The organism is Liquorilactobacillus capillatus DSM 19910 (assembly GCF_001434915.1).
Lineage (GTDB): Bacteria > Bacillota > Bacilli > Lactobacillales > Lactobacillaceae > Liquorilactobacillus > Liquorilactobacillus capillatus.
The window spans coordinates 1-57,671 of the sequence record NZ_AZEF01000007.1 but is presented as its reverse complement, the minus strand read 5'-3'; the positions used below and the strand labels follow the sequence as shown (position 1 = coordinate 57,671).

Genomic DNA, 57,671 nt, shown 5'->3' with positions numbered 1-57,671 from the left:
TCTGTCTTAGTATACCCTAAGGCTGTCAATGCCGCGATACTTTCTTCAAAATACTGATTGGCCCCACCACTATGCGTAGCTAAGTCTAAGCCCTGCTGCCCAATCAAATCTGTCTGTGTAGCATCCACATCCATTTTTCCCTTTAAGTCTAATACAATTTGTTTAGCTGTCTTTTTACCCACACCTGGGAATTTGGTTAAGTAACCGATATCCTCATTATCAATTGCAGTGACTAGTCCTTGATGATCATCATTAGCTAAAATAGCAAGTGCACTCTTAGGTCCGATCCCCGAAACATTAAGTAGTTTAACAAAAATGCTTTTTTCATTTAGATCCCAAAAACCGTAAAGTGTAATATCATTTTCCCTTACAGCTTGATAAATATACACCTTTACCTCACTTTGCTCATCTACTTGATACCTGAAAGGATTAGAAACATAAACTTGATAGCCAATCATCCCAACCTCTACCACAATATAGTAAGGTGTGACTTCTGTTATCTTACCTCTGAAATATTCGTACATCTATTCTTCCTTCCTCAAAAAATTACTTATTATGATTGTTCACGCAAACTCTGATGCGGGTCTTGAATTCGTTTAAACATATGCTCCATGTCAGAGTTTGTGAAATGAACTAGCACTGGTCGTCCATGTGGACAGTTAAAAGGATTCTCACACTTTTTTAACTGCTCTAACAAAGCTTTAGCCTGTTTATCATCCAAATGATGATTAGCTTTGATCGAACGTTTACAGCTCATCATGATAGCTGTTTTTTCGCGATAAGTCGCAACATCTATTTTACCGTCTTTTAAGACATAATCAATCAATTCACGAATCGTCTCTTCTTCTTGTCCTTCCTGAAACCAGGTTGGATGATGTCGAATGATATAGCTATTAGGACCAAATTCTTCTAATTCTATTCCTAGTTGCTTAAATTTCGACAAGTTTTCATTTATGACAAGTGCATCACTTGTCATGTAATCAAGAACAATCGGCACCAGCAGATCTTGTTGGCTGGAATTTACTTCACCGATTTTCTTGCGATAGTATTCATATTTGCAGCGCTCCTGTGCCGCATGCTGGTCAATAATATATAAACCATCTTGCGACTCCGCAAACAAATACGTCCCATGCATTTGTCCAACATAAGTCAGTTCTGGGAAACGTTTCTCAGCTTGCCGCTGTCCCTTTGCCTGTTCTGTTTGGTCTACTAGATGAAGTGGATTCATCTGTTCTTCAACAGGTTGTGTTGCTGCTTTTAGATATTTCTCATCCCAAGCAGCTAAGCTTTGGTTTTTTAAATCATTTTTATCTTTAACTACCGTCACAGTCGGCGTACTTTCATCTACGTTTTCTATGATCGCTTGTTTAGCTGCATGATTATTTATCTCACCTTCATTATATTTAGTATCTAAGTTCTCTTCTGACGAGGTGACTCGCTCTGCTGGTGGAGAAATGACCCTCTTTTTATCGTGATAGTACGATCGTGAAGACTCATTCAAGTCTATTTGAAGTTGGTCAATATTAACATCCTTGCGCGTTTTCTGATTTAGATTTTTTAAAGCATCAGGAATCAAGTTTTCTTGTGCTATCCGATCATAAACTGACTTTGTCAGTAACTGCGCTAACTGTTCTTCTTTACTGATACGGACCTGCTGCTTTGTCGGATGAACATTTACATCTACCAGTAGTGGGTCAAGTGTCATATCAACGACCGCGACTGGATAACGCCCAACCATTAATTTAGAACCATAGCCCCTAATAATTGCATTACTTAGTTGAAAGTTTTTAATATATCTTCCATTCAAAAGCAAACTAATATAACTTTTTGTTGCTCGAGTCAATTTAGGCAGTGAAACATAACCCCTAATTTTAAAGTCAAGATCTTTACCATTAAAGGCAATCATCTGACGTGCATTTTTCACACCATAAATAGCACTGATTGTTTGTTGTACATCCCCATTACCGACAGTTTGCAGTAACACACGCCCATTATTAGTCAATGAGATCGCAATATTATTATGACTTAAAGCTAAACGGTTCACAATATCACTAATCGCCGCCAGTTCAGTTTGTAAGCTCTTTAGATACTTCAAGCGCGCGGGTGTATTATAAAATAAATCGTTAACTATAATCTCAGTTCCCTGCGGACGAACACTGCTTTTCTTTTCCAGCTGTTCACCACCTTTAACGTGTAAAAGAACACCCGAAACAGCATCTGCTGTTTTAGTCTCCAATGAGACATCAGCAACTGATGCGATACTAGGTAGCGCTTCACCCCTAAAACCAAGTGTTTTGATCCTAAATAAATCATCTCTACTGGTTATCTTGCTCGTTGAGTGCCTTCTGAAAGCCAACTCTACTTCATTTGCTGGAATTCCTTCACCATTATCGATTACCTTGATTTGTTTTAAACCGGCCTCTGCAACAACGATATCAATTTGGGTACTTTTAGCATCGATTGCATTTTCAACTAATTCTTTCACCACCGAAGCTGGCCTTTCGACAACTTCTCCGGCAGCAATCTGATCAGCAAGTACTTCTTCAAGTTCTTTTATTTTTGGCATTAAAATTACCTCCAACTACCGTTTCTTTCTCAGGTCCTTTTGCCATTTGTACAAAACATTCATTGCATCAAGCGGTGTTAATGACATTAAATCAGCCTCTTTTAACTCAGTCAAAACTTTACGATCACTTTTCTTAAAGGGAGTTTGAGTCGGTTCAAACAATGACAGCTGTTCTTCTTTTATCTGCAACTGTTCTTCGGAATTCTCTGCTGGTAGCTCATCAGTTGGGTCTACTTCTACCAATGGTTTAGTCACAGCTGGCTTTTTATTTTTACTTTCTAGCTCTCCTAGAATATGATCCGCCCGCTTTAAGAGCTTTTCTGGCATCCCCGCGAGTTTAGCAACGTGAATCCCGTATGATTTATCAGCTGCTCCTGGCTGCATTTTATGCAAGAAAATTAAATCCCCATTTTTCTCAACAGCTCCAACATGAATATTCTGCAGAGCAGGTAATTTTTCAGATAAGGCTGTCAGTTCATGGTAATGGGTCGAAAAAAGCGTTTTGGCAAACACATGATCATGAATATATTCAATAATTGCCTGTGCTAAAGCCATCCCATCGTAGGTTGCAGTTCCACGACCGATTTCATCAAACAGGATCAAACTATTACGCGTTGCATAGCTGAGTGCATGGTTAGCTTCTTTCATTTCTACCATAAAAGTTGATTGTCCCGCAATTAGATCATCAGCTGCACCTATACGGGTAAAAATTTGATCAAAAACAGGTAAAAGCGCACTTTTTGCTGGAACAAAACAGCCAATCTGTGCCATAACAACAGTTAGTGCCAGCTGGCGCATATAAGTACTCTTACCAGACATATTAGGCCCAGTTATCAAAAGTATATTAAGCTTCGCTGACATTACAACATCATTTGGAATGTAACTTTGCTTCCCCATCACCTGCTGGACAACCGGATGCCATCCACCAATAACCTCAATATCATGTTTGTTGACTGTTAACTTCGGCTTGATAAAGTGTGCTCGTTCGCTAACGACCGCAAAACACTGTAATACATCCAAAATAGCGATCGCATGTGCAAGTCGCTGTAGGCGTTTAATTTGTTCCTTGATCCGCTCGCGAATATCGGCAAAAAGCTGATACTCCAATTCAGTTGCTTTACTCTCTGCTCCCAAGATCATTGCTTCTTTTTCTTTAAGTTCAGGTGTAATAAAACGTTCAGCGTTAGTTAGCGTTTGTTTTCGCTCATAACGTTCTGCGGGTAGTTTAGCCAAATGTGCTTTTGATACTTCTATATAGTAGCCAAAGACCCGGTTAAAACCAATCTTTAAGTTATTAATACCAGTTATTTGACGTTCTTGGGCTTCCATTTCAGCTAACCAGCGTTTACCGTTTTTCATTGCATCCGTATACTCATCAAGCTCTGTGTTATATCCTTCCTTGATCATCCCACCATCTTTAACTGAAATAGGCGGTTCGTCTACAATTGCATTTTCAATTAAATCAACAACATCTTCCACCGGATCAAGCTGTTTTAAAAGATCGGTAAAGTTCCCATCATCTAATTCGTTTAAAACATAACTTATTTTGGGGACCTGCTGTAATGATTGTTTTAACTGGATTAGATCACGACCATTGACATTTCCAAATGCCACGCGTCCTGCTAGACGCTCTAGATCATAAACACTTGTCAGCTCTTCTTGTAAAGTACTGCGTTCAAAATAATGCTGCAGCAACGATTCTGTTTTATTTTGACGACTAACAATTTTTTTTGCATCTAGTAATGGGCGCTCTAACCATTGTTTCAGCAAGCGTCCTCCCATAGCCGTTTTAGTTGCATCCAACAACCAGAGCAAAGTACCCTGCTTTTTACCTGTGCGGCTATTCTGAAGAATTTCCAGATTACGTTTAGAGTAAGAGTCCATTTTTAAAAAATCAGTTGGTTCATAATGAACTGCCCTCTGCAAATGGCCGAGACTGCGTTTTTGTGTAACATTAAGATAAGTCACTAAATGCTGAACTACCTTAATTTCAAGACTGTTTTTCAAATCCTGAATAGTGTAACTTGTTTCAGAACTTTCTTTTACGTCATCTTGTTTTGAAACCAATACTTTAAGTACTGCTATTTTTGCTAAACTTTCTTTGGTCACAGAAGCATCAATTACAATTTCTTTGGTTCGCAAACTCATTAGTTCATTTAGAACAAGACTGATACTATCCAATGTTGCTGTCTTCAGTTCACCTGTGGACAGATCAACATATGCTAACCCGTATTTCCCCTCGTCCTCATGCAAAGCCGTAAGATAATTATTTTCCTTAGCTTCACTAGCAGAAGGATCAATCATTGTCCCAGGCGTCACTAACTGGATTACTTCACGTTTAACCATTCCCTTAGCCAGCTTAGGATCTTCCATTTGTTCACAAATAGCCACTTTATAGCCCTGATCAACTAGAATATCAATATAGTTTTGGGCCGCATGATGTGGGACACCACACATCGGTATCTTATCAGCCGCATTTTTATTACGTGTTGTCAGTGTTAATTCTAAAAGTTGAGACCCTTTGATTGCATCGTCATAGAACATCTCATAAAAATCACCTAGACGATAAAACAAAAAGGCATCTGGATATTGCTCTTTAACAGCTAGGTACTGTTCCATCATTGGTGTGTTTTTTGTCTTTTGAGGCATCAATTTTTCTCCTTTATTGCATAAACGGGTGGTCAGGATTAATAAGAATCGTTTTAATTTTTTTAGCTCTACCCATTTCATTATCAATCTCAAGTAAACATGCTGAAAGATTGCGTCGACCACTCTCATCTACTTCAAATCTGGTCGGCATCTGATTTAAGAAACGTGCAATAACATTTTGCCGTTTCATTCCAATAATTCCATCATAAGGTCCAGTCATTCCAACATCTGTCAAAAAAGCTGTCCCTTGTGGGAGAATACGTGCATCATTTGTCTGGATATGCGTGTGTGTCCCAACTACCGCCGAAACCTGTCCATCAAAGTACCACGCAAAGGCAGCTTTCTCGCTAGTCGTTTCAGCATGAAAATCAACGAAAATCAAACTTGTTTTTTTCCTTAAGTCTGTAATAATATCTTTTGCGACCGCAAAAGGATCATCCGAAGGGGTCATGAAGATGCGGCCCTGCAAGTTAAGTACGGCTAACTCTTGCTGATTAATCTTGATTGTTGTGTAACCTATTCCTGGAACCTGTCCTGCAGAAAAATTAGCTGGTCTTATCAACTTTTTAGCTGAACCGATAAAATCAGTTATCTCTGGATTATCCCAAGTATGATTTCCCATGGTAACAACGTCAGCCCCACAACTTAAGATCCGTTTATAGACTTTTTCATTAATCCCCCGACCTCGAGTTGCATTTTCACCATTTACAATTGTTACTTGGGGATGATATAGATGTTTTAACTTAGGCAGGTATTCCTCTAATACTTCCTGCCCAGTGTTCCCCATAACATCGCCAACAAACAAAATACGCATAATTTTCCCCTTTTCTACCATTCATTACCTATCAGTTCAATTTTAGCATTTTTAGCACAATGTTGCGAAAGCAGTTTTATTTTGATTTTGCTGCAAAAGAAATATTAGCAGCGTCGTTACCACTTAGACATAAGATAGTTGCTGCAAAAATTATCGCTCTTCAACTGTCTATACGTTATTTTTAATAGTTTGAAAGTTATCTCATAGTTGAACTTTTATGTTCACCATCGTATTGCTCATAGCAACTACAATACTATTTTTATAATTCCAGTCAGCACGTAAACTTTACCAATTTTAAATTAAAAAGAAAAAGAAAACTAGGATAATTAACATCCCAGTTTTCCTACTAGTAAATAAAGCATCTAAAATAATGACTATTTAGCGTATTCTACTGCTCTTATTTCACGAATAACGGTTACTTTAATATGTCCAGGATACTCCATTTCACTTTCGATCCTGTTTTTAATATCTCGTGCGAGAACCGTCGACTCCAAATCATTAACTTCATTTGGTTTGACAATCACACGTACTTCACGACCGGCTTGAATTGCGTAGCTCTTCTTGACCCCATCAAATTCATTGGTGATCTTCTCAAGCTTCTCCAATCTGTGAATATAATTTTCTAACGACTCGCTTCTAGCTCCTGGACGTGCTGCTGAAATAGCATCAGCGGCTGCGACCAACACTGAAATAGTATACTTAGCTTCTACGTCTCCATGATGTGAAGCAATCGAGTTGACCACTACATCGCTTTCTTTGTACTTCTCTGCTAACTCAACACCTATTTGAACATGTGAGCCGTCAACCTCGTGATCAATTGCTTTACCAATATCATGTAGTAATCCTGCGCGTTTGGCTAAAGTTACATCTTCACCTAGTTCGGCAGCTAAGACACCAGCTATTTTAGCAACTTCAATTGAATGATCTAAAACATTTTGACCATAGCTTGTCCGATACTTCAAGCGTCCAACTGTCTTGATCAAATCTGGATGCATTGCATGCAAACCTAATTCAAAAATTGCTTCTTCACCTGTATCTCTTATTTTAGCATCAATCTCTTTAGTTGCTTTTTCGACCATCTCTTCAATTCTTGCCGGATGAATACGCCCGTCTTGAATCAATTTCTCCAGTGCCATTTTAGCTATTTCACGCCGAACTGGATCAAAACCGCTTAGAACAACTGCTTCTGGAGTATCATCAATAATTAGATCGATACCGGTAAGAGTCTCAAGGGCACGAATATTTCGTCCTTCACGCCCAATAATTCTTCCCTTCATCTCATCATTCGGTAGTGAAACAACAGATACCGTAGTCTCAGAAACTGTATCAGCCGCACTTCGCTGAATTGCTTGAGCAATTAAATTCTTAGCAGTTCGATCAGCATTAGCTTCAGCTTCTATCTCCTTATCTTTAATCATAATAGCAAGTTCATGATTTAAAGATTCCTTTGTCTCGCTTATAATCAAAGTTTTAGCTTCTTCTTTGGTAAGTGAAGCAACTCGTTCAAGCTCTGATTTTTGCTGTTCAATTAGGGAATTAACTTCAAGATGTTTCTTTTCCAGCTCTTTTCGATCGGTTTCTATTCGATTTTCTTTCTTGACAAGTCCTTGTTCGCGCTTTTCAAGTGCTGAATCTTTGCGATCCAGATTTTCTTCGCGTTGCAGTAACCGGTTTTCTTGTTTCTGAGCTTCAGAACGTCTTTCCTTTAATTCATTTTCAATTTCGCCTCGGTAACGATGACTTTCATCCTTAGCTTCTAAAATAGCCTCTTTTTTTAATGCTGTAGCTTCTTTTTTAGCATTCCTCACAATTCCTTGTGCAGTTTGTGTAGCAGCGTCAAGAGTCCTTTTATAACTATTTTTCTGAAGAACTTTACCTAAAGCTAAACCAATACCCAAAGTTATAACAGCGATGGCGAGGATAATAATTGTTAGTTCCAAATTTTCACCTCCACATCGTCAAAAAAATGATTAAATTTCAAAGATAACCATTACTTTTAAGATGTTATTTTGATCAACATACTCTTATATTCTACGGTGTTAGACCACATGATGTCAATATAAAACAAATTGTTTCACAAATTTAGAATCAATACTGCTCCCTATTTAAAAAAGCGACTATTACTGGTAATACAACGATCTTCTGCTAGTAAATTAATTTCTCTATAAAAAGAGTTCCCAAAGTAAGCTGGTGATCTCTAGATATTAATCTTACGGGATAATGTAATAGCTTTTTTGCTACAAATAAACTTAAGCCAGACTGGTATTTAGCTTTATAATCTAGCTTTAAACTAAAAAAATAAGAAGCTCGAATTAAAATTTATTTTTTAATTCGAGCTTCTTATTATTAAGGTCATATTTTAGCAAACTAATCCTTTGTTTTTGAATTCTCTTTTTTATCATCTAGCGGTAATTCAGGAGCATTAGGTTCATCAGTATCTGCTATCCCATATGCATGCCGAACTTTATGCACAACTTCCTCCATCATTTCAGGATGATCAGTCAAGTATTGCTTAGCATTTTCTCTTCCCTGACCTATCCGATCCTCACCATATGAGTACCAAGAACCACTCTTTTTAATAATTTCCTTCTCAACGGCCATATCAACCAATTCACCGGTTTTAGAGATTCCTTCGCCATACATAATATCAACTTCTGCACGTTTAAAGGGTGGCGCAACCTTATTTTTAACAACTTTAATACGAACACGGTTTCCGATGATATCAGCACCATCTTTGATTTGTTCAGCACGTCTTACTTCTAATCTGATCGTCGAATAAAATTTAAGCGCGCGTCCACCAGGGGTAATCTCTGGATTACCAAACATTACACCAACTTTTTCACGAATCTGATTAATAAAAATAGCGATCGTCTTAGTTTTATTGATCGACCCGGATAATTTACGTAGAGCTTGAGACATCAGACGTGCTTGGAGTCCAACGTGCGCGTCACCCATCTCACCTTCAATTTCAGCCCGCGGAACAAGCGCAGCTACCGAATCAACAACAACGATATCGATTGCTCCTGAAGACACAAGTGCATCTGTAATCTCAAGTCCTTGTTCACCCGTATCTGGTTGTGAAAGAAGTAAATCATCAATATTTACACCTAGTTTAGTTGCATAAGCAGGATCAAGGGCGTTCTCAGCATCAATATACGCTGCAACTCCGCCATTTTTCTGTACTTCTGCAACAGCGTGGAGCGCAACGGTTGTTTTACCTGAACTTTCAGGTCCATAGACTTCAACGATTCTACCGCGCGGGTATCCACCTACTCCTAAAGCTTCGTCAAGTGCAAGTGATCCACTAGGAATAGTTGAAATTTGAGTGTCAGCCTTTTCACCCATCCGCATAATAGAGCCCTTACCAAAATTTTTTTCAATTTTTTTTAAGGCAGCGTCTAACGCTGCTTTTCTTTCATCAGCCAATGTAATTCCTCCTCAGTCCAACCATACATCCCAAACTATCTCTATGGTTTACCACTCAATAATACCGATTAAAAAAATAAAATGCAAGAAAAATCGAACAAAGGTTCGAAAAAACTATTTTAGCAGTTCACGTCTTATCCAATCTAAGCCAGTTAAAACACTCCGTTCACGAACAAGAGACCGTTGGCGGGCAAAATGATATAATTCAGCTTGAACTGGCTGCTCCTTAAATGCAAGACCGATCCAAACTGTTCCTGCCTCATTACCTTCAAGTGCTTCTGGTCCCGCAACTCCAGTAAATGAGATTCCAATATCCGTTTTCATTTTTTCTTTAGCTTTCTGCGCCATCCACTTGGCCGTTGTCTCGCTCACAACCCCATTCCTTTGAATAAGGTCAGCTGGGATATCTAACAAGCTACTCTTAGCATTATTAGCATATGTTACAAAACCGCCAGGAAAGATATGTGAAACACCAGGGACATTGCCTAGAGCCGCTTGAAAGGCTCCCGCTGTTAGGCTTTCCGCAGCAGTAATACTTAAATTTTCTTGCATTAGTTTAGCCACTACTGTTGCTACAAGTGTATTGTCATCCCCGTACCCATACATGTACTCACCCACACGGCTACAAACTTTCTTTTCCATTTTGTCTAAAAGTTCTTTGGCGGTCTGTTCATTCACCGCGCTTGCCGTTAATCTTAACGTAACTTCACTTGTTTTAGCATATGGCGCAAGCGTTGGATTAGACTGCTCGTCAATCAAATCACTTATTTTAGTTACTAATAGAGATTCCCCTATCCCGAAGAACCGTAGTACTCGCGAGAATAATAAGTTTTCATGGTTATACTGCTTATGCAATAACGGTTGTGCAAAATTAGTAAACATTGGCTGCAACTCGCTAGGAGGTCCTGGCAGTAATAAAAAGTCACAACCATTTTCATTTTGGTAATACTCCCCAACCGCAAAACCAGTTTCATTCTTCAAGGGGGTCGACCCTTCTATGTATTGGGCTTGAAGTCGGTTATTAGCAGTCATTTCTTTTTCACTTGCCGCATAATAATTTATTATTTTTTTCATTGCTGCCGCATCTTCGACTAAATTCTTACCTAAGAAACGAGCTACCGTTTGTTTAGTCAAATCGTCTGGCGTTGATCCTAAGCCGCCCATTAAAATTACTAGGTCATTTCGTTTTGCAGCAATTTCAATAACCTCAGTCAGGCGTTGCTGATTATCGCCGACAACGGTTTGATGATAAACATCGATTCCCATTCCAGCTAATCTACGAGCAATAAAGGCTGCGTTCGTATTAACGATCTGTCCTAACAGTATTTCTGTGCCAACTGCAATTATCTCAGTATGCATTTTCTTTCCTCCCATATCTAACTACGCAAATTACTGCTTTTTTCCATAAAAATAAAGGAACTGAAAGATCAGTCCCTTAAGTGTTATTTATCAAATGAATCAGTAAATATTTGCTTACTATTTACAAAATAATCAATTCCTGAATATACAGTGAAGAACAAACAGATATACAACAAGATCTCCCCTAATGGGATCCCGATCGCTGCGAAAAAGATATTGTTTAATAACAAGAAGATAATTGAGAACATTTGGGTCATCGTTTTAATTTTCCCTGGCATTGCTGCCGCGATGACTTTACCGTCATTTTCAACAACAATCAGTCTCAGACCTGTTACGGCTAATTCACGACAAATTATAATTGCTGCTACCCAAGCCGGAACCTTTCCCATCGAAACCAACAGTACAAAAGCTGTCATAACAAGCATCTTATCTGCTAAGGGATCCGCAAATTTACCAAAATTAGTTACTAGATTCCGTTTACGAGCTATCTGACCATCAACAAAATCAGTAAAAGATGCACCAGCAAAAATGATAGCTCCTACCAGTTGGGTTAGTGGCAGTACCGTACCCCCTACATGTAATTCACCCCAACTTAATGGAAGAATTAAGACTAAAACAAATACTGGAATTAAGAATATCCGAAGCACTGTCAGCTTATTCGGTAAATTCATACCTCCACACTCCTCTCTTCTATCACAATAACTATTATACTCAAGTCTTACTTAAGATTAATTGTCAAAGTCCTCACAGTTAAGGAACTATTATCTTTTATAAAGTTAAATCCACGTCCATTAATGGTTAACTTGGTCGCTTTCGAGTTACCTAAGTTAATAGTAATCGACTCAGTTCCCGTTGGAATCTTAAGTTCGTGATCTTCACCAGAGCTTAGCGTCCCCTGCCATTGTTGTGAGCCGTCTACAGAAACGGCTGTCCATGCGCTGGCATCCTTAACACTCACTTTGACTGTATTCTCTTTTGGACTATTTTTTAAATTATAAACAAAAGATGAGCCTGAATTAGAAGCCAAGCTAAGCCGTGCTTTTTTATCAGTTTTTTTACTTTCTTTTTTGGTGCTAGAAGCGCTGGATGTTGAACTGGTCTTTTTCTTTTCCGTGTCTTTTTTCTTTGTTTGTTTTTGGCTTGAACCCGTCTTTTCAGACGAAACTGAAACCTTAGTACTACTACTCTGGATTTGCTGGGAATCAGCTGTTTTTTGATGCTTATTCCAAGCAACGAAATAGATCGATCCTAAAATTCCGACTACAACGAGTACAATAATAATAGTTGGCAAATATGATAAAAAGCGGTTAAAATTATTCGTTTTTGCCATGCTTTGACGTGTTGCTTCCATCCGAGTACGCGCATCTTCTCGTGTTGCTACCGGTTTATCCGCCGTCTCAGACTTTTCTGACTCAGCATTATCACTAATACTAAGTAAAAGTTCTTCTGGATCTAACCCTACCGTCTCTGCATACTGGCGGATAAAAGCTTTAACGTAAAATCTCCCCGGTAAAGCATCGAATTTTTCATCCTCAATCGCAATTAAATAACGCTTTTGGATCTTCGTTATCTGCTGCAAATCATCTAGCGTGTACCCCTTCTCGATTCTTGCATTTTTTAATTTTTTTCCAATTTCAGTCATATCTATTAACTCTCCATTATTATCCAATTACGCTTTCTCAAACTATACAAATTCTCTATCTAGTATAGCATAGCTCAGAACAAATATTAATTAAGAATTGATTATTTTAGCCATCCACCAGTAACATAAATCGTTTCTCCAGTTAAGTAAGACGCACGCTCGCCAAGAATAGTTTGGACCCAATAACTAATTTCATTTGCAGCCGCAAAACGGCCTACCGGAATCAGCTCATTAACTTGTCGTTTATCTTCTTCAGAAAATAATGTATTCATCTGCGTCTCAACAGCTCCAGGTGCAACCACATTGATTGTAATCCCTAATGAACTGATTTCTTTGCTGTATGCTGCTACAAAAGAACTTAAGGCACCCTTAACTGTACTATACCCAACTTCCATTGCACTACCAGCTCCACCATAAACTGACCCGATAAATACAATTCGTCCAAAATGGTTTTGGGCCAGCTTATCTTCAAGTTTTTGCAGTAAATATAAAGGCGCGGTTAGTTGCATCGTAAGCATCGTATTTAATTCAGTCGGTTTTAAATCATGAAAAAGTCCATAACAGGTTGTACCTTGTGCAAAAACAACTGCATCTAAACTAAAAAGCTGCCCAATCATCCCATCTAACGTCTCTGGCTGAGTCAAGTCACCCTGAAGTTGTAAAAAATCCTGCTTAGGATAGAGCCTTTGGAGCTTCTTGCACAACCTATCACTTTTTTTCTTATTTTTAAAATAATGCAAATAAATCGACCATCCCTGAGACGCAAGATCACGTACGATCGCACTGCCTATGTCTCCAGATGAACCGACTATTAAAGCCCATTTCATCTTACTAACTACCTTCTTTGGGTAAAATTTGATAAACACTTACTGCTTCTGAACGAAGGAAGCTCCTGCAAACTAACAGAACCTCTTCAAATTTCATTTTTTGTACAATAGCGACCTTATCAAAAATAGTTGCCCCCGTAAATAGATGGCCTGAATATTGATTTGCAATGCCCTCCAGTGAGTTCATCGCATGGATCTGTCTACCAATCATTTCTTTTTTTGCCAAATTGAACTGCTGATATTGTCCCTTTAACAGCTGTTCAGCATTTTCGAGAATATCAATGATATCATGACAGAAACGTTCTGGATTATCTGTATCACTTGTAATTGAAGCATAATGAAAACTACGCTCCAATTGAAAAGTAAAATCAAAACTGTCATCAATAATTCCTTCATTATATAACCGGGTATAGTTAACTGAAGTATCACTAAATAACAACCAGAGAAGCATCTCAACCTGCATTTTGTAGATTAAGCCGTTCCTTCCTTCCGGAACTTCGTCTAGTCCTTTGATTCCCACCGCAGCCTTAGGGCGTTGTGTATCTAACTCAAGCATTCGATAAGGAATAATATCTTTTCCTGTTTCATCATTGGGCAACTCAGCACGCTTGATCTCAGCATCTGATGCAAACTGCTTTTTAGCTTGATTAGCTCTTATCAGCTTTAAGGTCTCCTCAGGATCGATCGCACCTGTTACAAACAAATTCATGTTACTTGGATGATAAAAAGTTTGGTAACAATCATATAGATTTTGAACTGTAATCTGCTCAATGGAGTCCACGGTTCCTGCAATATCAACACTTAAAGGATGATTAGGATACAAGTTTTTGAGTATTCCAAAATAAAAACGCCATTCAACATCATCCTCATACATTTTTATTTCCTGACCAATAATTCCCTTTTCCTTTTCAACTGATTTTGCATTAAAATATGGATCCTGCACAAAGTCTAAAAGGATCTCCAAATTTTTTTGCGGATAATTAACTGTTGAAAAAAGATAACTGGTATTGGTAAAACTAGTAAATGCATTCGCATCTGCACCATAATGTCCAAATAAGTCGAACGCATCATGATCTTTTTTTTCAAATAACTTATGCTCTAAGAAATGAGCTACTCCATCCGGGACTTGTTCCATCTTTGTTTTATGTAACGGAACAAACTTATTATCCAATGACCCATAATCCGTGGTCAAAATCCCATATGTCTTATGGTATCCTTCCTTAGGAAGAATATTAACTTCTAAACCGTTGATAAGTTTTTCTTTATACATTTTTTCGCCAAATTGCTCATACTGCACTATTTCCATTAGTTAACTTCTCCATCTAAAAAATAAATCGTCTGCAACTCCGTTTTACGAGCTACTTCAATAACATCTTCAAATCTGACAGCATTCAACTTCGCTTGCCATTCATAAGCTGAAACGTGCTTTCTTGTTAAAATATCCACCAGTGTCTGGTCAAGGTTGTTGCTTGGACTATCTAATCTACTCAAAAAAGAGTTCTGTAACGCTTTTTTAGTATCTTGGAATTCTCTTTGTGAAATTTCGCCATTTTTAATATCTGCAAGTTGTTTAGTTATAATCGTCTGGACTGCCTCTTTATTTTGGAACTGTATCCCAGTTTGAACCGAAATAAAGCCCCTAAAACTATCATATGAACTCGTTGCATAGTAAGCCAAGCTTGCCCTTTCACGAACATTCATAAAAAGTTTGGAGAGTGGCAGCCCTCCAAAAATCCCATTAAAAATCAAAGCAGCGTAGTAACCTTCTTTACGATAATAAACCGGAAACTTATACGCCAAGTCCAATTTACCTTGTACAACAGCTTGATGCTCATTACCTTCATAAACAGCCTGTTGCCGTTCTTGATTGTAAAAAAGCGGTCCTTGATATAACCTACGTGGTTTTACAGGTAACGTACTTGCTAACGCAAGGCATTCTTGTTCATCAACATTTCCTGCAACAACGACTTCAATCTGATCATTTGCAAGACACTTTAAATAATACTCGTATAACTCTGTTGGAGTTATCTCGCGTAGCTGTTCATAAGTTCCAAAGGAAGGCGTACTTTGCGCTTCATCCGTAAAATAGTTTTTTTGTAAGGAAAGTGCAGCATACAGCTGTTTGTCATCTCGAACCGAGCGGATATAAGAACCTAGATTCTTCTTTTGGCGTTCAAACGATTCGCGATCAAAGGCTCCATCAGAAATCAATGGTTCAAAAAGACTTTGTTTTAAAAAAGTAAAAGCTGCACTAACTAAATTTCCTGCATCTGGGAGATAACGCTCATTGACACTATCAAAAACGCAGTTCATGATATGTGCATCTCCGCGTCTTTCAACTGTTACACCAAAACCAGCTCCATACATTTCTGAAAGCTTCTCAGCAACCGCTTTTTGGGTGGGAAAATGTGCGCTAGCAGCTTCCAATACATTGGCCAGTAGGATCCGCTTAGTTAGCGCTCTGCTATCTAGAGGCGCAATTAGTGCAATGGCGATTCTTGTTGTTTTGAATTGTTTAGTTGGTGTGACCGTCAAGTTCACACCCGGCGTTATTTCGGTACGCACTTTTGTCTCCTCCTCAAAAATTGCTTATCTACAGTATCATAATTGATTAAAGTAAAAATTACAAATAAGGTTAGATTCTATTGCAGATAAGCCCTTTTTATCCAACCCATCAATTAACATTTGAATACAAAATAAGGTGTCTCTCACATTAAAGTTGTAACCTTTACCTTAACGTTTAAGATACACCCTATAACTTTGTGTTTTATTACTTCTGTTCAGCCTCGCTATTAAGATACACCTTACGTGCTTTACTGCCCTCCGAGGGACCAACCATTCCTTTGGCCTCCATCTCATCAACTAGCCTTGCCGCACGATTATACCCAATTCGAAAACGCCGCTGTAGCATTGAGATGCTGCAAGCCTGTTCTTTTGTAATCAACTGAACAGCTTCACTGAAGAGTTCATCATCAGAGTCTTCGCTTTCATCTTGCATTGTTTCTTCATCAGAAACAATTAATGATTCATCGTATTCAGCAGGCTGCTGCTGTTTAACAAAACCAACTACACTTGCAACATCATTATCGGAAATAAACGCTCCTTGAACTCGGATCGGCTTATTAAGACCCATTGGTAAGAAAAGCATATCACCGCGGCCAAGTAGTTTTTCCGCGCCGTTAGTATCGATAATCGTCCTTGAATCAGTTCCACTAGAAACAGCAAAAGCCATTCGCGAAGGAACATTAGCTTTAATTAGCCCTGTAATAACATCGACTGAAGGGCGCTGTGTTGCAAGAATCATATGAATTCCCGCAGCCCGTGCCATTTGAGCTAAACGAATAATTGCATCTTCAACTTCATTAGCCGCGACCATCATTAAATCCGATAACTCATCAACGACGATAACAATGTACGGCAGCAGCATTTCTTCAGAACCTGTTTCCGTATTTTGACGTTGGATCATCTCGTTGTAACCGGCAATATTTCTTTGACCAGTATTAGCAAATAACTCATACCGTCTCTCCATCTCCGCTACCAGCTTATGCAAGGCTTTTGATGCTTTTTTAGGATTAGTCACAACTGGTGTTAGTAAATGTGGAATACCATTGTAAACACCTAGTTCAACTTTCTTTGGATCAACAAGCATCAATTTTACCAAGTGTGGCGGACAATTCATTAACAAACTCGTAATGATTCCATTAATTGCAACCGATTTTCCGCTCCCGGTCGATCCTGCAATCAGTAAATGCGGCATCTTTGCCAAGTTAGCCGTTACTAACTTACCTGAAATATCTCTACCAAGTGGAACCTCCAAAGGCTTACTTTTTTGTTTTTTTTGCGCTTCAATAATGTCTCTGAAAGAAACCGTTGAAACCTTCTGATTAGGTACTTCGATTCCAATTAATGACTTTCCCGGTATCGGTGCTTCAATTCTAATATCCTTTGCGGCAAGTGCCAAGGCAAGATCATCAGCCAAATTAACAATTTTACTGACTTTAACTCCAATCGCAGGGTGAAGTTCATATTTTGTAACTGCCGGTCCTAAAATAGCACTTTTTATCTCAACATCAACACCAAAACTGTTGAAAGTTTTTTTGAGAACTTGGGTGTTTTTCTCAATTTTTTGATACTCACCACTCTGATCAGTCGGATCAACTGTCTGTAAAAGAGTAGTCGGTGGTAACTCATAATTGTCATTTATTGGATTATCATTAAAAGCTTGCTCTTTTTTTACAGCCTGTGTGGTCTTTGCTTCCTTTGACATCGTTTCAGTATGTTCTGCACCGGTATTCCATGTATCAGTCTTAATAACAGCTGTTTCATTTTCTGGTGCATCTTCCTTTTTCGCCTTAGCCTCATCTGTCTCTTCAATAATTTCTTGCTTAGGCTCCGTATGAAGTACTGGATCTTTTTTGACAATTCTTTGGCGAACCTTTTGCGAGCGCCGTAAAGAAATAAACTTTTGGCGCAGTTTAAACAGGAGGCTAGCAACACCCTTAAACAAGAGTTTTATAGTTTCCTTTATTAAAATAAACAACTGATAAAGAAGCTGACCAAAATACTCTAGCATACGGGTAAGTGGAAGGCCACTAAGAATGCAAATACCGAGAATCATAGTTGCGCCTGTAATGATATATGTTCCAATTTGGGCAAATAAAAAATAGGAAGGGGTGTATAACAAGGCTCCTATTAATCCACCACCGATTTTGCTGCCGATACTACCTGTAATAATATCAGTACGGAGGTATTGCCACGTAATACTTATAAAATCAGTATGTAGATCTAATTGCCGAAAAAATAAACTATGCAATAGTAACAAGCCACTGGTTGCTATGAGACCGGCCCCTCGATAATAGCGCTTTTTCAGTTGTGGTTCCTTACCCGTCAAGAGTAAATATGCCCCTAAAATAATAATTGCCATCTGACCAATAGGGAAAGCATCTCCTATAAAAAGTCGAAAAAGATTGACACATAAAATACCAATATAGCCCAACTTTAGAAAGCCTAATAAGCCCACGAGAATAAGAATAACCCCACTTGTGCGCTTAGAAATAAACTCTGCTTTCCTGCTTGTTCTCCTTGTTGTTTTCCTTTTTCTACGCTTACGTTGTGCCAAAAGATAATACCCCTCTCACCCATTAACTATATGATTTGATTATAACATAACTATAATATAAGGCATTGACTCCGACTGAGGTACAGCACTAACATTCTTTGCTACTTAAACTAAAGGATAACGTATATCATTATTATTTTAATTTATCATTCTCGTAAATATGACTTTTTTCAAGTTCTGGGAAGTCTTGCTGACGTAACGCTTCATAAATAATAATTGCAGCTGTATTAGAAAGATTCAACGCACGAATATGCGTATCGTTTTGCGGTATTCGAATACATTTCTCTGCGTTTTGCCGCATAAAAGGTTCCGGTAAACCGGTCGTCTCTTTACCAAAAATAAAATAGTTATTCTTATCTTCATGGCTATAATCTACTTGTGTATATGCATGCTTAGCAAACTTTGACACAAGGTATAGTTCATCTGCAGATCCTAAAGTCTTCATAAAAGCTGGTAAGTTTTTATGATAAGTTATCTTCACCTTGTCCCAATAATCCAAACCTGCTCTTTTTAGATACTTATCATCCGTTGAAAAGCCTAATGGCTCGATTAAATGCAGTTCTGTGTTAGTTCCCGCGCATGTTCTTGCAATGTTACCCGTGTTGGCGGGCATTAACGGTTCAAACAATACGATATGATTCACTGCGATCTCCCCTTCTCTATTTATATTTTTTTCAACAAAAAAAGCGCAGCCATTCGGTGTGGGCACGGCGAACAGCTACGTTAGTGAAGTACAATCATTCAACAACTAACGACTGTTCCGTTAATTGTTAACAACCGATTTCTCTACGCTATAATACCATTATGCTTTTTGCTTTACAAGTTATTTTCAAAAAATATTTAGTTTTCAATTGTTTTCAATTATCAGCAACGAGACATCGACAGTTACCTCATCTAATCCCTGTGAGAGTGCTGCACTAATTCTGCTTTCAGTCGCACCCCAGTGTAGCGGCGTCATATACAATAAACTCTCAAAATTTGTTTTTGCAAGTAAAAATTTATAAGTCAACCTTTTCGTTTTAGCTTGCGGGTAATGCTGCTTAAACAAAGTTAAGACTTTATCATTACTATAAGAGTAATGAAGATCATCTTTTTCATACAACATATGTCGTAGTTCAACTAAATAGTTTTTATTTGGAATAACTTTGATTAATAAACCCTTTGTTTTCAAAACTCGTTCAAACTCTTCATAAGATGAAGGTGAAAACATATCAATAATTACATCAAAGGAACTCGTCATGAAGGGTAATTGGGCAAGATCAGCTATACAAAAGAAACTGTTCCCACTGATTTGCGTTGCCAAATCAACTGCCTTTTTTGAAATATCAAAACCAACATAGATATCGTTCAGGCCTGCACGCTGCTGATCTAAGTAGTTTAAGGTTGACCCTTCACCACAACCTGCATCAACGATTTTTAACGCTTTATTATGAGGCAAAAAAGAGGCTATTTTATCAATAATTGGTTGGAATAAGCCCGCAGTGAGTACTGAGCGCCGTGCTTGCCACATTTTCTCATCATCATAGTCACTCTTAACACCATGCTTTAGGAAATAAAGAGTACCTTTTTTCGAGAAATCAAGTTGGTGCCCTTGCTTACAGACAATGCTTTTATGCACTATTTTACTAAAGCCTTCATCACAAACAGGACATTTAAAGAGTCCCATATCTTTATCCACAAAAGTTATCCCACGATCAATTTTTTTCACACTTTTCCTCCACTATCGGCTAACTACCCAATTTCAAGATACTTACCCTGAACTAATTTTAATAAATCGGCTTGTTTTAAGCGAACAGATCTGCCGACTTTTCCTGCTGAAACTGAGATTTCTTCAAAGGACTTAATTCGTACGTCGAAATAAATAGGGAAGCCTTTCCGAACGTTAATCCCAATTGGCGTATTGGCCCCATGAACATACCCAGTTATGCTAAGTAATTTTTTATTGTCTGCTAAATGAATTTGCTTTTTCCCAAGTTCATTAGCAATTCTTTTTAAATTGATTTCATATTCTAAAGGTAAGCATACTACGAGATAATCCTGCGAACTGTCACTTCCTTTTAAAACGATCGTTTTCAAAATACTTTTAGATGGAATTCCCTCTGCCTCAGCTTCCGTCAGGGCCTGTTCACCATTTGTTACCCAATCAAATCGTGTTTCACGGTAGGTAATTTGATGCTGATCTAATATCCTTTCATCATTTGTTTTCTTTACTTTGGCCTTCTTCGCCATTTCTTTCACTCCTTAACCAATCTTCTTCTACATTATAACCTGCATGCTAAAATTAGTCATATCCTAAAGAATCCGAATAATAAGTAATTCAGACTGCTATTTTATTTGACTTTAAAAGCTATTTAAGGTAGATTTAACAGTGTTTGTGAAGTATAAGTCACAAATCAGCGAATAATACCGATAAATCTAGAATGTGAGGTTTTCATATTGCCTGTTTTTGATTATGAAGATATTCAATTAGTACCTAATAAATGTATTGTTAAAAGTCGTTCTGAGATCGACACTAAAATCAAGTTTGGCCCTATGACTTTCAAGATTCCAGTTGTCCCTGCTAATATGCAAACAATTATTGATGACCCGCTTGCAGCTTGGCTAGCGCGCAATGGCTACTTTTACATTATGCATCGTTTTAATGAGAATAAACGCCTTCCCTTTATCCAAAAAATGCACAAAGACGGACTCTTTGCTTCCATTTCAGTTGGTGTTAAGCCACAAGAATACGAATTCATCAATGAATTAGCAGCCACAAGAGCAGTTCCCGAGTATATCACAATCGATATCGCTCATGGTCATGCTGACACCGTTATTGACATGATCCAACACATTAAGAAAAAGCTCCCAGGTACATTTGTCATTGCTGGAAATGTTGGTACGCCTGAGGGTGTTCGTGAATTAGAAAATGCTGGTGCAGATGCGACTAAAGTTGGCATTGGTCCTGGCAAAGCCTGCATTACAAAACTCAAAACTGGTTTTGGAACAGGCGGTTGGCAGTTAGCTGCCCTCCGTTTATGCAGTAAAGCCGCTAGCAAGCCCCTTATTGCAGATGGTGGTATTCGCTTTAACGGTGATATTGCTAAATCTGTTCGTTTCGGAGCATCAATGTGTATGATTGGCTCGCTTTTTGCTGGCCACAAGGAGAGCCCTGGAGAAGTGATCGAAAAAGACGGTCAAAAATACAAAACCTATTTTGGCTCTGCTTCGCAGTACCAAAAGGGGCAATACAAAAATGTTGAAGGTAAGAAGCTCTTAGTTCCTTATCGTGGCGATATTGCGGACACTTTGACGGAGATGCACGAGGACTTACAGTCTTCGATCTCATATGCAGGCGGACGTGATTTAGCTGCTTTACGTAAAGTTGACTATGTTATCGTTAAAAATTCAATTTTTAATGGTGACAATATTTAGTTTTAACAGCTTAGCATCAATAACTAAATACATTCACTAGTCTGAAAGAGTAGCTGTGCCATAAGTCTCTAAACACTGAAAGAGCTACATTAGAAAAAGGCATCATTTTTCTAGTGTAGCTCTTTTAGTATCATTAAAAATAAAAAAGCACTGGTTGCAGCTAATACCTTCAAGAATAATCCCCTTACATACGTACTTACTAGCAAAACTGACTGGGAACCAAAAGAAGAGATCAGTGAAAATCAAAGAATGGTTTTCACTAATCTCTTTTACTTTGAAGGACTTACGGCACAGCCCTAATTTATTAGCCGATCCTCGCTAACTACAGTACGATCTAAGGTAAGTATTAAATTGTCCTCTATTAGTGTCACCTAATTACCTATAAAATTCTTAGCTCACTCAAACCTCATATCGTAAAATTAATTTAACTGTAAGTAATTATGCTACCCACATGAATTTTAGGAAAAGTTTGTGGCGTGAGATAAATCCCATTGTGTTGTGGTTGTTCTGGTACCTCTTGAAAACAAAAAGTTGCATGTCCAATCATTTCCATATTACTTTTTACTAATTGCCCAACATAAGTAACTTTGAATTCTTGATCATCGATACTAATTGTGTCACCTATCGTGAGGTCAAAAGTTTGACCATCTACTTCAACGAAACGTTGAACAATGGAAACTCGTCTTAGCTGGGCTGAAGCGGTCTCGTCAAAAAGTATTAACAATGGATCATTTTTAGAGATAGCTTCAGGCCCAATTTCAACAACTTTAGCTTTTAACATAATCGTCTGGCTCCTTCAAATTATCTATAGAATAGTTATATTGTATCATATGTCCTCTTAGAATACTTGAGCAGTGTTCCTTTTTGCAAGCCTTTTCGTTATTTTCCACTATATCTAGGCATTGCATTATTCTAAACTATTATATGCTATACTATCCATAGTTATAAGCAATAAGAGGAGGTTTTATAATGCAGGAAACAATTTTATTTGGCACGTACACTAAAAGAAGATCTCAAGGTATTTACCGTGCCATTCTCGATACTGAAACAAAGAAAATTACTACTCCAGAACTCTTGGTGCAAGTACAGAACCCTACTTATCTGCGTGTCTCAGCAGATAATATTTTGTATACGATTTCAAAGAAAGAAGAACGTGGGGGGATTGCCAGCTATAATTTAAATAACACAACGCCTACTTTTTGTGACGAAGAATTAACTAAAGGTGCTCCACCATGCTACATCGGCTTAGACAACAAAAAACAATTAGCTTTTACTGCTAATTTTCATGAAAGTACAGTTACAGTCTTTAAAACTGACTCCCATGGTCACCTAACTAAGACTGATGAAATTATCCACGAAGGTCAAGGCCCGCTTCCTGAGCAAGAAGCATCACATATTCATTTTACTGATCTAACACCTGATAACCGTTTAGCTGTCTGTGACTTAGGATCCGACAAAATCTATACGTATGCTATAACTACTGATGGAAAACTAGCTCCTGTTGCCGAGTTTGCGACTACCCCAGGCTTTGCGCCCCGTCACCTTGTTTTCCACCCCAATGGTCACTATGCTTTTTTGGTTGGAGAACAAAGTAGTCAGATCTCATTACTTGCTTACGACCAAACTACGGGGAAATTCCATCATCTGCAAACACTCGCAACGATTCCCGTAACATGGCATAAACACAATGGTGCTGCCGCTATTCGTATTTCACAAGATGGCAAATTTGTTTACGTCTCTAACCGCGGGCATAATTCAATTGCGGTCTTTAAGTTCAACCCCACGGCCCGTAAGCTCGAATTTATTGAAAGTGTTTCTACTCAAGGTGATTTTCCACGTGATTTTATACTTGATTCCACCGAAAGATTTTTAATCGCAGCTAACCAGAATACTGATAATGCTACTTTATTTAGCCGTAACATCGAAACCGGTAAACTGGACTGTCTGCAAAAAGACATCTTAGTTCCAGAAGGAGTTTGTGTTAGTCTCGGTAGGTAATTGTTTCTGCTGCGAATAATTCAGGATACTATTTTTTAGCAACTAGTAAAGGGCGTTAGGGAGGAACCTAACGCCCTTTACTATAAGAAAAAAATATATCATATTTCATTAAAAAGCAGCGTTAATTTGCTTAGTTCTTTAGCTGCCAATAATAAAGGCTAAGAACAATTTCGCAATATTAAAGTAGATCAAAACGGAAGTCAAATCACTAAGAGTTGAGATAAAGGGTCCTGAAGCAACAGCTGGGTCAACCCCAATTTTATCCATTAAGATTGGAATAAGACTTCCAGCTAAGTTGGCTACAATAATTGCACACATCATTGCTAAACCTATTACAAATCCTAAAATAAAATTATGTTTCCAAATACCAACGATAACCATAATCGTCACACCTGTAATGATTCCGATAACAAGTCCGGTAAAAATTTCAGCGATAATCGTCCCAAATAAAGTTTTATCTTCGTCATTTTTATAAGCTAATCGTCTGACAGCAACCGCTAAGCTTTGCGTCCCCGCATTACCTGCCGTTCCGGTTATTGAGGAAATAAAGACGGCGAGAATACTTGCTTCACTGACCAGGTGCTCATAATGCGACACTAAGCTTGCAGTTGACATCCCTAAAAAAAGCAGGGTTATCAACCAGGGTAATCTTTTAACCGCAGCCCCGATCGGATTATCCGGGCTTTCTTCAATATCGACACCGGCTAATCCAGAGTAATCCTCTGCAGATTCTTCATCAATAACATCAATAATATCATCAACTGTAATGATTCCAATCATTTTATCATCATAATCAGTAACAGGGATCGCCAAGAAGTTATAATCACGAATCGTTTTAGCAACATCTTCTTGATCCTCATCAACTTTCACTGACATTACTTGATCATTCATTATTTCTTGGATCAGCATATCATCTCCACTAATCAGAAGGTCACGTAAAGTTACGACTCCAATCAACCGCTCATCATCATCAATGACATAGGTGTAGTAAATTGTTTCAGCTTCTTTGGCTTCGCGTCTAAGGACATGCATTGCAGAACGAGTAGTCTGGTTCCCAACGATTTTGACATACTCTGTCGCCATAATTGCCCCAGCTGTTTTATCTTCATAGTGCAGTAGCTCTTTAATCTCATCTGCTTTTTCACGCGACATCAGTCGTAAGTACTTTGGCAAATCCTTTTTATCTGCAAAAGCTAAAACATCGACCGCATTATCTGTATACATTTGTGTAATTACTTTTGCGGCATAATCTGGAGTCATTTCTTTAAAATAGGCAACAATATCTTCAGGATCTTCCTCTATCGCGTCAAAAGTATCTCCTAATTCAATTGGCGTCAAGTAACGATAAACTCTAACCCGCTGCTTTTCATTTAAACTCGTAAAAATCTGTGCTTGTTCATAAATATGGAGGCTTAAAAAAAGGTCTCTAAATTTAGTCGCTTTTTGTTCATCTAAAAGAGAGAATATCGTTTGCTTTTTTTTATGGTTCGTATTTTTATTTTCAGGCATCATCAACTTACCTCTCTAATTGTTTTTTTGAATAAATATTTGCATATCCCGAGGTAAATCACATTTAATCTTTATTATGGTATTTAAAATAGGATGTTTAAATATAAGTTGTTCACAATGAAGCGCCTGTCGCTGCAATGGCATTTGTATTTTACCACCATACAAGGTGTCACCTATAAGCGGGTGTTTAAGATAGGCACAATGTACACGAATTTGATGTGTTTTCCCTGTATGCAGTTGAATTTGATAAAGTGTACTATCCCTTAAGCGCTGTACTTGTTTTAATTCTGAGATTGCATTAGTTCCCTCAGCGACCACGCGTCGCTTAATAATTGAGGACAAATCCCGCCCTATAGGCAGATTGATACCAATATGCCGGTTATCGACCTGACCCGTTAGAATTGCTAGATAATATTTTTCTAGTTGATGTTCCTTTAACTGCGTATCCATCAATGAATGAGCATAACGGTGTTTACCGAACAACACTATCCCCGAGGTATCACGATCTAAACGCGTTATAATATGTGGAATAATTCCTTGATACTGTCTAAGTTGATAGTAGCCCCAAACACGGTTAACAAGAGAATCATTCGGATGAAGTGGCGAGGGGATCGAGGCAACACCAGCTGGTTTATTAATAATTAAAAAATCCCGATCTTCATAAAGGATATCTAGCGGTACAAAAGACGGCAACAAATTTTTTCGTGGCTTTTCTGTCGGAAAAACAAGTGTCAACAGATCATTGGGCAACATTTTATCAGTTCTACGTCCTTCTTGCCCGTTAAGTAAGAGACGCCCTCCTAATTCTTGAGTCCGCACTTTGGTCAGCAAGCGACGTGAGACACCTTTTAATTTTAAAAAAGTGCGCACCTTAATAGGGCTGTCACCCGTATACTTCCACTTAATTTGCATACTCTGCACCAATAAATGCATCTTGGACTCGTTGCCAAAATTGCATGTGACGGTACTTAGCAAAATGAATACTCTTTTTAGAGGTTTTAAAGGTTATTTGTTTAATTTGCCGTCCATGATAACTATTCTGATCAACTGTCAAAATATAATCACTTTCTCGGTTAGGATACAACGTAACCCAGTCGTTAGGTGCTATAATCATCGGTGAACTTAATGTTCGAAACACACGGTTATTGATTGAACCGATTTCAGTCATTTGTAAAACCCTTAAATTTGGATGAATAACTGCACCGCCTAAAGACTTATTATAGGCCGTAGATCCTGTTGGCGTTGAGAGACACAAACCATCACCCCGAAACTTTTCAAAAAGCTCCCCACCAATATACACATCAGTTACCAAGGTTGCGCTATTTCTCTTCAATGTTGCTTCATTAAGTGCCAAAAAGGATTCAGGTCGCAACTGGTCAATGTAACTAACTTTAACATCTAGCAGCGGATAACTGACAGATTGACCATTATCTGATTGTAAGCTAATAACAAGATCATCAATTTCATCATCGCGCCAATCTGTATAAAAACCCAGGTGGCCAGTATGTACACTAACAAAACGTACCTTATCCAAAATATTTTGGTACTGATGAAAAGCAGCTAAGAGTGTCCCATCACCACCGACAGTTACAATAATATCCGGTTTCTCATTATCTAAAATAAAGTGTGTATCTTTAAACTTCTGATGCAGCTTTCGACTAACCAGCATCGACTTGCGACCTTCATTAGCAAAAATAGCTATTCTCATAACTAACCTCTTCTATTTACATTTTATCTGCATATAACTATGTTTTAGTTAACCCTTTAGTACAATAACACTTTACAGTTTTATTAAAAGTAAGTTAACTATTGACCATTTACTTCTATATTGATCTCAGTTTTCTAACTCAACTATAGCATATCAAACTTACACTATTCTTTCTTATATCCGCGCTTATAAGAAAATAAATTCTGTGCTTCTTGAATTTCCTCTCTAATAGCTGTCATTTCTTTATCCAATTGAAAGGCGGCTTCTGCAGCTCTTTGCAAACGATTATCTAAATCTTCTGGAAACTCACCATGATACTTATAACTAAGTGAATGTTCAATTGTTGCCCAGAAATTCATTGCCAATGTCCTGATTTGAATCTCAGCTAGAATCTCTTTTTCACCATCCAACATCTGAACCGGGTATTCAACTACGATATGGTAAGAACGATAGCCGCTCGGCTTTTTATTTAAAATATAGTCTCTTTCGTCAACAATATGCATATCTTTCCTATTTCGGATAAGTTTAACTACTTGATAAATATCATCAACAAATTGACAAGTAATCCGCACACCTGCAATATCTTCCATATCATTTGCTAATCGCTCACTTTTAATTTTCCGCCGCTGCATTTTCTCAATAATACTATCAACAGGTTTGACACGTCCGATTACGAATTCAATCGGGACATGTTTTTGCGACAACTCAAATTGATGTCTCAGTGCCACAAACTTTGCTCTAAGTTCTGAGACCGTTTGTTCGTACGGCAATAAAAAATTATCCCATTTTTTTATCACAATAATCCCCTCTGCTATACATCATATACCCAATATTTTAACATACTACGCAATAACAGGTTAATTTCTAAAACATACTAAAAAAAATGGGGCAGAAACATTGAAAAAAGAGAAAAATTTGTTAAAGTATAGTTAGCAATTAACTAAATTAGTGTAAAAAGGCAGAAATTCATATTAAGTGGAGGAAAGATTAGTGTTAGAAATGTATTTGTTTATCAACCCAATAGGCAGCGAATGCTACCGTTCGGAGCAGAACATACTAAGACTAGTAGATCAGTTAGACGTTGAAGTTCGAATTAGTTTTATTCCATTTTTAAACTTACAGACAGTAAGTTCAATTATGAAAAAGAAAAACATTCCTCTAAATGATTTGCGAGCACGCAATCAAATTTTTAATAATATTTATCAAGCATCTCTTGATTATAAAGCAGCATCATTCCAAGGAAAACGTTGTGGGCGTAGTTACTTGTTGAAGCTCCAGAAACAAATTGTTGATTTAGGAACTGATTATAGTGAAGATGTTGCGCAGGCAACAGCGCAAGTTAGTAATCTAGATTGCGCTATGTTTAACGATGATCGGCATTCATCCTTTACAATTAACTCATTTAAACAAGATCAACAAATGGCTGCAGAAATGAATGTACATGAACATCCAACTGTCGTCGTTTATAATCTAGAAGGCGTTGACTGCGGAATATCATTTACCGGCTGTGATTCATATGACTTATTAAAGCAGTTATGTACCGGACAACTTAATGATGAGATTGTCTCAGAGCCTAATGCGTCTGTCAAAAAGCACCCTTCTACCTCTTTGCATATTCTTTAGTTTAATAGGATCTCCAGTGGAACTGTAACAGACAGCTTCCGCTTTTTTATTATCTTTATAATTTTTTAGTCCAATGCCCCCTAATCCAGCTATCTTTGGATTTAAGGTGTTACCAAAAAAAGCCTAAATCAAGAAAACTTGACTTAGGCTTTTTGGATCGACGTAAATAAGTTTATATTTTCAACTTAAATCAGCAATTATTTGTTCTAATTCGTCTAATCGCTTCGCAAAAAGAGCAAAAGCATCATCAAGATAAGCGGCTTTTGTCATATCTACCCCCGCCTTCTTAACAATTTCTATTGGGAAAGCTGAACTACCTGCGCGTAGGAAGTTAAGGTAATCTTCAGGACCTTTAGTTAAGATTTTTTGGGCTAACGCTGATGCTGCTGCAAAACCAGTCGCATATTGATAAACATAAAAATCATAATAAAAATGTGGAATACGTTCCCATTCATAGGCTATTTCGGGATCATTAAAAATATCTGCACCATAGTAGCGCTCATTTAGAGATAGATAAAAATCGTTCATCTCTTTAGCAGTCAAAGGCTGCTGTTGTGCATCTTGCACATGCAGCCACTGTTCAAACTCGGCGAACTGAGTCTGCCGAAAAACCGTTCCCTTAAATCCATCCAAATAATGATTCAAAATATAGGCCTTAAAGTAAGGATCAGTCGTTTGGTCTAATAAATATTGAGTCAGTAAATTCTCATTCGTAGTTGACGCGATTTCAGCAACGAAAATCGAGTAATCACTATTTTGATATTCTTGGTTTGTATTGCTGGCATATGTGTGCATACTATGTCCCATTTCATGGACTAGCGTATATAAGCTTTCAAGATTATCTTGCCAATTCAAGAGAATAAAAGGTGCTGTATCGTACATTCCCGAAGAATACGCGCCGCTACGTTTCCCCTTATTTTCGACAACATCAATCCACCTATTTTCAAAAGCCTCCTTAACTTTAGCAATATAATCCGCACCTAAACCACGCAGTGCTTTAAGTATAATTGCCTGTGATTCCTGATAACCATACGTTCTAGCAGGTAATTTTGTGATTGGTGTGTAAAGATCATACATATGGACCTCACTAATCTTTAAGAGTTTCTTTCGTAATGCCACGTAACGGTGCAGCAAAGTTAAATGGTGATTTACTCGCTGGACCAATGTTTCATATACAGAAACAGGAATATTATTTCTAGCTAAGGCCGCGCTGCGTGCATCTGGGTAGCTACGTTTTTGCGCAAGATAATTATGCGTATGCACATGTGAGGAAAGTGCTAAAGCAAACGTATTCTGAAACTGCTGATACGTCCGGTACATCCCTTTAAAAGCCATTTCTCTAACATCTCGCTGTGAAGATTCTAGCAGTTTGCCGTAGTTTCCATGTGATAACTTAATTAAATTATGCTGTGCATCCCGAACTTCTGGAAATTCTAGATCAGAATTATTCAAAATACCAAAAATATTTTCAGGTGTAGCAAATAGATCGGCTGCCCCAGCTAGTAGTTCCTCCTCTTTTATAGATAAAAAATGTTCTCTTTGCGAAGTTATTTTAGAGATTAAGTGCTGGTATGCCTCAAGTTCAGTATCTTGCATAAAATACTGTGCTAATTTTTTCGCAGGTAATGCTAATAATTCTGGCTCAAACCACGAAACACTTGCGCCTACTTTAGCTCCTAACTGCCGTGTACGACTAAGCAAACCTTGGTAATACTTATTACTTGTATCTTGATCATTTTTTAAATTAGCATAGACAAATACTTTTTCCGCTCTACGTTCTAGCTTTAGGACTGCCTTTAATGCTGCTAGAAAAGTCTTTGCTCCCTTAGCTAAACTCCCACTATATTTTTTTACTTCATCAAGTTGTGCTGTGACTAATTTAAATTCCTTCTCAAACTCTTCATTACTCTTAAAAATTGACTTCAGATCCCAGGTTAACTCCTGTGGGACTTCATCTCGTGTAGGTAGTTTAATACTTTTCTTTTCCATCTTTCTTACCCTCCCGTTTAAATACACCCCTAAGCATCATTTGATCTAGCTTAATAATATTATTTTACTAATTGTAAATCCGCTTGGAAATCCTGGATAATTTGTTCAACAAATTGTTTCTTTCGAATAAAAGGATTCTGAAATAAATATTCATTAATTCCCCTTAAGACCATGATATTAGCCTTCTGATTAATAATTACTCCCTTATTATACTTTAATACTATCTTAGCTCGCCAATAAAACTCATTTTTTTGGAATAAAGGAACCTGATATTTTCTTTTTAAAAGAATAGCCGTTAGATCTTGCAGTCTAATTCCGGACATATATGCCAATTCCTGTATTTTTCGAAATTCCCCAGCGGAGTAATAACAATTTCTCAAAAAATTTTTTTGCTGTTTAAAACGTTCTTCCATCGTTAATTCATAATAATCAATCTGATGGTCCTGTTGCATAAACATTTTTAGCTCGCTAACATTCTTTGTAAAAAAGTGAAAATAACGTAATGGTAAAAAATCAGCCTGTTGGATACCATAGACTAATTCAAATCTTTCTCTTGTAGTATCAAAATAGAGAAGGTAAAAGCCCAATCGTTGTGACCATTGCATAAACTGACTAGTTTGTTGGGTCAATGTTTTCTTTAGATGATAACGTTGTCCAAGTATCCAGCAAAACTTTAAACCGGCTTGAAAATATCCTTGTGAGCGTTCAGATAATTTGGTCAAATTTAATGGTGCACACTGAAATTCTAGTGCGATTGCTTTTTCATTCCGCAAACGGACTAAAACATCTGGTCTCTGTTGCAGACTTTTAATATACTCCTCTAGCTTCCCAAAATACCCCGCTTTCTGGTACGCCGCTAATATACTCTTTTTCCCAAGTAAATGTTCTGGAGTCTCTCCCTCTGAGAAAATTTGACACATACTATTTTTATGAGCAAAATGACTGATTTTAAACTCACCTTTTTTTAGGATCAATTCACCCTGACACCCTGGACACTTGTACTGTACCCCTTTTTTTGCATCAACTGCTGCAATTGAACGACCATTAATTTGAGCTATCAGCATTTCGTTTCCTCCTTAGTAAGGATATCAGTATTACGCGTCTTAACCTTACTAAATAATACGTAATTGCACCAAAAAAACTCTAAACCAAAAATTAAAATTGGTTTAGAGTAATCTCACTAAAGCTCTTAAGGGGTTCTACTGTCTTTTATTATTTAAAGTAATACCGCGCTAGCTCAAGGGCCGAACTATTTAATAATTTCTTCCCTCGTTCTTGCAAAACATCAGCTGAGATAGGTACACGTTTACCATATTCAACAACTAATGAAAGTGTATCTTTAATCTGACTGTCACTCGTCTGATTAGTAAAGAAAACCAAATCAAGATAATAATTATTATCCAGCAAATATAACGTCGATGCTATCTCTTCATTACGCAAGATCTTAGCAACCTGAATAAAGTTTTCAAAATCTTCAAACCTGACTACGACATGTTTTTGTTTAACTGTTTCATCTTTTAAATATTCCGAAACTCCATCACCGTCATTCTCAAGTGCTTTCTTTTTGTTTTTAGACTTATAAGCAGACAACTCTTGGCGAATGTATTCGGAAACATCCTCATTAGCACCAAGAAAGGAGAATTCATCTCCTTCAGAACTATCACCATTAGCAGTCTGATCTTTCTTATCTTCCTTAGGATCGACCTTGCTGATGAACAGTTCAAGACCATTTTTATTTGGAAGCAACTGGAAGGTCACAGCATCATTCTCACGAAACTCATGATCAACGTCAACTTCCTCTAAAATACTGTAAAAGAAACTTTCAATTTCTTTATGGTTTCCAAGTAGATCAAGGACAGTAATACCGCGTTCAGTTAAATCTTCGGTTTCAAGTAACACACGAATTGTGTTATCATTGATTTTCTCCATCTCCATCTAGGTCACCTACCTTTCCAGTATACCCTCTCGCTTAATGATAACTAAAAATAAGAAATTGTAAAGCACTTTATCTTATAAAAAAGTAAAATACAGAGACCAAGACATCCGTCTCAGTCCCTGTACCATTCAACTACATACAATTTCTTAAAAAGCTGAGGTCTACAACTTTTCTTATTACTAGCAATTAAAAGCCTGCCAGCTTCTGTGCTCGCTGTAATTCCAACGCACGAACTTCACGTGGCAAGAATCTTCTAATTTCATCTTCATTATAACCAACTTGTAAACGTTTCTCATCTAAAATAATTGGTCTACGTAATAAACCTGGATTCTTCTGGACAAGATTAAATAACTGTTGTAATGGCATATCATTTAAATCGATATTCAGTTTTTGGTATGCTTTTGAACGTTTCGAAATAATTTCTTCTGTCCCATTTTCTGTCATTTGCAATATCTGTTTAATTTCATTAATACTTAGCGGTTCAGAAAAAATATTGCGCTCTTCAAAAGAAATATTGTGTTCCTTTAACCATGCACGCGCTTTGCGGCAGGAAGTGCAACTTGGTGAAGTATATAGAGTAACCATATTTTTTCGCTCCTTTTCTCTGTAAAACCTATTAACTATAAATCATATCGCCCGCAAATTTATTATACTACTTCTATCAAAAAATTAATACCTTTTTTTCTAAAAAAAACAAACAAATTAGCAAATTTTATTTATTAATAGACGTAAATCACTTACTATTCCTTGTTTTATAAGGGACCTTAAAAGGCTTATCATTGTTTTAAAATGTTTTCCCTCTTAAATATTTATAATTATTATAATATATTAGTTATACTCAAAAACAATCATCATCAAGGAAAGCGCTAACCAATGCTGATTCAAGCATTGTTAAAAAGCGTTTACATCATTGCTTTAAATTTTTATGTTAATATAATTTTATGTTACTTAATCTCTATCTCTTTATTGATTTCGGCCAACTCAACTTTAACAGCGCGAGTCGCCGCTTTTTGTGCCTGTTTAAGCAATAGGTCGAAAGCTATTTTTTGGGGCAAATGCGTCAAAATAAGTTTCTTAACTGCTGCATTTTTAGCTAATTGCCCAGACTCGGTCGATGTCATATGCCACTTTGGTTCTTTTTTTCCATTACTATAATTTGTATCCGTCAGTAAAACTTCGGCTCCCTGCGCAAAAGCTGTTAATTCTGGAATATAATCTGTATCTGCTGTAAAAACAAAAAATTTATTCGTGCTAGTCTCTTTTATTTTCACCGCATACGCAGTAACTGGATGTTTTACTGGTAAAAAGCTTAGCTCAAAAGGCCCTAACGAAAGAGTTTCGTCTGGTAGATAGCCGCGCCCAATGGTTGCCTTTGCCCAAGTCAAATTAGCAAAATGTTCTTTATCTTGCATATGTCCATAGATCGGTAAAATCTTGCCATCTATTTGCTCATTATTTAATTGCCAATAATACTGTAAGACCCCTACATCTGCAATATGGTCTTGATGATAATGCGATAATAGAACTGCATCAAGCTGCAGTGGATCAATGATCTTTTCTAGATTCAATAAAGCTCCACTCCCGCAATCTAGCAGTAAATTATATCCACTACTTTGAACGAGATAACAACTTGTCGCTTTCCCAGCATAGGGATAACCTCCATAAAAACCTAGTATTGTAATCTTCATTTTAACGACTCCCTCACTTAATTGATTTATCTTACTAAGGATTATAACACATACACTGGTAAGCGTTATAATTAGGTTGGAGGTGTTCCTTATGAAAAAATTACATTTAACTTTTGGATCCACACCTGTTATTTCACAATTACGAAAAAGAAAAAAAGACCTCGCACTAACACAACTATATTCTCTTTCTGGCACTGAAAATGATCTACTTTTGGACCTCTCTGAAACTAGTAGTCCTTTTGTTGGCGGTATATCTTTTAAGATAATTAGTGGAAGTTTGCTTAAAAAAGCTAATTACTACTTTGTTTTTTCTTACTTTACTTTAAACAGTGATGAACAAAAAGTCTTTCTTCCTTTATTTGAACGCTCCAAGGCAGATAATATCATTCTTGCACGTTCCCTCAAGCATGATTTTAACTTCCTTTTAATTTCACTTTGGTCTAATCAAGAAGACTTTTTTCATTGGAGTAATTCTGCCCCACTATTCTTTAGTCAAAATTATCTAAAGAATCCACAATATCAAGCACATACGACGCTTTATCAGTCACGACCTGACTCGTTCTAAATACTGGTTTAGCATTATAAAAAGATAGCTTCCTACTAAAATAGCGGTTACAATAATACTGTAGTCTTTATTGTGTACTTATTTTACATTATACAGGAGGTTTACTGATGAACGATATAAAAACTGGTTTTAGCAATATTCAAAAGTTGGACCCCACTATCATTGTTGAACTTCGTTATGCAACCAAAAATAATTTTACCCATCAAGTTATCTATGACTTTACGACTGCAATCGCTAGAACTGGTACCGCCCAAAAGTTAGTTATCGCAAATAAACTTCTTCAGCAACAGGGTTACCGTCTGAAAGTATGGGATGCTTATCGACCAGTCAGTGCACAACAGAAGTTGTTTGATGTCTATCCCGACCCGACCTTCGTCGCTTTACCTGATCCTAACTTTAGCCATCAAAAGGGGGTCACGTTTGATCTGACACTCACGGACCTAGCTGGTAAGGAACTAGAAATGCCAACTGCCTTTGATGACTTTTCTAAACTTGCTTTTCGCAGCAGTCCACGTTCGCCTAAACTAGAAAAGAATTATCAACTTTTAAATAATGCCATGCTTACAGCTGGTTTCATCGGCTATCCTAATGAATGGTGGGATTATCGTGACACTGAAAGTGATTTTTATAAACCGTTAGCTGCTGATCCAAACGATTATTAGCACAAAAAAGGAACTGTGCCAAAAGTTAACTTTTGGCACAGTCCCTCTTTTATTACGTATAAACGTGTTCCAGCTTATGTCACACTCTCTTTTATTCAACCCAATATTAAACCTAGCCAGTTGTCTCCAGAAAAAATTACTACCGTAATAGTTTATCCCAAAGAACTATTTTTCCAGCTTTTAAGGATCGTTGTACATCAATTATCTTCTGGTTAGAACTCCCTCTGAATTGCAGAGTCAAATCTTTTTTCGGCAATTCAAAACGTCCGTCTACTAAAACATCGATTTTAGATAACAACTCTAACTTATCATCTGAGTCCTGCAATAACTCTTCCCAGCGATAACCGCTCCAGGACCAAACATCCTTTGTATGCCCATATTCTGCACGTAAGCGATTCACGATCTGTAAACAAACCTGTGTATTCAAAAATGGTTCGCCTCCAAGGAGAGTAAGTCCTTGACAGTAATCTTCACCTAAATCCTTAATAATGGTGTCTTCTAGCTTTTGTGTATAAGGTGTCCCGTAATGGAAATTCTGCGCCACTTTATTATAGCAACCTGGACAAGCAAATTTACAGCCACTAACATATAAGCTACACCTTACTCCTTCACCATCAACAAAATTAAATGGTTTATAATCAGCAATGTACTTTTGGCTTAATTCACTGGCAAGCCATTCTTTTGGTTGCGGGTTACGCGGCTTACGTTCCCTTTTGACACTATTTTTCATCTAGCTCGCCCATCCCATCAAACATATTCTTAGCTCTTGAAGCAATTTCAGCGTGTCGTCCATGAACCATTGGTCGTTGTAATGGATTCCCCAAATAACCGCAAGTCCGCTTAACACAATCACAACTCTTAGGATCATGGTTTCCACAATCAGGACATTCAAATCCTCTGGCTGTTGCCTTGAATTCACCCTGGAAACCGCACTTATAACAGTGGTCAATAGGTGTATTGGTCCCTAAATACCCTACCTTATCATAAGCCCAATCCCAGACTGCTTCTAATGCCTTGGGGTTTTGACGTAAATTAGGGTATTCACAATAATGGATAAAGCCACCTGAACTATATTTAGGATATGCCATCTCAAAAGTCAATTTCTCAAATGGAGACGGATGTTTTCGAACATCATAGTGGAAACTATTAGTATAATAATCCTTAGCAGTAATATCGGGAACTTTACCAAATTTTTCACGATCAGCAACACAGAAACGATCAGTCAATGATTCACTTGGTGTCCCATAAACACTGAAATGGTAGTCGTACTCATCCGACCACTTATCACAGTTGGCCTTTAGTTCTTTGACGATTGCTAAGGTAAAAGCATGTGCTTCTTTATTTTGTTCCCAGTCCGAACCATAAAATGAAGTTCCAACTTCATATAAACCAATATACCCTAACGAAACGGTTGCACGACGGTGCTTGAAAAGCTCATCAACATCATCTTCTGAGCTGAGACGTTTACCGAAAGCCCCGTATTGGTATAAAATTGGTGCATTTTGTGGAATTGCTTGTTTGACCCGGTTAACCTTGAAAACAAGTGCTTCTTTACATAATTGCATCCGTTCATTAAAAATTTCCCAGAAAAGTTTTTTATTCCCATGTGCCTGTAATGCGATTCGCGGTAAATTAACCGTGACGACCCCGAGGTTCATTCGACCATTATTAACTTCATTTCCCTGTTCGTCTTTCCAGCCTTGCAAGAAACTGCGGCAGCCCATTGGTGCTTTAAAACTTCCAGTTAATTCCTTGATCTTATCGTACATTAAAATATCGGGGTACATTCTCTTGGTGGCACACTCAACTGCCAATTCTTTAACATCATAATTCGGATCACTAGGTCTTAAATTCAACCCATTCTTTAAAGTAAAGACTAATTTAGGAAAGATTGCCGTCCGCTTCTCACGTCCTAAGCCTTGGATCCGAATTCGTAAGATTGATCGTTGGATCTCACGTTCAATCCAAGATGTTCCCAACCCAAAACCAAGGGTTGTAAAGGGGGTCTGCCCTTGAGATGAAAATAAGGTATTTATCTCATATTCAAGGCCTTGCATCGCATCATAAATATCCTTTTTGGTCCGCTTTTTAGCAAATTCCTGACGTTTAATATCATCATCGATATATTCATGTGCATCCTCTAAATGCTTATTGTAATTACGCTGTGCAAATGGAGCCAGCAACTCATCCACCCGGTTAGCCGAACATCCACCATACTGGCTAGAAGCTACATTAGCAATAATTTGTGCCATCTGTGCAGTAGCAGTCTGGATTGAATGCGGGCTTTCAACCTCAGCATTTCCAATTTTGAAACCATTGGTCAGCATTTCTTTAAAATCAATCAAACAACAATTTGTCATTGGACTCCATGGTGTATAATCCAAATCATGATAATGAATATCTCCACGCAAATGTGCTTTAGCTATATGTTCCGGCATCATGCGTAAACCCAACGTCTTTCCAACGGTCCCTGCGGTCAAGTCACGCTGTGTATTAAAGACATTGCTATCCTTGTTAGCATTCTCATGTACAAGAGCAGGGTCCTTTGCTTGCAATCTTTCTAAACGTTTAGTCGGGTCAGTTTTTTCATTCCATTGAGCAAGGCGTTCCTTGTGAACACTTATGTATTCTACGGCCTCATCATGGAAGCCAAGGTCATTTAGAGCTACTATAAAGGCACGATGAACATCCTGTGCAGTTACCTCTGTTTTATCTTCAAATTGTTTGAGTATTGTACCAATCAGCGGCTGTTCCTGCTTATCCAAACTCAGCTGATCGAGTATTAATTCAAGTTTGTAAATAGCAAACGGCGTTTTATACCCATCTCTTTTAATAAAAAATGTCGGAATTCTGGTTAAATTCTTTGTATTCCTTTTGGTTTCTGTCGTTGCCATTTCTAATTCCCCCTGTTTGTTTTTCTATTTATATTCTATTACTCTATCCCTCCAAATACAACCTATTGTGTTCAGTTTTAAGGCCCGCCCTATATATTGTGTAAAACTTACTGAAGCAAAAGCCGGTTATCATCGCTTTTCGGGGCTTAAAAAATTTTTTTCAGCTTTTCTAATGATATTCTTACCCAACTATATATAGAAACTGGTTTATATTGTAGTTTCAGGTAGTTGCGTTATAATTAGAATATTCTAATTAAAGAAGGTGAAAGCAATGATTACAGATTTAGAGGAGATTTCACAGTGCACCCGACAAGGTCTAACCGAACTTTTACAAGCTGCACATCTTGAAGCGGGTGATCTTGTCGTCTTAGGTTGCAGCACTAGTGAGGTTCAAGGTGCAAAAATTGGTAAACATTCTAATCTTGCAATCGGACGAGCTATTATCAAGACAGCTCTATCTACCTTAGAACCTTTAAATTTATCCTTAGCTGTACAAGGATGTGAACACCTTAACCGGGCACTAGTAGTCGAACGCACCGTTGCCAAACAACATCATTTTGAGCAAGTTTCTGTTTTCCCATCGCTCCATGCTGGTGGAGCCGCTCAAGTAGCTGCGTTTGAAACCTTTAACGAGCCCATTGAGGTCGAACATATTGTTGCTCAGGCTGGGATGGATATTGGCGACACAGCCATTGGGATGCACGTTAAGTTCGTTCAGATCCCTGTGCGTACTTCTATTAAAGAAGTTGGCAACGCACATACGACCTTTTTACGCAGCCGTCCCAAACTAATTGGTGGTGAACGGGCACAGTATACCTGGCAAGCTCCACAGGGTTAAATCAACTATCTTCTATAAGAAGATGCAACTTTTACTTTAAACCAGCAAAAAATAAGATGAAGTCAAACATAATTGTTTGGCCTCATCTTTTAGTTTAAACGTTTGTACGATATTAATTTCATTTAAAATTTGCGTATTCTTTTTCAAGCATTAGAAGTAGTTTTTTATAATGAGCCCCAGTTGCTGTAAATTGCAGTGTTCTTTGTTGATCATTATATTCATCTTTAATAATTTTAATTCGTAAAAAGTCTTGTGGTAGTTCAGCCTGAATAAATTGCGACCACTCAACAACACTAACTCCACCGCCATTAAAATATTCTTCAAGTCCTAAATCACCACCACCTACTCCTTCCAAACGATAAACATCCATGTGAAATAGTGGAATCCTTCCTTGATGGTATTCTTTAATCAAGTTAAAAGTCGGGCTCTTGATGTTATGTTCAATTCCCAGTCCAAGTGCTAAGCCTTTGGTAAACATCGTCTTCCCGGCTCCTAACTCACCATCTAATAAAATAATATCATTAGGTTCAATGTAAGAAGCTAGCAGCTGAGCAACCTGACGTGTCTCACTAGCATTATTAACTTCAATTTGCATTACTTCATCCCCTTCTAGCCAATATTCCTTATTAATCAAGATAACATTTTAGAAACACGCAAAAAAGATGAGCCTCCGCCAGAGCGAACCACATAAAAATCCAAAAGCCATGAAATAACCGCTCTTATTTTGGAGACCCATCTTTTCTATCAAAAAACTCTTATATGAGTGCCTGTAAAGCTGTAATAATTGCTACCTTATACACATCTTCTTCATTTGCACCACGAGATAAGTCAGAAACTGGTTTATTTAGACCTTGTAAAACTGGACCAATTGCTTCAAAGTTACCCAAACGCTGAGCAATTTTATAGCCAATATTCCCTGCTTCTAATTCTGGGAAAATAAAGACATTACTATGCCCTGCAACCTTTGAACCCGGAGCTTTATGTTCCCCAACAGAGGGAACAAAAGCCGCATCAAATTGCAGCTCACCATCGATTTTTTCGTCTGGAGCTAATTCCTGCGCAATTTTAGTTGCTGCAGCTACTTTTTCAACTTCTGCAGCTTTAGCTGAACCCTTAGTTGAAAAACTAAGCAGTGCCACTTTAGGATCAATGTCAAAAAGACGCGCCGTCTTAATACTTGCAACTGCGATCTCAGCTAGTTCATGTTCATTTGGATTGATATTGATCGCACAATCAGCAAATAAATAACGTTCTTCGCCGCGTGTCATTATAAAGGCCCCACTGGTCCGACTAATACCAGGTTTGGTTTTGATTATCTGTAACGCTGGTCGGACTGTATCGCCTGTTGGATGAACTGCACCCGAAACAAGCCCATCAACTAACCCCATATAAACAAGCATTGTTCCAAAATAGTTAGCATCCTTCAGCATTTTACGTGCCTGTTCTTCCGTATTTTTCCCTTTTCGTCTTTCAAGAAAAGCTGCAACCATCTTTTCAAATTTGGCTGTGGGATATTTGACTGGATCAATCACTGTCAATGTATGTGGTAGTTTCTGCCCTATACTCTCGGCTGTTTTTTCAACTGTAGTTACATCTCCAAGAACAACCGGTTGCAATAGGCCATCCTTAGCCAATCTAATAGCCGCACCTACTACTCGCCCATCGTTACCTTCAGGGAAAACAATTTTTTTATTATGACCCTTGATCTTAGCAACTAAACTCTCAAATAATTCCATACCTTTCGCCTCCAACATTTTTTATAACTTAACATTAACTTTTTCTGGTAACTGCCAATCAATTGGCTCTTCACCCATAGCTATTAATGCGGCATTCGTCTTAGAAAAGGGTTTTGACCCGAAGAACCCACGGTGAGCTGATAACGGACTAGGATGTGCAGATTGTAAAACAATATTCTTTGTGGTATCAATCAACTTTATTTTAGCTTGTGCTGACTTACCCCAAAGAATGAAGACCACCGGCCGCGGACGTGCTGACAATTTTTCGATCGCAGCATCGGTTAACTGTTCCCAACCCTTGCCACGATGTGAAAATGCCTGCCCGTTTCTAACTGTCAAAACAGTATTTAACAATAAGACTCCCTGCTTGGCCCATTTTTCAAGATAACCATGAGCGACTGGTTTTATCCCCAAATCATCTTGTAATTCTTTATAAATATTAATAAGTGAAGGGGGAATCTTAACTCCTGGTAAAACAGAGAAACTACAGCCATGAGCTTGATTAGGTCCATGGTAAGGATCTTGTCCTAAAATACAGACTTTAACTTCTGAAAAGGGTGTCCATTCGAAAGCTTCAAAGATATGATACATATCTGGATGAATAAACTGTGCTGCATACTCTTCTTTTAAGAATTCATGTAGCTTTAAATAATATGCTTTCTCAAATTCTGGACCCAGGACTTCTTGCCAATCATTTTTAATAAGCGTTTTCATTATCGACACCTCGCACATATTTTAACATATTTTAATTATTCTTTTTACTATTATCGATAATTAGTCCAAAATATTTTTTTACCAGTCGACTTACTAAAAAAAATTACTTTTTCATGGTAGAATACAGGTAAATATGTGTTATTAAGTGGGGGAAACATTATGATTCAAATTATCGCTTCAGATATGGATGGAACATTATTAAATGATAAAATGATCATCTCTAAGGGGAATGCCGATGCAATTAAGCGTGCACAAAAAGCCGGTGTTAAATTCATTGTTTCGACCGGTCGTGGTTATACCGAAATCATGCCGCTGATCAAAGATGCTGGTATTAATTGTCCCCTAATAACGCTCAACGGTGCGCAGATCTTTGATGAAACTGGGCGTATCCTAAGTTCGTCGCCTATTCATGATCAGCTTTCCAGCAAACTAATTTATTATTTAAAGAAAAAGAAACTTTATTTTGAAGTTGTAACCTCAAAAGGAATCTTTTCAGATAACAGAGCTAAAAGAATTGAGAACTTCGCTGAATTACTTACGAATGTCAGTCCTGAGACGCCTTATAAGCTAGCTGTTACAATGGCAGCAGCTAGAATGGAATTAATGAATATCAATTATATCGATAACTATCAGAAGCTGATTGATGATGAACATATTAGTATTTTTAAAATTGTGGCTTTTAGTAATGAGGGGCATAAAGTTTTAGACCCCATCAAAGCGGAGATCCAACAATACGATAACTTAATTGTTACTTCTTCCTCAAGCTCAAATATTGAAATCAATCATGTCAACGCACAAAAGGGTTCCGCTTTGCAAGCTTATGCTGATAAGTTAAACGTTCCAATGGACAATGTTATGGCAATTGGTGATAATAATAATGATATTTCAATGTTGAAAGTTGCAGGTGTTAGTTATGCAATGGGAAATGCCATTACTGAAGTCAAACAGCTCGCAAACCGCTTAACTGCTACCAATACTGAAGATGGTGTCGGCAAAGCAATTGATGAACTTTTAACCGAAAGTTAAAATCCAAAAGATTTTCATTACAGGTTATCAGTTAAGGAGGGATCAGATTGCGTAAGCTATACGTCCAAAAAGGGCGACTTGCAGAACATGGGGCTTCAACTATAAGTGATATAAACAGAAAAAAACTCTATCTAATTGTTGGTAAGTGGGGACGTCATCAAGATGTTCTTTCAGTTTATGCGATCTCAGGAACTCCTCTAGCCGAGATAAAGCAGCGTGGATTTGGGCTCTTACCTCATTTTGATTTATTTAAACATAACGAACTCGTTGGTTCTTTACGCCGTTATCACTTTGGAAGAAAAGATATTCTTATCGTTCGCAGATTAAACTGGTTTATTGTTGGTGATTTATATACCTCACATTATCGGATATTCCATGGACGGCATACTATTATGACACTCCAAGAAGTTACGCTTCCATATGGAGACTACCTTGAACTTTCGATCAACAATGCCGAAGATGAAGTTTTATGTATCTGTATTGTTGCTATCTTAGATCATCTTGTTCATTCAATTTCTAAAAAACGGACTCGTTCATATAACCTACGCATTAAATATAATTAATTTCTGTTGTAAGGAAGGGATCGACTACATTGTTAATTCAACCAGCTCAAAAGGATGATGTACCTCAAATCATTCCATTATTTAAGATTATTCTTCATGAAATGGAATTACCAGCTTTAAAAACTATTCCACAAGGCCAGTTCGATTACATTATCCAATTAGCATTTGAATCAAAAGCCTTTCGCAACAGCATTGGGACTACTATTGTTGCGAAAAATAAGGATCAGGTGGCTGGTTTTGCTTTTGGCTACCCGGCTGCTGCGGAAGAAAAAATTAATAATGTTTGGACTTCAGCTATTCTAAAAGCTGGTCTTCCACAAGAGACTGAGCTTTTCACTGATGATGAAACACTCCCACATGAATGGTATCTTGATTCTCTTGCTGTCGCTCCTACCTTCCAAGGTCAGGGAATTGGCACGAAACTTTTAAATGCATTACCCAAGTTAGCATTGGCGAGCGGCAATTCAGAAATTGGTTTGAGTGTTGATCTTCAAAATCCACTTGCTGAAAAGCTCTACACACGGCTTGGTTATAAAAAAGTTGCAACAACCACTATCAGTAATCATCAATACCATCACATGCGTTTGAAGGTCTGATCATTTTACCGCTAATATCATCTTCAATTTAAGTAAAAAGATATTTCTTCATCATAATAAAGGAGCTGTACCAAAAGTTAACTTTTGGCACAGCTCCTCTTTTATTCCGTATAAACGTGTTCCATAAGTCAAAATTCTCCGTCTAACTTCGAATTACTCATAGCAAAGTACTCACTATGTTCGTAATTTGAGTTAGTACTCAAATTTTTCTGACTTATGGCACACTCTCTTTTTTACTTTAACTATAGTTCTTTAAAGTTCGTTGAATCTGGCGCTCCTGGTCTTTACGCTTAATCGATTCGCGCTTATCATAAGCACGTTTACCCTTTCCTACTCCAAGCAACACCTTAGCAAATCCACTTTTGAGATAAACCTTTAACGGCACTAAGGTAACTCCCTTATCGCTTGATTCATTCATTAACCGTTGAATCTGCTTTTTATGCAGTAGTAATTTACGTTTCCGCAACGGATCATGATTAAATTGATTTCCCTGATCGTATGGTGAGATATGAACATTCATCAACCATGCTTCACCATTGCGAATCTGAGCAAAACCATCTTTTAAATTAAGCCTTCTGTTCCGAATTGATTTAATCTCAGTTCCAGTTAAAACAACACCTGCTTCAATAGTATCTATAATCGAATAGTCATGGCTAGCTTTTCTATTTTGAGCCAGTGGACGCTCTTTATGCTGCTTTCCTGTGGTCAATTATAAACACCCCCCGTTTAAAACCGTAGCTTTATTTATGCCGTTTAAACTTATCCTTAAATGGCTGGTTTCCGTGAAACTTCTTATAGTTACTACCACGTTTTCCAGATTTATTGTACTTTTTGTTGCCCTGCGCCGGTCTCTTATTACGGTCATTACGCTTAAAATTACTATTATTCTTTAGTAAGTCAGTCTTGGGCGTATTTTCTGGGTGTAAAAGTGTGAAATCAATTTCTTTTTGTTCAACATTAACGTTGATAACTTTAACACTTAATGGCTGTCCAATTCGGTAAGTCCGCTTGGTGTGTCGCCCTACCAGTGCCATCTGTTTTTCAAGATATTCATAGTAGTCATCCTTCATCTCACTAATATGAATTAAGCCTTCAACCGTATTTTGTAACGAAACAAACATCCCAAACTTAGTGACAGAGCTGACCACTGCCTCAAACTCTTCACCGACATGATCTGCCATATACTCTGCTTTCTTCATTGCATCAGTATCACGTTCAGCATCGATTGCACGCCGTTCCATCTGAGAACTATGGGTTGCAATCTCTGGAATTTCTTCCTTATATTCTTCTTTAGTTTCAGCATTAACTCCATTTTCTTCATAAAAACGAATTAACCGATGAACTAATAAGTCTGGGTAACGTCGAATTGGTGAAGTAAAATGTGTATAATCATCTGCACCTAAACCAAAATGACCTACCGGCTGATCAGCATACTTAGCCTGTTGCATTGAGCGTAGTAGCATCGTAGAAACCATCGCCTCTTCAGGTTTCCCAGCAGCCTTCTTTAAGATATTTTGCAACATTTTAGGCTTAACATCACTACTACTACCAGTTGCTTCAATGCCTAAACCTGATAGTGCTTCAAAAAAGGCTAGCATCTTTTCTGCCTTAGGTTTTTCATGAATACGATAAATAAATGGAACCTTTAAATTATTGAAATGAGCAGCTATTGTTTCATTTGCAGCTAACATAAAGGATTCGACAATACGTTCACTTATTCCACGTTCACGTAACTGGATATCAGTTGGATGACCTTTTTCATCAACAATAATCTTTGCTTCAGTATCTTCAAATTCAATTGCTCCACGATGTTTACGCATTTTTAATAGGATTTTATGCAATTCACCCATAGTTTGGAACATCGGAACAAGTTTTGCATAGCGTTTCATTGTTTTCTCATCTTGTGATTCCAAGATTTTATTAATTGCAACATAGGTCATTCGCTCGGTTGTTTTAATTACACTCGGAAAGATCCGGTGCTTAATCACTTGACCAGTTGGATCAATTTCCATCTCACAACTCATAGCTAAACGTTCCACCTGTGGATTTAACGAGCATATTCCATTTGATAACTTATGCGGCAACATAGGGATAACACGGTCTGTCAAGTAAACAGATGTTCCACGTTCATATGCCTCAGCGTTAAGTGCTGTTCCTGGAACAACATAGTGCGAAACATCCGCAATATGTACCCCTAGATGGTAGTTACCATTAGGTAATTTCCATGCTGTAACTGCATCGTCAAGATCTTTAGATTCAATGCTATCAATTGTCACAAGATCTTGGTTAGTTAAATCTTCTCGGCCAGCCTTTTCAACCTCTGTAACATGGTCAGGTATCTGTTCAACTTCTTGCATCACATCGTCAGGGAATTTAGTTGGAATATCATGTTGGTAGACAACCTGTAAGATATCCATCCCAGGATCATTTACATTTCCAATAACTTTTTTAACTACACCCTTTAAGATACCTGGTAAATGGGCATCAGGATAGGCAGTAATGTCAGCCAGTACAACTTCACCTGGAACTGGTTTTAAGCCCTTATCCTCCACTAGGAAACGATAATTCGCCAACTTACGGTCTTTTAACCTTATTTTTCCAATTATTCCATGCGGGTAATTTTCATCTACATCAACTTGAAATTCCCCAACGACCTGTTCAAGTGAATGATGTACAATTCCTGTAATCTTACCTTCTGGGCCTCTTCCTGTCACTTTATCTGCAGGATGGAGCATAACCAACTCAACTTCATCGCCATTTAAAGCCGATAAAGTTTGAGTCGGGTTAATAAAGAAATCTGGTGTCTCAGGATCAACCGTTGCAAACCCGTAGCCATGGTCATTAGCATGAAAAATACCAGTCAAAACAGGTAAACTATCATCCTTAGCGATCGTGAAAGTACCATTTTGATTTAAAGTTATGACCTTATCGTGTTCCAATTGCGCGAGTGCTTGGACTACAAATTTAAATTTGCCGGCATCCGTCATTCTAATAGATTCGGCTAGTTCTTGGACTGTAAAAGCTTGGTCTGGTGTTCCTTTTAAAGTTTCTAATAAGCTATCTTTAATTTTATTTTTTTCCATTTATTCCTCATCCGATCGATTGATTAATTAATAACTTAAGCGTAACACATTTCTACTGATAACTGCACAAAAATAAATAAAAGACCTCCTAATTAATGCACGCAGGAGGTCTTACCTTTGATCAATGTGCAGAAATGTAAACCAACGCCAGCGAAAGTACAAAAAAGATAACACCTAAGACAACTGTTACTTTTTGCATAAATGCTTCAAACCCACGTGGCTTTTGTTTACTAAAAAGGTCAGCTGCTCCCCCTGAGAGCGCAGTCGATGCGTTATCAGTCTTAGCAGGCTGCATCATCACAGCAATAATTATCAACACAGAATCGATCATTAACAAAGTTAAGAGTAAATTATACAAGCTTCTACCTCCTTGCCATTTTAGGCAACCTACATCTTCTATAATTTAGCATAAATTCAAATGTTTTTCCAGTTTCATTTCCTTTGAGGACCTAACTTGACTAAATTACACCTGTATCTAAGACTTTCAGGATAATTTTGGACTAAAAAAGACAGAAAATCAAAAGATTTTCTGTCTTTCTTATGCTACTCAATTATCAAAGAAGTGTGCTTATTTGCTTTCAATTTCTTGACGAGCTTGTGCACTCAAGTTATAGAATGATTGAATACCTTTGTATTGCGCTACGTTCTTACCTAATTGATCTTCAATTCTCATCAATTGGTTGTACTTAGCAATACGATCTGTCCGGCTCATTGAACCAGTCTTGATTTGTCCAGCATTAGTTGCAACAACTAAGTCAGCAATCGTTGTATCTTCTGTTTCACCAGAACGATGTGAAACGATAGCTGTATAGCCAGCTTCTTTAGCCATTTCAATTGCTTCAACTGTTTCTGTCAAAGTACCAATTTGGTTAACTTTGATCAGAATTGAGTTTGCAGCACCCATCTTAATACCCTTTTCAAGGTATTGAGTGTTTGTTACGAAGAAGTCATCACCAACTAATTGAACTTTCTTGCCAAGACGGTCAGTAATTACTTTCCAGTCATCCCAGTTGTTTTCATCGATAGGATCTTCAATCGAAATAATTGGGTACTTAGCAACTAAGTTTTCAAGGTAGTCAACGAATTCGTCTGTTGTGAATTCTTCACCTGTTGACCAACGTAACTTGTACTTGCTTGTTTCATTGTTCCACAATTCTGATGAAGCAACATCAATTGCAATTGCAATTTCTGAACCTGGTTTGTAACCAGCTGCTTCGATAGCATCGATCAAGAACTTCAAAGGTTCTTCATTATTAGCAAAGTCAGGTGCAAAACCACCTTCATCACCAACTGATGTTACTTTACCAGCATCTGACAATAACTTCTTCAAGTTATGGAATGTTTCAGCACCCATCCGGATTGCTTCTTTAACTGAAGAAGCACCAACAGGCATGATCATAAATTCTTGGAAGTCAACCTTGTTATCAGAATGAGCACCACCATTGATAACATTCATCATTGGTGTTGGAAGAACATGTGCATTGAAACCACCCAAGTAGTTGTATAAAGGAACTTGCAGTTCATCTGCGGCTGCACGTGCAGCTGCAATTGAAACAGCTAAAATAGCATTTGCGCCTAATTTACCTTTGTTAGGTGTACCATCTAAAGCAATCATTGCTTTATCAATAGCAACTTGGTCTGTTACTTCATAGCCAACGATTTCTTTTGCAATAACATCGTTAACGTTAGCAACAGCTTTTGTAACACCCTTACCCATGAAACGAGATTTGTCGCCATCACGTAATTCAACAGCTTCATGTTCACCAGTAGAAGCACCTGATGGAACGATTCCGCGACCAAAAGCACCTGCTTCTGTATAAACTTCTGCTTCAACTGTTGGGTTACCACGTGAATCTAAGACTTCGCGTGCATAGATTTCTGTAATACTAGACATAATACACTCTCCTTTGAGTTTGTTTGGCTTGAGTTTTTACCTCAACCATATTTTAAAGGTTTTGACATCCAGTTTCAATCACTTATGATATAAAATTTTACTAGTCTTGGTAATTTACTAGTTTTAAGTATGAATCAGGAACTAATGAAGCTCCACCGACTAAACCACCATCGATATTTTCTTTTGCCATTAATTCTTTAACGTTAGCTGGTTTTACAGAACCACCATATTGAATACGAACTTTATCAGCTACTGTTTGATCATACAACTTGGCAACAGTCTTACGAACAACAGCACAAATTTCTTCTGCTTGATCAGAAGAAGCTGTTTTGCCAGTTCCGATTGCCCAAATTGGTTCATAGGCAATAACTAAGCTTGCTACTTGGTCTGCTGAAAGGCCTTTAAGAGCGGCTGTTACTTGTCCTTCAACCCATTCCTCAGCTTTACCTGCTTCACGAGTTTCAAGTGATTCACCACAGCAAATAATTGGTAATAAGCCATTCTTGAAGATAGCATGTGCTTTTTTATTAATATCTTCATCAGTTTCATGGAAATATTCACGTCGTTCTGAATGACCGATAATTACATAATCAACGCCCATTTCTTTTAAAACTTTAGGTGAAGTTTCACCAGTGAAAGCACCCTCATCTTCAAAGTAGCAGTTTTCAGCAGCTACTTTTAATTCAGAGCCCTTTGCATTTTCAAGTAATGCTGGTAAATCAACAGCTGGAGCTCCAATAACAGCTTCAACTTTGCTACTTGCTGGTAAACTATCTTTAACAGCTTTTACAAATTCAGCAGTTTGTTCTGGGTTCATGTTCATTTTCCAGTTTCCTGCAATAATTGGTGTACGCACGTTTATCATCCTTTCAAATCCTACTTTAACAAACTTGTTACTACAGATTTTACTAATAATCAGTTCTTAGAAATAAAAGAACTATTTATCAGAAACTGCTGCAATCCCAGGTAAAGTTTTTCCTTCAAGATATTCAAGTGATGCACCGCCACCAGTTGAAATATGAGTAAGTTTATCAGCAACACCTAATTGTTGAACAGCAGCTGTTGAATCACCACCACCGACAATTGTTGTTGCATCAGTTAATGTACCTAAGAATTCACCAACTTCAAGTGTACCCTTAGCATAGTTAGGCATTTCAAAGACACCCATTGGTCCGTTCCAAACAACTGTCTTAGCATCTTTCAAAACATCTTTGAATAATGCAACAGATTTTGGTCCGATATCAAGTGCCATATAGCCATCAGGAATTTCACCATCTACGACTTTGTTAGGTACATCGTTATCAAATTTTTCAGCAATAACTGAATCAGTTGGCAAGACAAGCTTATCTCCAGCCTTTTCAATGATTGTTTTAGCTAATTCAATTTTATCTTTTTCAACTAAAGAGTTACCAATTTTCATCCCTTTAGCAGCATAGAATGTATAAGTCATTCCACCACCGATAATAACTTTATCAGCCTTGCCTAATAAATGATCAATAACACCGATCTTATCAGAAACCTTTGCACCACCGAGGATAGCAACAAACGGGTGTTTAGGATTATCAACAGCATTACCTAAGAACTTGATCTCTTTTTCAAGTAAGAAACCAGCTGCAGCCTGATCCATGTTACTTGCAATACCAACATTAGAAGCATGTGAACGGTGAGCTGTACCGAATGCATCGTTAACATAAACGTCACCAAGAGATGCCCAGTACTTACCAAGTTCAGGGTCATTTCCTGATTCTTTCTTACCGTCTAAGTCTTCAAAACGTGTATTTTCAACTAATAAGATCTCACCATCGTTTAATTTGTTGATAGCTTCTTCAAGTTGAGCTCCACGAGTTGTAGGAACAAACGTTACAGGTTTTTTGATTAAATCAGCAAGACGTTCTGCTACAGGACGAAGTGATAATTCTTTCTTATCTTCTTCTTTCTTAACACGACCAAGGTGAGAGAAGAGAATAGCTTTACCACCATGTTCAACAACATACTTAATTGTTGGCAAAGCAGCAACGATACGGTTATCGTTACCAATAACACCATTTTTAATAGGAACATTAAAATCAACACGGATCAGAACTTTTTTATCCTTAACATCTAAATCAGAAACAATTAATTTAGCCATAAAAAGCAATCCTCCAATTTATAATTTAAAAAGAAAAGGCGAAGAGAGTATTGCCTCCCCCCGCCTCGATGACTTGCATTCAGTTCAGTTCATCAACTTAGCGTTAAAAGCTAAATCTTAAAGTAAACTAGCAAATTTTTCCAATGTACGGATCATTTGAGCAGTAAAACCTGATTCGTTATCGTACCAAGCAACAGTCTTAACAACTTGTCCTTCGCCCTTACCAACAACTTGTGTTTGTGTAGGATCAAAGACAGAGCCGAATGTTGTACCGATAACGTCTGAAGAAACGATACCATCGTTGTTGTAACCGAATGATGCGTTACCTTCTGTAACTTTCTTAACAGCTGCATTAACTTCGTCAGCAGAAACTACTTTGTCAAGAGTTGTAACTAATTCTGTCAATGAACCTGTAATAACTGGTACACGTTGTGCATGTCCATCCAATTTACCTTGCAATGCAGGAACAACTAAACCAAGAGCCTTAGCAGCACCAGTTGAATGAGGAATTGTATTTTGAGCAGCAGCACGAGCGTTACGAACGTTACCACCACGATCTGGACCATCTTGTAATTTTTGTGTAGCTGTATAAGCATGAATTGTTGTCATTGTACCAGCTTTGATACCAAATGCATCGTTAACAGCCTTTGCAAGTGGTGCCAAGCAGTTTGTTGTACATGAAGCAGCAGAAACGATCTTGTCATCAGCAGTGATTTCATCATCGTTAACACCGTAAACAATTGTCTTAAGCTTGCCAGCAGGTGCAGAGATAAGTACTTTCTTAGCACCAGCTTCGATATGTGCTGAAGCCTTTTCTTCTGATGTGTAGAAACCAGTTGATTCAAGAACTAATTCAACACCATCGTTTTTAACCCAAGGAATATTATGTGCATCTGCTTCTGCGTAAACAGGGATCGTCTTGCCATTAACAACAAGAGCGTTATCCGTAGCAGAGATTTCAGCGTCAAATTGACCATGAGCTGTATCGTATTTTAATAAATGTGCCAACATAGCTGGAGAAGTTAAATCGTTGATAGCAACAACTTCCAAACCTTCTGAAGTTTCAGCAATACGACGGAATGCTAAACGACCAATACGGCCAAAACCATTAATACCTACTTTAGTAGTCATACTAAAATTTCCTCCTTTAGGAAATAAAAAATTTATTTTAAAAAGCGGTGTTAGTTAAACACTACTCTTTTAAAATCACTTTAGCTGCTCCCTCATCCGTGATCAAACACGTTTGTTTAGGAGCCAATTTCATGTAAGCGACGATTGCTTTGGCTTTAGATGCTCCACCTGCAACCGCGATTACACTTTTCATATTAGTGAGATCCTCAAGCTGTAATCCGACCCGCGGTATTTTATAAACGATCCGACCTTCTTCATTGAAGAAATATCCGAAAGCCTCACCGACAGCACGTCTTCGCTTAAGTTCACCTATGTTCTCCTTCGACATATCGCGCCGCTTAGCCATCGTAATAGCTTCCCCAATGCTATGAATAACAGCATTACTATTGCGGATAAGCTGCACAACCTCAACGATACTTGGTTCTTGCATCAAAGGCGCATAGGCTTTCTCACTGAGTTGCTCTGGCACATATAACGTCCGGTGCTTTCCACCAGTCCGTAATGCCATTTGAGCACTCACACTATTAGCCTGAATATCAACTGCCTCACCAATGCCTCCACGTGCTGGAACAAAAAGTAACTCTCTTTTCTCCGCAAGCTTAGGTTTTAAACAAGCAGCAATTCTGGCCATCGTTGTTCCACCCATTACTGCAATGACATTACGTCCTTCAGGCAACAATGTTTGGAGTGTTTCGTTAACGAGCTTTCCCATCGTTTCAATTACCTTAACCTGTTCGTCACAGTTTCCTGAAACAATAAAGCAACGATCAATCTGCAAAAAATCACTAAGCCGTTTTTCACGCCGTTGAACTCCTGCTAACTGATCAATCAAGCCACGTAACTTGCGAATAACGTTTTTTCCATCATTCGTTATTACCATCCCCGACTTGGTCGAAGTGACCAGCCCTTGGTTCTTTAAAAAATCGGTTTCAGTTCGTAAAACTCGTTCTGTTACCCCAATTTCTTGAGCCAGTAACCGTCTCCCGATAGGTCCTGACCAGTAGATGTGGTGGAGTATCATAAATCTCTGCACCATAATCTCCACCATGTCAGGTGCGATCTTTTCTATCCACTCTAATTCTTGGTGCATTTTACGACCCTTCCTAGCGGGACTGCTTTCGTCCATCGGTGTCACAAAGCGACCCATCAAGCTAAAAAAAACAAAGCACAACAACAATCAATTAATCTTAAACTGTTCCTATACCTCATCACAATTTGCATTATAGCAATAATTCTAAGCCATTGCAAGCTGTAGACATAAAAGACAAAAGCACTTAAAATCCGGATTTCGTCCCTATATTTTTACTAAGTATTTATAGTTTACGAATAATATAATTTAAATATAACTTTTTTAAGAATAATAGCGAACAATATTCCTACTTGGTTCTTTTTTCACTTTTGTCCTAAAATTATTTTTTATCCTTTCCATCAAAACGTTTACGTTTACTTGAAGCTCGAATACCCATTGCATCACGATATTTAGCCACTGTCCTCCGCGATATTTCAATTTCGTTCTGATTGAGCAGTTGCACTAACTTACTATCAGATAACGGTTTAGCCTTATTTTCAGCATCAATCAAGGCTTTAATCTGTGCCTGAACTGCATCTGCTGTTAATTCTTCATTTTCTTTATTATTATTAACTCGTTTAGTAAAAAAGTGTCTTAACTCATATACTCCAAAGTCACATTTTAAGTACTTCCCGTTAACTGCTCGACTAACAGTTGATTCATGTAGATGTAATTCATGCGCCACCTCACGCAATAACAACGGATTGAGTGGATGGTTTTCTTCAAGAAAAAAAGCAGCTTGATGTTTTACAATTGTCTTCCCTACTCGCTCAATTGTTGTTCCACGTCTTTCTAAATTGCGTGCAATATTGAGATAATCATTCTTTTTTTCTCTTAAGTACTTTTTAACTTCTTTATCAGACATTTGCGAAAACTCATCAAAATAATCCTTTTTGAAAACTACTAATGGCATACTCTGCTTAGTGATACTTAATTTGATCTTTTGCCGCTCTTTATCAACTTTTACTATAAGATCTGGATAAACATACCCAATGTCGTCTTGTCCAAAGACAGCCCCTGGTGCTGGTGAAAGTGTCCGAACATAATCAAAAACATTTTGAATATCTTCTAATGAAATTTCAAAATGTTGGGCGATCTCTGACCATTTCCGATCAGCAAACTGCATAAACATCTGACTAATAATTTGATATGTATAAGCAGGTGCATTAGCATGATCGTCAATCTGTAGTAAAAGACATTCTTGCAGGTTTCGCGCACCAATTCCCGGTGGATCTAACTGCTGTAGTAAGGTTAAGGCATCCAATAACGTAGTCTCATCAACCTTAGTTTTCTTTAAAACTTCAGTCAGATTAATTCTTAAATAGCCATTCGGATCTAGATGCTCAATTAAGAATACGACCCATCCCCTTAAAACTGTTTTCCGCATTGTTAGATGAACCTGTGCTAAAAGATAATCATACAATGACTGTTGCTTATGTTCAGCTGTTTGTGCAACCCAATCATCTTTTTTTCCCATATCTCCAGAGTGAGTAGTACTTGTCGAGTAGTTCATCCGATCATTGATCTTGATAAACGGATTATCCAATTGCTGTTGCGACAAAAAAGTATGCAGATCTTCAATACTGTACCTTAAAACCTGAATGGACTGCTGCATCTGTTGTGTCATCGCAAGCTTTTGAACTTGTTTTTGTTCCTGACCATATACCTGTTCAAGTGGCATTTTTATTTCACCTAACTTTTCTACTTGTCATTTAGCTATATTTCCGCTACAATGGAAAGAGTACTGCGCCGCTAGTGTAATGGATCGCACGCAAGATTCCGGTTCTTGTAATGTGGGTTCGACTCCCACGTGGCGCATATGCACCTTACGTTACTTATCATATATTGTCAAAAGCCTTGATGTTAAAGGCTTTTTTATTTTTATCTTTTCAATAGTTTTAACGTATTTTCAAAAAATGTGAGTCAATAGTGAGTCAGGAAAACACTCTCTTTTATACATACATGCTAACATTTTATTCAAAAAAATCCTAATAAATTTAATTGGCTGTTACTCAATCGAGTAGCAGTTTTTTATTGGAAACAAATAAGTTTGAAAACAACGTGTGTAACCAGTGTAGCGTGTGTAAACCATTGAGATAAAAGAACTTTAGCCCATTATTACCCGTGTAAGACGTGTGTAGCTTAACCTGTAATAAAAAAAAGCCAGCAACTCAAGCCACTAGCTTTTTATATTGCTTGGAAAACTCTATTAATGCTTTATTTTTCATGTAATTAAACTTACTTTTTGACCATTGCCATTTTTGACAATAATCAGATACGCAATGATGCTTAGCTAATACATAATCAACCAAAATAATTCTTAGCTTTTGGTCGTTGATGCCATTAATTGCATCTTCAACTTGTTTCAACCTACAAGCCAGATCAACATGATTGACCATAGACAATTCAACACCGTTTTTTCGTGTATGTGCTGGTGCTGAACTTAATACTGGGCTAGATACTTGACTGAACGCTTTTAAGTCACGTTTCAGCCTTGCATAGTCGCTTAAAATAGCTTTAATATGTTTTATTTCTTGTTTCATTGTTGGAATCCCCTTAGATCCCAGATATATGTATAAGGAGGGCGGGAATTACACCCGCCTAACGTAAATAATTTAAAACAACTTGGATCGAAGTTATAGCCAAACACTGCCAAAATAAAAAGCAGTTGTGTGATAGCATCGGCGGCTAATAACTTATTACATTGATTAAATATTCAAGATTTTTTTGGAAAATCATACCAAAGACGTTTTAATAATTGTTTATCTTGAAACCCAAGCCGCTACCTACAAAAATTAATCAAGGTCATAACCTCGTACGCTGATCACACCTTGAACCGGTGTTAAACTTAGCGGTTTTTCGATAAAGCCAAATATCAAAGCCTTTTTTTGTAAAGCTTTATCATCACTTTACACCTTAATTATAACATTTTTTAACATAAAATGCAAACATACGTTCGTATAAAGCTACTCTATTAACCCTCTTAACTGTTGAATCATTGACACAACTTGATACGGTGTATTCTTCATGTCCGTTGCTCTATTCTGATACCAAAATTGAGTTAGCAAACTGACCGCAAACCAATACTGGTTATATGCTTCAAGTTGCTCCTCTGTTGCTGAAATCGCCGTTTGAATGTAGTTTGAAGCACTATCTATATATTGTTGAATCATAGTGTCATCGTCTGAAACTTCTATCCTAAGACTTGCCTTAATGTCTGCTGGTGTTATTGTCATTATTCAGATCGCTTCTTTCTGGTAATCTCCTTATATTTATTCCACTGTGCTTTAAGCACATCATCTTTTGCTTCTCTTCTAGCATTATCGACAAAGTGAGTAGCTGCCATATTCTTAGTACCATCATTTAGAAATCTAGCAACATACGCTTTTTGTCCAAAGCCTACCACACTGTTGCCGTTCTTTTCACCGTCAATATCAGTGTTCTGTACTACGATATTGTCTGCTAAGTGACCATATTTAACATCTTTTCTAGTTGATCGGTGTTTATCGGCTTCTGCTTTTAAATGTTTTGCAAGTACGCCGGCTCCTTCGTTAGTAATTTTTTTTGCATCTTCTGAATCAGGAACCAAATCTTTAGCTGCCTCTAACCATGCTTCTAATTGAAGTCCTAAGTCATCTTTTTCCATATTCTTGCCTCCTAAATTTTAAAAAAGGTCTGCGTAATTTTGCGCAACCCCAATATGTATAGGGTGGCCGAAAAATCAGCCACCCCCCTAAAACTACTTATATGTTATTTTCCTGGTGCACTAAGCGAAATATTTACCACTGCATCTTTAGAAATTACTTCGTAATCGTTTCGAACGATAACGGATAGGCCTTGACTGAATTGGTCGAATTTATCCCATTGTGCTGTTACCTGGTTACGTCTAAATACTGCAACTGCTTGGCTAATATCTCCACAAAGTACAGGGAATGAACCATCTGAATTATTAGCAAGCACTTTATCACTAATTAATGCAACTGGTGCACCTAACAAACTAAAGCCACTTGGTGCAGTTGGATTTGGTTGTAACAGATAACGACCCTCGGAATCTTTCAAGGTATCAAGGTAATTAAATCCTGATTGGTTCACAATGAACATCTTGTCTAATGCTGGGTCTAACGTTACATTAAAGACTTTCTTCAAATCGTCTACACCCGTTGCGGTTGCCTTAGCAAAGTTTGAACCAGTAAGCAATGTCATAATTTGAGAATTATCAGTGTTATCAACTAATTGCTGTAACTGGTTTTTAACTTCACCAACAATATCAACTTCTGCATCTTCGACAACTTCGTTAGACAATGCAATCTTGCCAGCACGTGTTTTTACATCAAAGGGAACATCAGCAAACATATTTGCGTTAATGTCTGCAATATCTGCAAGTTCTTCCTTAGTGGCTAAAACTGCAGTTTGCTGACTTGTTGCAATTGGATAATGACCTGAACCAGCAGAAACTTGTTTAACCGTTGCATATTGTGCAAGGTTGTATTTTGATTGTTTTAACT

General features: G+C 37.7%; 53 protein-coding genes and 1 tRNA gene (1 of these 54 running past the window's edge). 10 read left to right on the top strand and 44 right to left on the bottom strand.

The genetic code is table 11. The annotated features are described in order from the left end of the window. From ruvA to FC81_RS01415, 16 genes are all read right to left on the bottom strand, one after another. Window positions 1-524: the 5' portion of a Holliday junction branch migration protein RuvA gene (ruvA, locus tag FC81_RS01490; protein WP_057742387.1), read on the bottom strand. Its footprint begins 94 nt before the window's first position; 524 of the gene's 618 nt are visible here — the first part of the coding sequence; its start codon is at window positions 522-524; its stop codon lies beyond the left edge, outside the window. 29 nt (window positions 525-553) lie between these two features. Then, on the bottom strand, window positions 554-2,566 hold the full coding sequence (gene mutL / locus FC81_RS01485) for a DNA mismatch repair endonuclease MutL (protein ID WP_057742384.1): 2,013 nt from the start codon (window positions 2,564-2,566) through the stop codon (window positions 554-556). A 15-nt stretch (window positions 2,567-2,581) separates the two neighbouring features. Continuing rightward, window positions 2,582-5,215 carry a DNA mismatch repair protein MutS gene (gene mutS, locus FC81_RS01480; RefSeq protein WP_057742381.1) on the bottom strand — a complete coding sequence of 878 codons (2,634 nt, stop codon included), beginning with the start codon at window positions 5,213-5,215 and terminating at the stop codon, window positions 2,582-2,584. A gap of 13 nt (window positions 5,216-5,228) precedes the next feature. Then, complete coding sequence (locus FC81_RS01475) at window positions 5,229-6,029, bottom strand: TIGR00282 family metallophosphoesterase (protein ID WP_057742379.1); 801 nt, start codon at window positions 6,027-6,029, stop codon at window positions 5,229-5,231. Between the two features lie 374 nt (window positions 6,030-6,403). After that, on the bottom strand, window positions 6,404-7,969 hold the full coding sequence (gene rny, locus FC81_RS01470; RefSeq protein ID WP_057742376.1) for a ribonuclease Y: 1,566 nt from the start codon (window positions 7,967-7,969) through the stop codon (window positions 6,404-6,406). A 427-nt stretch (window positions 7,970-8,396) separates the two neighbouring features. After that, on the bottom strand, window positions 8,397-9,455 hold the full coding sequence (recA, locus tag FC81_RS01465) for a recombinase RecA (protein WP_057742373.1): 1,059 nt from the start codon (window positions 9,453-9,455) through the stop codon (window positions 8,397-8,399). A 114-nt stretch (window positions 9,456-9,569) separates the two neighbouring features. After that, a complete protein-coding gene (locus tag FC81_RS01460; RefSeq protein WP_057742371.1) occupies window positions 9,570-10,814 on the bottom strand; it encodes a competence/damage-inducible protein A in 1,245 nt (414 codons plus the stop codon). Between the two features lie 83 nt (window positions 10,815-10,897). Next, entirely contained in the window at window positions 10,898-11,485 is a 588-nt protein-coding gene (gene pgsA / locus FC81_RS01455) for a CDP-diacylglycerol--glycerol-3-phosphate 3-phosphatidyltransferase (RefSeq protein ID WP_057742368.1), read from the bottom strand. Between the two features lie 47 nt (window positions 11,486-11,532). Beyond that, window positions 11,533-12,456: a helix-turn-helix domain-containing protein gene (locus tag FC81_RS01450; RefSeq protein WP_057742365.1), complete on the bottom strand. Its 924-nt coding sequence runs from the start codon at window positions 12,454-12,456 to the stop codon at window positions 11,533-11,535. Between the two features lie 101 nt (window positions 12,457-12,557). Further along, entirely contained in the window at window positions 12,558-13,283 is a 726-nt protein-coding gene (gene ymfI / locus FC81_RS01445) for an elongation factor P 5-aminopentanone reductase (protein WP_057742362.1), read from the bottom strand. Between the two features lie 4 nt (window positions 13,284-13,287). Further along, a complete protein-coding gene (gene yfmH, locus FC81_RS01440; RefSeq protein ID WP_057742358.1) occupies window positions 13,288-14,589 on the bottom strand; it encodes an EF-P 5-aminopentanol modification-associated protein YfmH in 1,302 nt (433 codons plus the stop codon). Next, on the bottom strand, window positions 14,589-15,848 hold the full coding sequence (yfmF, locus tag FC81_RS01435) for an EF-P 5-aminopentanol modification-associated protein YfmF (RefSeq protein ID WP_057742355.1): 1,260 nt from the start codon (window positions 15,846-15,848) through the stop codon (window positions 14,589-14,591). The genes yfmH and yfmF overlap by 1 nt, the downstream gene beginning before the upstream one ends. 205 nt (window positions 15,849-16,053) lie before the next feature. Beyond that, entirely contained in the window at window positions 16,054-18,402 is a 2,349-nt protein-coding gene (locus tag FC81_RS01430; RefSeq protein ID WP_057742352.1) for a DNA translocase FtsK, read from the bottom strand. A gap of 133 nt (window positions 18,403-18,535) precedes the next feature. Beyond that, window positions 18,536-19,045, bottom strand: coding sequence for a tRNA (uridine(34)/cytosine(34)/5-carboxymethylaminomethyluridine(34)-2'-O)-methyltransferase TrmL (gene trmL / locus FC81_RS01425; protein WP_268871901.1), 510 nt, complete (start codon window positions 19,043-19,045; stop codon window positions 18,536-18,538). 204 nt (window positions 19,046-19,249) lie between these two features. Beyond that, on the bottom strand, window positions 19,250-20,110 hold the full coding sequence (locus FC81_RS01420; protein ID WP_057742349.1) for a methyltransferase domain-containing protein: 861 nt from the start codon (window positions 20,108-20,110) through the stop codon (window positions 19,250-19,252). A gap of 23 nt (window positions 20,111-20,133) precedes the next feature. Continuing rightward, the gene (locus tag FC81_RS01415; RefSeq protein WP_057742346.1) at window positions 20,134-20,631 is read right to left on the bottom strand and encodes a YbaK/EbsC family protein; all 498 of its coding nucleotides are present in this window, start codon (window positions 20,629-20,631) and stop codon (window positions 20,134-20,136) included. A gap of 207 nt (window positions 20,632-20,838) precedes the next feature. Here FC81_RS01415 and FC81_RS01410 point away from each other — a divergent pair, with 207 nt between their 5' ends. Continuing rightward, on the top strand, window positions 20,839-21,816 hold the full coding sequence (locus FC81_RS01410) for a GMP reductase (RefSeq protein WP_057742343.1): 978 nt from the start codon (window positions 20,839-20,841) through the stop codon (window positions 21,814-21,816). Window positions 21,817-22,240: 424 nt separating this feature from the next. Here FC81_RS01410 and FC81_RS01405 read toward each other — a convergent pair whose 3' ends face one another. Next, window positions 22,241-22,597 carry a PTS glucitol/sorbitol transporter subunit IIA gene (locus tag FC81_RS01405; RefSeq protein ID WP_057742340.1) on the bottom strand — a complete coding sequence of 119 codons (357 nt, stop codon included), beginning with the start codon at window positions 22,595-22,597 and terminating at the stop codon, window positions 22,241-22,243. Window positions 22,598-22,785: 188 nt separating this feature from the next. Between FC81_RS01405 and FC81_RS01400 the strand changes: the two genes are divergently transcribed. Then, window positions 22,786-23,814 carry a lactonase family protein gene (locus FC81_RS01400; RefSeq protein WP_057742337.1) on the top strand — a complete coding sequence of 343 codons (1,029 nt, stop codon included), beginning with the start codon at window positions 22,786-22,788 and terminating at the stop codon, window positions 23,812-23,814. Window positions 23,815-23,952: 138 nt separating this feature from the next. Here the strand turns inward: FC81_RS01400 and mgtE are convergent, their stop codons facing one another. The 4 genes from mgtE to yjbM all read right to left on the bottom strand — a co-directional run bounded on the left by mgtE (window position 23,953) and on the right by yjbM (window position 27,828). Beyond that, a complete protein-coding gene (gene mgtE, locus FC81_RS01395) occupies window positions 23,953-25,323 on the bottom strand; it encodes a magnesium transporter (protein WP_057742466.1) in 1,371 nt (456 codons plus the stop codon). Window positions 25,324-25,338: 15 nt separating this feature from the next. Continuing rightward, window positions 25,339-26,235, bottom strand: coding sequence for an RluA family pseudouridine synthase (locus FC81_RS01390; protein WP_057742334.1), 897 nt, complete (start codon window positions 26,233-26,235; stop codon window positions 25,339-25,341). Next, window positions 26,225-27,031: an NAD kinase gene (locus FC81_RS01385; RefSeq protein ID WP_057742331.1), complete on the bottom strand. Its 807-nt coding sequence runs from the start codon at window positions 27,029-27,031 to the stop codon at window positions 26,225-26,227. Before FC81_RS01385 ends, FC81_RS01390 begins: the two co-directional genes overlap by 11 nt. Window positions 27,032-27,195: 164 nt before the next feature. Further along, window positions 27,196-27,828, bottom strand: coding sequence for a GTP diphosphokinase (gene yjbM, locus FC81_RS01380; protein ID WP_057742327.1), 633 nt, complete (start codon window positions 27,826-27,828; stop codon window positions 27,196-27,198). A 202-nt stretch (window positions 27,829-28,030) separates the two neighbouring features. On the opposite strand from yjbM, the gene FC81_RS01375 reads away from it, so the two are divergent. Next, on the top strand, window positions 28,031-28,654 hold the full coding sequence (locus FC81_RS01375; RefSeq protein WP_235804612.1) for a DsbA family protein: 624 nt from the start codon (window positions 28,031-28,033) through the stop codon (window positions 28,652-28,654). 180 nt (window positions 28,655-28,834) lie between these two features. On the opposite strand, the gene pepF is transcribed toward FC81_RS01375, so the two are convergent. From pepF to FC81_RS01350, 5 genes are all read right to left on the bottom strand, one after another. Next, the gene (pepF, locus tag FC81_RS01370; RefSeq protein ID WP_057742321.1) at window positions 28,835-30,643 is read right to left on the bottom strand and encodes an oligoendopeptidase F; all 1,809 of its coding nucleotides are present in this window, start codon (window positions 30,641-30,643) and stop codon (window positions 28,835-28,837) included. A 59-nt stretch (window positions 30,644-30,702) separates the two neighbouring features. Beyond that, window positions 30,703-31,707, bottom strand: a complete 1,005-nt coding sequence (locus FC81_RS01365; RefSeq protein ID WP_057742319.1) for a competence protein CoiA — start codon at window positions 31,705-31,707, stop codon at window positions 30,703-30,705. A 148-nt stretch (window positions 31,708-31,855) separates the two neighbouring features. Further along, window positions 31,856-32,578, bottom strand: coding sequence for an adaptor protein MecA (locus tag FC81_RS01360; protein WP_057742316.1), 723 nt, complete (start codon window positions 32,576-32,578; stop codon window positions 31,856-31,858). Window positions 32,579-32,765: 187 nt separating this feature from the next. After that, on the bottom strand, window positions 32,766-33,164 hold the full coding sequence (gene spxA, locus FC81_RS01355) for a transcriptional regulator SpxA (RefSeq protein ID WP_057742314.1): 399 nt from the start codon (window positions 33,162-33,164) through the stop codon (window positions 32,766-32,768). Window positions 33,165-33,523: 359 nt separating this feature from the next. Next, window positions 33,524-34,267, bottom strand: a complete 744-nt coding sequence (locus tag FC81_RS01350; protein ID WP_057742312.1) for an MBL fold metallo-hydrolase — start codon at window positions 34,265-34,267, stop codon at window positions 33,524-33,526. Window positions 34,268-34,358: 91 nt separating this feature from the next. Here FC81_RS01350 and FC81_RS01345 point away from each other — a divergent pair, with 91 nt between their 5' ends. Together FC81_RS01345 and FC81_RS01340 are read left to right on the top strand one after the other, a co-directional pair. Then, on the top strand, window positions 34,359-34,832 hold the full coding sequence (locus tag FC81_RS01345; RefSeq protein ID WP_057742309.1) for a hypothetical protein: 474 nt from the start codon (window positions 34,359-34,361) through the stop codon (window positions 34,830-34,832). A gap of 107 nt (window positions 34,833-34,939) precedes the next feature. Continuing rightward, window positions 34,940-35,494 carry a M15 family metallopeptidase gene (locus FC81_RS01340; protein WP_057742306.1) on the top strand — a complete coding sequence of 185 codons (555 nt, stop codon included), beginning with the start codon at window positions 34,940-34,942 and terminating at the stop codon, window positions 35,492-35,494. Window positions 35,495-35,633: 139 nt separating this feature from the next. Here FC81_RS01340 and nrdG read toward each other — a convergent pair whose 3' ends face one another. Next, complete coding sequence (gene nrdG / locus FC81_RS01335) at window positions 35,634-36,224, bottom strand: anaerobic ribonucleoside-triphosphate reductase activating protein (protein ID WP_057742304.1); 591 nt, start codon at window positions 36,222-36,224, stop codon at window positions 35,634-35,636. After that, the gene (nrdD, locus tag FC81_RS01330; protein WP_057742300.1) at window positions 36,214-38,388 is read right to left on the bottom strand and encodes an anaerobic ribonucleoside-triphosphate reductase; all 2,175 of its coding nucleotides are present in this window, start codon (window positions 38,386-38,388) and stop codon (window positions 36,214-36,216) included. The genes nrdG and nrdD overlap by 11 nt, the downstream gene beginning before the upstream one ends. Window positions 38,389-38,659: 271 nt before the next feature. Between nrdD and FC81_RS01325 the strand changes: the two genes are divergently transcribed. Next, window positions 38,660-39,226, top strand: a complete 567-nt coding sequence (locus FC81_RS01325) for a TIGR01440 family protein (RefSeq protein WP_057742298.1) — start codon at window positions 38,660-38,662, stop codon at window positions 39,224-39,226. A 118-nt stretch (window positions 39,227-39,344) separates the two neighbouring features. On the opposite strand, the gene tsaE is transcribed toward FC81_RS01325, so the two are convergent. The 3 genes from tsaE to FC81_RS01310 all read right to left on the bottom strand — a co-directional run bounded on the left by tsaE (window position 39,345) and on the right by FC81_RS01310 (window position 41,676). Further along, the gene (gene tsaE / locus FC81_RS01320; protein ID WP_057742296.1) at window positions 39,345-39,821 is read right to left on the bottom strand and encodes a tRNA (adenosine(37)-N6)-threonylcarbamoyltransferase complex ATPase subunit type 1 TsaE; all 477 of its coding nucleotides are present in this window, start codon (window positions 39,819-39,821) and stop codon (window positions 39,345-39,347) included. A 160-nt stretch (window positions 39,822-39,981) separates the two neighbouring features. Further along, complete coding sequence (pta, locus tag FC81_RS01315; protein ID WP_057742293.1) at window positions 39,982-40,962, bottom strand: phosphate acetyltransferase; 981 nt, start codon at window positions 40,960-40,962, stop codon at window positions 39,982-39,984. A gap of 21 nt (window positions 40,963-40,983) precedes the next feature. After that, a complete protein-coding gene (locus FC81_RS01310) occupies window positions 40,984-41,676 on the bottom strand; it encodes a uracil-DNA glycosylase (protein ID WP_057742291.1) in 693 nt (230 codons plus the stop codon). Window positions 41,677-41,835: 159 nt separating this feature from the next. Between FC81_RS01310 and FC81_RS01305 the strand changes: the two genes are divergently transcribed. The 3 genes from FC81_RS01305 to FC81_RS01295 are packed head-to-tail and all read left to right on the top strand — an operon-like array spanning window position 41,836 to window position 43,861. Then, window positions 41,836-42,702 carry a Cof-type HAD-IIB family hydrolase gene (locus tag FC81_RS01305; RefSeq protein ID WP_057742288.1) on the top strand — a complete coding sequence of 289 codons (867 nt, stop codon included), beginning with the start codon at window positions 41,836-41,838 and terminating at the stop codon, window positions 42,700-42,702. Between the two features lie 47 nt (window positions 42,703-42,749). Beyond that, a complete protein-coding gene (locus FC81_RS01300; protein WP_057742285.1) occupies window positions 42,750-43,265 on the top strand; it encodes an LURP-one-related/scramblase family protein in 516 nt (171 codons plus the stop codon). 29 nt (window positions 43,266-43,294) lie between these two features. After that, entirely contained in the window at window positions 43,295-43,861 is a 567-nt protein-coding gene (locus FC81_RS01295; RefSeq protein ID WP_057742283.1) for a GNAT family N-acetyltransferase, read from the top strand. A 238-nt stretch (window positions 43,862-44,099) separates the two neighbouring features. Here the strand turns inward: FC81_RS01295 and smpB are convergent, their stop codons facing one another. From smpB to rpoN, 9 genes are all read right to left on the bottom strand, one after another. Beyond that, window positions 44,100-44,570: an SsrA-binding protein SmpB gene (gene smpB, locus FC81_RS01290; RefSeq protein ID WP_057742280.1), complete on the bottom strand. Its 471-nt coding sequence runs from the start codon at window positions 44,568-44,570 to the stop codon at window positions 44,100-44,102. 31 nt (window positions 44,571-44,601) lie between these two features. After that, the gene (rnr, locus tag FC81_RS01285) at window positions 44,602-46,944 is read right to left on the bottom strand and encodes a ribonuclease R (protein ID WP_057742277.1); all 2,343 of its coding nucleotides are present in this window, start codon (window positions 46,942-46,944) and stop codon (window positions 44,602-44,604) included. A gap of 121 nt (window positions 46,945-47,065) precedes the next feature. Next, window positions 47,066-47,302 (bottom strand): preprotein translocase subunit SecG, encoded by a 237-nt coding sequence (gene secG, locus FC81_RS01280; RefSeq protein WP_057742275.1) that lies wholly within the window; start codon window positions 47,300-47,302, stop codon window positions 47,066-47,068. Window positions 47,303-47,512: 210 nt separating this feature from the next. After that, on the bottom strand, window positions 47,513-48,838 hold the full coding sequence (gene eno / locus FC81_RS01275; RefSeq protein ID WP_057742273.1) for a phosphopyruvate hydratase: 1,326 nt from the start codon (window positions 48,836-48,838) through the stop codon (window positions 47,513-47,515). A gap of 100 nt (window positions 48,839-48,938) precedes the next feature. Then, window positions 48,939-49,703: a triose-phosphate isomerase gene (gene tpiA, locus FC81_RS01270; protein WP_338041696.1), complete on the bottom strand. Its 765-nt coding sequence runs from the start codon at window positions 49,701-49,703 to the stop codon at window positions 48,939-48,941. Between the two features lie 72 nt (window positions 49,704-49,775). Then, window positions 49,776-50,966 carry a phosphoglycerate kinase gene (locus tag FC81_RS01265; protein WP_057742267.1) on the bottom strand — a complete coding sequence of 397 codons (1,191 nt, stop codon included), beginning with the start codon at window positions 50,964-50,966 and terminating at the stop codon, window positions 49,776-49,778. Window positions 50,967-51,083: 117 nt separating this feature from the next. Continuing rightward, complete coding sequence (gene gap / locus FC81_RS01260) at window positions 51,084-52,097, bottom strand: type I glyceraldehyde-3-phosphate dehydrogenase (protein WP_057742264.1); 1,014 nt, start codon at window positions 52,095-52,097, stop codon at window positions 51,084-51,086. A gap of 61 nt (window positions 52,098-52,158) precedes the next feature. Beyond that, window positions 52,159-53,187, bottom strand: a complete 1,029-nt coding sequence (locus FC81_RS01255) for a sugar-binding transcriptional regulator (RefSeq protein WP_057742262.1) — start codon at window positions 53,185-53,187, stop codon at window positions 52,159-52,161. Window positions 53,188-53,506: 319 nt separating this feature from the next. Continuing rightward, a complete protein-coding gene (gene rpoN / locus FC81_RS01250; RefSeq protein WP_057742259.1) occupies window positions 53,507-54,847 on the bottom strand; it encodes an RNA polymerase factor sigma-54 in 1,341 nt (446 codons plus the stop codon). A 65-nt stretch (window positions 54,848-54,912) separates the two neighbouring features. On the opposite strand from rpoN, the gene FC81_RS01245 reads away from it, so the two are divergent. Beyond that, window positions 54,913-54,984: transfer RNA gene (locus tag FC81_RS01245), tRNA-Arg, on the top strand. A gap of 353 nt (window positions 54,985-55,337) precedes the next feature. Here the strand turns inward: FC81_RS01245 and FC81_RS01240 are convergent. The 4 genes from FC81_RS01240 to FC81_RS01225 form a co-directional block, all read right to left on the bottom strand. Beyond that, entirely contained in the window at window positions 55,338-55,709 is a 372-nt protein-coding gene (locus tag FC81_RS01240; protein WP_057742257.1) for a hypothetical protein, read from the bottom strand. Between the two features lie 423 nt (window positions 55,710-56,132). Then, window positions 56,133-56,402, bottom strand: coding sequence for a head-tail connector protein (locus FC81_RS01235; RefSeq protein ID WP_057742254.1), 270 nt, complete (start codon window positions 56,400-56,402; stop codon window positions 56,133-56,135). Further along, window positions 56,402-56,812 carry an HK97-gp10 family putative phage morphogenesis protein gene (locus FC81_RS01230; protein WP_057742251.1) on the bottom strand — a complete coding sequence of 137 codons (411 nt, stop codon included), beginning with the start codon at window positions 56,810-56,812 and terminating at the stop codon, window positions 56,402-56,404. Before FC81_RS01230 ends, FC81_RS01235 begins: the two co-directional genes overlap by 1 nt. 104 nt (window positions 56,813-56,916) lie before the next feature. Further along, window positions 56,917-57,671, bottom strand: a 755-nt coding sequence (locus FC81_RS01225) for a phage major capsid protein (RefSeq protein WP_157054669.1), incomplete at its 5' end; no start/stop codon positions are given.

Excerpts from the sequence above, each read along its gene's own strand:
- rnr (WP_057742277.1), bottom strand. The coding sequence starts at position 46,944 with ATGGAAAAAAATAAAATTAAAGATAGCTTATTAGAAACTTTAAAAGGA.
- FC81_RS01385 (WP_057742331.1), bottom strand. The coding sequence starts at position 27,031 with ATGAGAATAGCTATTTTTGCTAATGAAGGTCGCAAGTCGATGCTGGTT.
- FC81_RS01390 (WP_057742334.1), bottom strand. The coding sequence starts at position 26,235 with ATGCAAATTAAGTGGAAGTATACGGGTGACAGCCCTATTAAGGTGCGC.
- ymfI (WP_057742362.1), bottom strand. The coding sequence starts at position 13,283 with ATGAAATGGGCTTTAATAGTCGGTTCATCTGGAGACATAGGCAGTGCG.
- pta (WP_057742293.1), bottom strand. The coding sequence starts at position 40,962 with ATGGAATTATTTGAGAGTTTAGTTGCTAAGATCAAGGGTCATAATAAA.
- FC81_RS01235 (WP_057742254.1), bottom strand. The coding sequence starts at position 56,402 with ATGACAATAACACCAGCAGACATTAAGGCAAGTCTTAGGATAGAAGTT.
- gap (WP_057742264.1), bottom strand. The coding sequence starts at position 52,097 with ATGACTACTAAAGTAGGTATTAATGGTTTTGGCCGTATTGGTCGTTTA.
- nrdG (WP_057742304.1), bottom strand. The coding sequence starts at position 36,224 with ATGAAAAATAGTGTCAAAAGGGAACGTAAGCCGCGTAACCCGCAACCA.
- pepF (WP_057742321.1), bottom strand. The coding sequence starts at position 30,643 with ATGGAAAAGAAAAGTATTAAACTACCTACACGAGATGAAGTCCCACAG.
- FC81_RS01450 (WP_057742365.1), bottom strand. The coding sequence starts at position 12,456 with ATGACTGAAATTGGAAAAAAATTAAAAAATGCAAGAATCGAGAAGGGG.
- FC81_RS01365 (WP_057742319.1), bottom strand. The coding sequence starts at position 31,707 with ATGCTGATAGCTCAAATTAATGGTCGTTCAATTGCAGCAGTTGATGCA.
- spxA (WP_057742314.1), bottom strand. The coding sequence starts at position 33,164 with ATGGTTACTCTATATACTTCACCAAGTTGCACTTCCTGCCGCAAAGCG.
- rpoN (WP_057742259.1), bottom strand. The coding sequence starts at position 54,847 with ATGCCACTTGAACAGGTATATGGTCAGGAACAAAAACAAGTTCAAAAG.
- yfmH (WP_057742358.1), bottom strand. The coding sequence starts at position 14,589 with ATGGAAATAGTGCAGTATGAGCAATTTGGCGAAAAAATGTATAAAGAA.
- FC81_RS01415 (WP_057742346.1), bottom strand. The coding sequence starts at position 20,631 with ATGGCGAAGAAGGCCAAAGTAAAGAAAACAAATGATGAAAGGATATTA.
- FC81_RS01240 (WP_057742257.1), bottom strand. The coding sequence starts at position 55,709 with ATGAAACAAGAAATAAAACATATTAAAGCTATTTTAAGCGACTATGCA.
- FC81_RS01475 (WP_057742379.1), bottom strand. The coding sequence starts at position 6,029 with ATGCGTATTTTGTTTGTTGGCGATGTTATGGGGAACACTGGGCAGGAA.
- FC81_RS01460 (WP_057742371.1), bottom strand. The coding sequence starts at position 10,814 with ATGCATACTGAGATAATTGCAGTTGGCACAGAAATACTGTTAGGACAG.
- FC81_RS01350 (WP_057742312.1), bottom strand. The coding sequence starts at position 34,267 with ATGAAGATTACAATACTAGGTTTTTATGGAGGTTATCCCTATGCTGGG.
- mutS (WP_057742381.1), bottom strand. The coding sequence starts at position 5,215 with ATGCCTCAAAAGACAAAAAACACACCAATGATGGAACAGTACCTAGCT.
- FC81_RS01265 (WP_057742267.1), bottom strand. The coding sequence starts at position 50,966 with ATGGCTAAATTAATTGTTTCTGATTTAGATGTTAAGGATAAAAAAGTT.
- FC81_RS01405 (WP_057742340.1), bottom strand. The coding sequence starts at position 22,597 with ATGTTAAAAGCTAAAGTTGTTGAAATTGGGCCTGAAGCTATCTCTAAA.
- nrdD (WP_057742300.1), bottom strand. The coding sequence starts at position 38,388 with ATGGCAACGACAGAAACCAAAAGGAATACAAAGAATTTAACCAGAATT.
- tsaE (WP_057742296.1), bottom strand. The coding sequence starts at position 39,821 with ATGCAAATTGAAGTTAATAATGCTAGTGAGACACGTCAGGTTGCTCAG.
- FC81_RS01255 (WP_057742262.1), bottom strand. The coding sequence starts at position 53,187 with ATGCACCAAGAATTAGAGTGGATAGAAAAGATCGCACCTGACATGGTG.
- FC81_RS01325 (WP_057742298.1), top strand. The coding sequence starts at position 38,660 with ATGATTACAGATTTAGAGGAGATTTCACAGTGCACCCGACAAGGTCTA.
- tpiA (WP_338041696.1), bottom strand. The coding sequence starts at position 49,703 with ATGATAAACGTGCGTACACCAATTATTGCAGGAAACTGGAAAATGAAC.
- FC81_RS01360 (WP_057742316.1), bottom strand. The coding sequence starts at position 32,578 with ATGGAGATGGAGAAAATCAATGATAACACAATTCGTGTGTTACTTGAA.
- FC81_RS01340 (WP_057742306.1), top strand. The coding sequence starts at position 34,940 with ATGAACGATATAAAAACTGGTTTTAGCAATATTCAAAAGTTGGACCCC.
- FC81_RS01375 (WP_235804612.1), top strand. The coding sequence starts at position 28,031 with ATGTATTTGTTTATCAACCCAATAGGCAGCGAATGCTACCGTTCGGAG.
- FC81_RS01310 (WP_057742291.1), bottom strand. The coding sequence starts at position 41,676 with ATGAAAACGCTTATTAAAAATGATTGGCAAGAAGTCCTGGGTCCAGAA.
- mutL (WP_057742384.1), bottom strand. The coding sequence starts at position 2,566 with ATGCCAAAAATAAAAGAACTTGAAGAAGTACTTGCTGATCAGATTGCT.
- FC81_RS01345 (WP_057742309.1), top strand. The coding sequence starts at position 34,359 with ATGAAAAAATTACATTTAACTTTTGGATCCACACCTGTTATTTCACAA.
- eno (WP_057742273.1), bottom strand. The coding sequence starts at position 48,838 with ATGTCTAGTATTACAGAAATCTATGCACGCGAAGTCTTAGATTCACGT.
- mgtE (WP_057742466.1), bottom strand. The coding sequence starts at position 25,323 with ATGCCTGAAAATAAAAATACGAACCATAAAAAAAAGCAAACGATATTC.
- FC81_RS01400 (WP_057742337.1), top strand. The coding sequence starts at position 22,786 with ATGCAGGAAACAATTTTATTTGGCACGTACACTAAAAGAAGATCTCAA.
- pgsA (WP_057742368.1), bottom strand. The coding sequence starts at position 11,485 with ATGAATTTACCGAATAAGCTGACAGTGCTTCGGATATTCTTAATTCCA.
- FC81_RS01305 (WP_057742288.1), top strand. The coding sequence starts at position 41,836 with ATGATTCAAATTATCGCTTCAGATATGGATGGAACATTATTAAATGAT.
- FC81_RS01230 (WP_057742251.1), bottom strand. The coding sequence starts at position 56,812 with ATGGAAAAAGATGACTTAGGACTTCAATTAGAAGCATGGTTAGAGGCA.